Source organism: Bacillus sp. ES1-5 (assembly GCF_022487605.1).
GTDB lineage: Bacteria > Bacillota > Bacilli > Bacillales > Bacillaceae_G > Bacillus_A > Bacillus_A wiedmannii.
Genome location: NZ_JAKVPU010000010.1, coordinates 1 through 57,671, shown reverse-complemented (window position 1 = coordinate 57,671; position 57,671 = coordinate 1). Strand labels below are relative to the sequence as shown.

The following is a 57,671-nucleotide window of genomic DNA, read 5'->3' as shown; positions in this document are numbered from 1 at the left end:
TTTTCCGTAACCAAATCCAATAGCTATCGTTCCTTCTATACTTGCAAATAGGGTATTTATCATATTTGTTTTTATAATTGATTCAATATCACCACGAGTCGTATACAAAATGAACGTCATTTCATCAATTTTTTTAAATGAACCATGTAGTGCTTTTGAAACAGCATCTAATTGCTCAAGCAAACCTTCTCGTAATTCTAAAGAAGAAATCATACAAGCACCGACAGTAGCTGAATGGCTTTTTGCTAACTCAGCTTTTATTTTTGCATCTTTTAACCCATGTATAATGGATTGCTTCGGATCTATCATACGCTCTGAAGGAATACCTATTTTTTGAAGTTCATCATAGACAGCATGAATACTAGTTAAAGCTAAATGAGCTTCTCCTGATTGATATTTAGCTTTATGAAAATCCGTAACTCTATTTATTTCGTCTTTACTCCACAGCATATTTTCATAATCAAACACTTGTGGACTTTCTTTTATACCGATATCATGGAACACATTTGTAATGAATGAGCGGTCTACTAAATCAATTGAAATTTTATGTGGTTGAATACGTTGGTGATACATGACAGAAAGAATGGAAGATACGACAGTTGTCTCGTCTTGCTGTAAATACGTACTTGGAATTCGTAATTGTTCTCTTATTTCTTTTGCCATATAATAAGGTAAAGCACCTGAGAAAAAGATGAAGTCACAAGGCTTTAAACGCTTTAAAAGTTCAGAAGATTCCGCCGGATGAAGGTAAATATATGGATCAATCTCTATTTCTTCTAGTTTATGAGCAATAGGTAAAAGATTCTCCATAAACTCCTTTGAACCGACAACTGCAATTTTTATCATCATTTCTTTAACTCCTTATCATTAATTAACGACTATTTAACGTCAACTATATCAAATGTACAAAACTATTGTAAACAGGAAGGGGTCTCTACCTAATGAAAATTACAGCTATTCATCTTTACGCAATTCGTTTACCACTTCGCGATCCGTTTGTTATTAGTTATGGTTCTTATTCTGATATGCCTTCTATTATCGTCAAAATGGAAACAGATGAAGGTATTATCGGTTACGGTGAGGGCGTTGCTGATGATCACGTTACAGGCGAATCATGGGAAAGTACTTTCCATACTTTAAAACATACACTTGCTCCTGCGCTCATCGGACAAAATCCAATGAATATCGAGAAAGTACACGATATGATGGACAATACAATTTACGGTGTTCCTACTGCAAAAGCCGCAATAGATATTGCTTGTTTTGATATAATGGGCAAAAAACTAAATCAACCTGTATATCAATTAATTGGCGGACGCTACCATGAAGACTTCCCTGTCACTCACGTCTTAAGTATCGCCGAACCTGAAGACATGGCTGAAGAAGCTGCTTCCATGATTCAAAAAGGTTACCAATCTTTCAAAATGAAAGTCGGTACGAATGTAAAAGAAGATGTAAAAAGAATTGAAGCGGTACGTGAACGTGTAGGAAATAATATTGCGATTCGCGTTGATGTAAACCAAGGATGGAAAAATAGCGCCAACACATTAACGGCACTTCGTTCATTAGGTCATTTAAACATCGACTGGATTGAACAGCCTGTTGTCGCAGACGATATTGACGCAATGGCTCACATTCGTTCTAAAACAGACCTTCCGCTTATGATTGATGAAGGATTAAAAGGTTCTCGTGAAATGCGCCAAATCATTAAATTAGACGCGGCTGATAAAGTAAATATAAAACTAATGAAATGCGGCGGTATATATCCCGCTGTAAAACTCGCTCATCAAGCAGAAATGGTCGGCATTGAATGCCAAGTTGGATCCATGGTCGAATCATCCGTTGCCTCTTCCGCAGGATTCCATGTCGCTTTCTCGAAAAAAATCATTACGAGCGTTGAACTTACAGGTCCATTAAAGTTCACGAAAGACATCGGAAACTTACATTACGACGTACCATTTATTCGCTTAAACGAAAAGCCAGGACTCGGCATTGAAATAAACGAAGATACATTACAAGAACTAACCGTCTTTCAAGACGTTGTACGCTAAAGGAGGACTAACGCATGACAGTGCTATACAAAGGATCATTAAAACAAAATAACGATCCATTTCACGTTACATTACTATCACTAGAGAACATCGAGCAAATCTTATTACTACAAAACGTCGTAGTTGAGGTGCTAGAAGATAACAGTCGCTTACAACCACTCTCGCTAGAAGAGTTTCAATACATTCTAGAAGGAAACGGCATGATGATCGGTGCTTTTATCGAAAACGAACTCATCGCATTTCGTGCCCTACTCGTCCCTCCTATTGACGATGAACATTTAGGACTTGATATTGGCATAGCAGAAAGCGAACTACATCGCGTCATTTATCAAGAAATTTCAAATGTTCATCCGAACTGCCGAGGAAATGGGATGCAAAAAATATTAGCGACAGTTATCATGGACGAATTACAAAACGAAGATAGCAAATACGATTACGTTTGTTGCACCGTTGCTCCTTTTAACATTCCAAGTTTAAAAGATAAGTTTGCGCAAGGAATGGAGATTGCTGCATTGAAGGAGAAATATGGCGGGAGTATGCGGTATGTTTTCGTGAAGGAATTACGTGAGGACAAGGAGAGAGTGTGGACGGAGTTTAAGAGCGTTCCGATGAGCGATGCTATTGGGCAGCAGGCGTTGATTTCAGAGGGGTATCGCGGGTATGAGATGGAAAAAGTGGACGGAGATTTTGTTGTGAAGTTTGGACGATGATTGCTGCGTAAGAAAAAAGGGAGATGTCTGCTGTGACATCTCCTTTTTCTTACTTAAACATATCGATTGCAACTCCAAATATATCAGCGATTTTTGAAATATCTCGACTTACCGACAAACATTGACAATAATCGCACCACTAAACCGTCATCTTCCAACTAGATAACGCTAACCAGTTTTCCATTTCCTTATAATCAGGCATTATCTTCCCGACAAGACGCCAAAAAGAACGATCATGATTTAAATGAACCATATGACACATTTCATGAACAACTACGTAATCAATTACTTGCTGTGGTGCCATTGCTAGCTTCCAATTGAATGTTAGCTGTAAATTTGAATCACAAGTTCCCCACGTACGACTACTATCTGTAATACGAATAGAACGCGGTTTTGTTTTGAAGTTACTTTGATGCACTTTAATACTCTTCTCTACTAATGACTTACACTGCTTATAGTAAAATCGTTTTAACGCTTGTTGTATTTTCTCATCCTTAAGCTCTTTCACATAAATATGTAGCTTATTCCCTTCAAACACTGCATTGTCTTGCATAATACTTGCATCTTGAGAAATCTGTATCGGATACGTACTTCCTAAATACAGAAAGCCCTCTCCTTGATCATAATCCTTTTCCTGTGGTCCAAGCGCTCGCTCCTGCATTTCCTTACGTGTTTTCTGAATCCAATCCCACTTCTCCTCTAGCAACTGGACTAAGTATTCAACAGGCGTCCCCTTTGGAGCCTGCACTTCCACATTTCCGTACGAATCTACAAAAAGACGCACCGACTTTTTCTTCTTATAAGTTATATGAAAATTAATTGTCTCACCTAAATATGTATGTACCATTTCATCACCTAGTGTATTATTTTACAAATAAAAAAGAATAGGACACAAACGCCCTACTCTACCTATTATATCATTTAGCGATTCATCGGACTCATTACCCTCTATACTTTACACCTAATCCCTTAATGAAATTCCTTGCGTATCTATCGCCGCACTCTTTGTAATTTTTATGGCCTTTTTTTCTTAATAGGGCACCTAGTTCTCCCTTTGTTACCGTAACGCCTACGCTATCTAATATATCAAGTACATCCTCACTCGTTAAAGATAGTGCAATTTTCATTTTCTTTAGCAGAAGGTTATTCGCACTCTCTTTGCTTTGTACAGGTGCCGGTTGTCCTGGTTTCAGATCTTGCTTCCCTCTTTTTAAAGTAATAAATCCATTGAAAAATGCCTCTAACATCATCATATCGCATGTTAATACGTACTCATCTTCAACCACATCATCATTTTCAGATTCATGCTGAGGTGCTCTCTTTATTTTTGTAAGCATATCAACTACGTCTTCTTTCGTTACTTCCATACCACCAAGTTTAAAGATTTCTACCATATCTATATCTCTTATATCTAAAGCGTACCTTACTCTCTTTAATATATCGTTGTTGCTCATTGCCATTGTTTTGCCTCCTGAAATGTTGATTATAGTAATGCTTTTAGCATGTGTAAATGAATGTCGTTAAGTTACTACTTTAACATTTTAGGGGGAGGTTTTGTAGTCTTAGGTGGATTAATGCTTGTGGGGGTGATTTTATTTATTATTAAGAGATATTTCTAATAACGAATTTATTGTATTAGAAATTAAGAAAGGTCCTATCGATAGAAACGCCTTTAATCAAATACTGTAAAAGGTATTTTAGTTGGTAGTGGGATAGCTCCTTCATTTAAGGATGATATTAATAAAGCAACAAAGGATGGGGATTTACTATTAATTAACACACTTAAAAATGGACTAACCTGATATAGGTTAGTCCATTTCTTTTTATGCAACTCTAATTTAGTGGGCGACTCTAACGTGAATGTTACGTAAAATTCAGGTGAAACATATTGATTATATTTACTTAAGCTTTACTTTTTATTTGTGGTACAGTTCACCGTAACTAATCTAAATGAGGTTATTATTCATTATTTTCATAATTAAATTTAACAAAAAAGGTAGTGCCTTCCGATCCTGTTTGAATTTCTATTTTTGCATTATGACGAGCAGCAATAGCATAACATATGCCTAATCCCAATCCCGTTCCATTATCTTTGGTCGTGTAAAATGGAGTACCAAGTTTCTCTAATACTTCAGGCCTGATACCTTTCCCTTGATCACGCACTGCAAGCACCACACAATTTCGACCTTCTTTGTAGGTGCTAATGGTTAGAACTTTCTCTTTGCCCATCGCTTCTAAACCATTACGATATAGGTTCATTAATAATTGCCGTATCTCATTACGATTTAAAAGTAGTTCCGGGATGTCAGTTGTATCGACTTGAATATATTTATTTTGATTATGCGTATCTATCTTTATTAAAGGAATAATATCGTGGATAATTGCATTTAAATCTAACATCTGCAAATCTGATTTCTTTGTATTACCTATTGAGAGAAATTCAGTAATAATAGAATTGGCACGGTCAAGTTCTTCAATCATTAAATTAAAGTGCTTATTATGTTTCTCATAGGTGGGCTCTTCTTTTAATAACTGCAAAAATCCTCGTACTGTTGTCATTGGATTTCTAATCTCATGGCTGATACCTGCTGCCATTTGCCCTATTAAATCTATGTTTGATAACCTTTTCAATTCCTGCTCATATTGCTTTTTTTCCGTTATGTTTTTAAAAATACAACAAATACCATCATCATACGGGTATGCAATAACTTCGTACCAATATTCATCAGAGGTAGAAAAAAATTCAAAATAAACTGTAGTTCGCTCTGACATTGCACGATGAAGTTCCTTATACATAACTTCGTCAACGCCACTTAGGAAAATCCCCCATATATTCTTACCTAATACATCTTTTGCTGTTTTTCTTTGTGGAAAATATTGATGCTTATTTACGTACGTAAATTCCCATTTATTATTCAAAGTAAAAAATCCATCCGTAATACTTTCAATCACACTTGTAACCTTTTCATTAGCAACAGCTAGTTCTCTCGTTCGCTCTTCCACCATACTTTCAAGTCGATCCATATATAACAAGTTGGAAAATGTAGGTGCTGTGGCATCAACGATAGATTTTGCCAGTTGCATTTGGGAATTATCATAATTGTGAGCTTTTCCCTCTTTGCCAACGGCGATTACCCCTAATACTTCTCCCATTGAAACCAATGGAATCATCAGTATACCCTTACTATCTATATTTTTTGTTTGAATAACCTCTTGGATCTTGGCTTCATAGCTTTTCTCCATCCAATCCGCTTCTGTCCAATCACAGTCCCTGCTTAACTTCGTTGTTTTAATCGTTGTTTTGTCTAGCGGGTCTAAAAGGTGGGCAGCCATGTTTTTACTCTCCAAAATCTGTCCTAAGTAAAGAAAACATTTATCAAAACTCTCCTGTATCGAGGAACACATTGATAAATCACGGGTAACATTTAGTAACAGCTGCTTCTCGGTAATAAGGTTTTCCTTTTGTGTTAAATTATTTGCGTTTTGAATTGCGACCGCAGCCATATTTACATAAGCTTCAACACTTTGAATTTCTGAATTTGTTAAGTTCATTGGAATTCCATAATCAAATAAAAAAACCAGACCAAATAACTCTTGCCCAAATGCGATAGGTAGAGCTAATAAGGACTTAATTTTGAACGCAGCAACTGGTCTCGGATCCGGCCGATGATCCTTTGATGTATCAGGAATATAAATAGTTTTTTTAGTTTCAATAACTTCTTTTGCCAGTAAGTCTATTTCAAGATCAATTACCTGAGTATCGAGCGTTACGCCATTTATTGTCTCTGGTTTTCCTGCAAACCCTCTAAATGTTCCATCTTCCTGGGGTAAATAGATTCCAACAGCGTTGCACTTAACAATCTCCTCTGATATCGCCATTGTTACACGCTGCAATACTTCACGTAGTTCTAATTTTGTATTTATTATTTTTGTTATATTCGCGAGCCTAGAATATCTCGCCTGATCACTTAACATTCACATGGCCTCCAATTATAGGCATAATAAAATAAACATGATACTATCATTGAAAATCAAGACCAACCTACCATTTTCACTTTTCTCCTGTATTCTTTTCTTCCCCTTTTTTACATAGAATACCTCACTTACTTATGATACGGTTTACCTTAATTAAAATGAAACAGTGTAACTTTCAAAAGTTACACTGTTTCACTACCTTCTACCACATTAACACTCGCCTCAAACTTATCAAGCAATGTACGTACTTCATTCGTTGATTTCGTACTCATCAATTGATTTCTTAATTCAGCAGCTCCTGGGAAGCCTTTTACATAAATTTTGAAGAAGCGATGTAATCCTGTGATAGAGCGTGGTAATACTTCTGCATATTGATCTTGAAGATCGAGTTGTAGTCTTAAAAGATCTAAATGTTCTTTACTGCTATGCTCTCTTGGCTCTTTTTCGAAAGCAAACGGATTTTTAAAAATACCTCGTCCGATCATAACACCATCAATGCCGTATTTTTCAGCAAGTTCCAGTCCAGTTTGACGGTCAGGAATGTCTCCATTTATTGTTATTAGCGTATTTGGTGCAATACGATCACGTAATTTTTTAATTTCTGGAATTAGCTCCCAGTGCGCATCGACTTGGCTCATTTCTTCTCTTGTACGTAAGTGAATAGAAAGGTTTACGATATCTTGTTTGAAAATATGTGTTAACCAATCTTCCCATTCGCTTAATTCTTTAAAGCCCAGTCGTGTTTTTACGCTGACAGGTAGTCCGCCCGCTTTTGCTGCTTGAATAAGTTCTGCCGCAACGTCTGGACGTAGAATAAGGCCACTACCTTTTCCTCTTGATGCTACGTTCGGTACAGGGCACCCCATGTTAATATCGATGCCTTTAAATCCTAACTCTGCCATACCAATACTCATTTGACGGAAATATTCAGGATTATCTCCCCAAATATGCGCCACAATCGGTTGTTCATCTTCTGTAAAAATTAAACGGCCACGTACACTTTTCATACCTTCTGGATGACAATAGCTATCTGAGTTTGTGAACTCTGTGAAGAATACGTCTGGGCTACCAGCTTCACTTACTACGTGACGGAAAACAACGTCCGTCACATCTTCCATTGGTGCAAGTACGAAAAATGGTCGTGGTAAATCACGCCAAAAATTATCTATCATTTCAAATTCAAATCCTCTCAATATGAATACAATTTCGAACTCTCAATAAACCAAAAAGCAGATGGTATAGACTTTTTCTATATCAACTGCTTTCCTATTATACCAACTTAAGCCAAGCCACACACTCCACATGAGTCGTATGCGGGAACATATCAACAGGCTGTACTTCCTGCGTTTTATATCCGCCTTCTTCTAGTACTTTTAAGTCACGTGCTAATGTTGCAGGGTTACATGATACGTATACGACGCGTTTTGGTTTCATGTCGATGATTGTGTTTAGTAATGCTTCATCACAGCCTTTACGCGGTGGATCTACGACCATTGTGTCAGCGATTACGCCTTCTTTGTACCATTTTGGAATGACTACTTCTGCTTCTCCTACGCCAAATTCAGCGTTTGTCATATTGTTTAGTGCTGCGTTACGATTTGCGTCTTCGATTGCTTCTGGGACGATTTCAACGCCGTACACTTTTTTCGCTTTTTGCGCTAGGAATAAAGAGATTGATCCGATTCCGCAATAGGCATCAATTACTGTTTCGTTACCGTTTAATTTTGCGTATTCTAACGTTTTATCGTATAGCACTTTCGTTTGTTCTGGGTTTACTTGATAGAATGAACGTGCTGAAATCGCAAATTTAATGTCACCGATAAAGTCATAAATGTATTCTGATCCGTACAGTACTGTCGTTGTGTCTCCAAAGATTACGTTTGTACGTTTCGTGTTTACGTTTTGAACAATCGATTTTACTTCTGGGAATTTCGCTGCAATTTCTTCAATGATTGCTTTTTTGTTTGGTAATTCTGCTGTACGTGTAATGAAGACAAGCATAATTTCCCCTGTTACTTGTCCGTAACGAGCCATTACGTGACGAAGTGTTCCTTTGTTACGCTCTTCGTTGTATGCCGAAATACCGTGTTTTTCACAAATACGTTTTACTTCCTGGATTAATGTATCGTTTTCTTCTGCCTGAATTAAACATGATTCCATATTAATAATGTCATGTGTTCCTTGGCGATAGAAACCAGCGACAAGTCCACCTTCACGTTCTCCAATTGGTACTTGTGCTTTGTTACGGTATACCCATGGGTTCTTCATACCAAGTACAGGGTGCACAGGAACATCGCTTAATCCGCCAATGCGCTGCATAACGTCACGTACTTGTTTTTCTTTCGCTTGTAATTGTCCTTCATATGTTAAGTGCTGAAGCTGACAACCGCCGCACTGATTGTACACTGGGCATTCTGCATCTTTACGATATGGGCTCTCTGTATGAAGCTTCATTAAACGACCGAATGCGAAGTTTTTCTTCACTTTAATAATTTTAATTTGTGCTTCTTCACCTGGTAATCCGTTTTTAACGAAAATAGGATAGCCCTTTACTTTCGCAACACCGGCACCATCATGGGTTAAATCTTCAAATACTACATCTATAAAATCATTTTTTTCAACTGGTGGCGTCATTTTTGTACTCATTTTCCGACCTCTCTTTTTCATAACACTGCGTTACATTTTATCATACTTATATGGTCTATTTCTATCGGAAGAAAAAAAGCTATTGACGATAGTTCTCTGTTAATGTTACGCTACTACTAATTTAATACGGACGATGTTACCTCATATATATTCGATAATATGGATCGAGAGTTTCTACCCGGCAACCTTAAATTGCTGGACTATGGGGAAAACTAATGAATATTAGCCTATGTGCAAAAAAGGACTCATATTGATTAGCTTTCTCTCATAGATGAAAGTGAATCCATATGGGTCTTTTTTTATTTTTATTTTTCTAAAAGGTCAGACATCTTACGTATGACATAAAACCTCTTTGTTTTATTTTTAGTAATATAACGAGCGTTTTATGTACAAACTTTATACGAACTTCTGAAAGGGGCAACTACATGCAATATGTAATGAGCATTATCGGTATTCTTGTCGTTTTAGGTTTATGTTTTGCTTTGTCAAACAACAAAAGTAAAATCAACTTCCGTGCAATTGCTATTATGATTGGTTTTCAAATTTTAATCGGTTGGTTTATGTTTGGCACAAAGATTGGTCAACAAGTCATTATTTTCATTGGTAAAGTTTTCAACAAACTAATTAAACTTGGTACGACAGGTGTCGATTTTCTCTTTAATGGAATTCAAAGAGATTTTGTCTTTTTCTTAAATGTATTATTAATTATCGTATTTTTCTCAGCACTACTTTCTATCTTTAGTTATTTAGGTGTTTTACCATTCATCGTTCGCGTTGTCGGCGGTGCAATTTCAAAAATTACTGGTTTACCACGCGTCGAGTCATTCCACGCAGTAAACTCTGTATTCTTCGGTTCAAGTGAAGCGTTAATCGTTATTAAAAACGATTTACAGCATTTTAACAAAAACCGTATGTTTATCATTTGTTGTTCTGCAATGAGTTCCGTTTCTGCTTCTGTTACAGCATCATACGTAATGATGTTAGATGCGAAATATGTACTAGCCGCTCTTCCGCTAAACTTATTCTCAAGCTTGATCGTTTGTTCGCTATTAACACCAGTTGATACGAAGAAAGAAGATGAAGTGATTCAAAAATTTGATAGAACTTTATTCGGAGACAGCTTTATCGGCGCAATGATTAACGGTGCGCTTGATGGTTTAAAAGTAGCTGGTATCGTTGCTGCATTAATGATTGCCTTCATCGGTGTGATGGAAGTTGTAAACTACGTAATTAGCGCAGCTTCAGGTGCAATGGGATATGCTGTTACTTTACAACAAATCTTCGGTTATATACTTGCTCCATTCGCATTCTTAATGGGTATTCCAACTCAAGATATTATCCCAGCTGGTGGAATTATGGGTACGAAGATTGTATTAAACGAGTTTGTAGCAATCCTTGATTTAAAAGGTGTTGCATCAACATTATCTCCACGTACAGTCGGAATCGTTACAGTATTCTTAATTAGCTTCGCAAGTATTAGCCAAATTGGTGCGATCGTTGGGACAATCCGTGCTCTTTCTGAAAAACAGGGAAGTGTCGTATCTAGATTCGGTTGGAAAATGTTATTTGCATCAACACTTGCTTCTATCTTATCTGCAACAATCGCTGGATTGTTTATATAATAAAAAACTCCACCTTGCTTTTCCTTTTTCAAAAGGAAATTTAGGTGGAGTTTTTTTACTTTCTTCTATATGTATTTTTATGTAAACCCCACCAGAAAAATATAAGGTGTTTTTTCCGAATTATTCCAAAAATGTATTCCCCTCTATATTCTATAGTGATATGATGTACAAGGGTATAATTCAAATTTTTAAAATCGAAAATTTGAGTTAGTGTCACTTATACGAATGATAATTTCAAGACATAAGTGATGATAATTAAAACACAATAGAAGGATGATAGAATGAAAAAATATACATATATCGCTTTACTTTCTTCTGCTATTCTCGTAGGTTGTAACACTAGTAGCACTAGTGATAAACAAATAAAAGAAGCAACGGCGAAACAAACAGTTGAACAAAAAAAAGCTAAAGCGGTTGAACTTCCTTTAACACAAGGGATTATTACATGGGATCCGTATGAATATAACGCACAAAATACCACGCTTTATACAAAGGATTTAAGAGATTCATTCACACAAGTACGTTACAATATTTGGCGTACTGCTGACGGTCCTGAAAACAAACAAACTTTTACTTCACAAGAAAAAGAACGTGACTTTGCCCTCCCACTACATTTAAAATCATTTCATTTAAAACGTGGCGAATTTCAAATTGAAACAGTAGGAATCAAAGAAGATCATACTGAAACAAATCTAGTAACATCTAAAATTACATTCCAGCAACATGTACCCGTATTAATGTACCATGCGATTGAAAAATACCCTGGACCAAGTGATGGGGATTACGGCTTATACGTACCACCTGAGCAATTCGAAAAACATATGCAATATTTAAAAGATAACGGTTATACGATGCTTACATTTGAACGTTGGAATGATATAAATCGTGTAAATAAACCTGTTTTTGTAACGATGGATGATGGTCGAAAAAATAATATGAACGCTCTTCATATTTTACAAAAATTAAAGGATGATAGATTTCAACCTACGGCTACTGAATTCCTTACTGCAAATGAGATAGACAAACCAAATCGTCTATCAACAGATGAGATAAAACAAATGATGGATTCAGGCATTTTTTCTATTCAATCACATACTGCTAATCATACGATGATGGCTCATTCAAGCAATTATGATGAGGAATTACGTAGTTCGAAAGAAAAAATCGAAGCCCTTACTGGTAAAAAGGTCATCGCTCTTGCCTATCCAGTAGGTTCTTATAATGACCCAGCTGTTGAAGAAACAAAAAAACATTATGAGTTCGCAGTAACTACTGATCACGGTAATCACATTACAAAAGGGATGCCAAACGAACAGTACTTAATTAAACGCCACTTTGTAGGGCCTAATACATCAATGGAAAAATTCATATCTCTTATAAAGTAAAACTTTAATCAGTGGGGGTTTTGTTCACCCCCACTGATTATTAGCCCTCACCAATCGGGCTTTTACGGGCATTTGCTCCCCCACCTAACCTCTTTGCTTTTGCTGAATTCTGAGGTGGGGTCTTACTGCCCACAAATAGCGGGATAAAGTAAACTTTACTAAAAGATGATAGAAATAAGTCACTAACCTATCTCATTACTAAAATGATATGATGAACAAGGGTATATCCCCACCTCTCTTACAGCGGTGGGGATTTTAATGTAAGCATGCAACATAATACACAATAGAAGGTGATTTTATGAGAAAATACGCAGCAATCGCTTTATGTACGTCTGCTATTTTAGCTGGCTGTAACAGTAGCAATGTAAGTCCTGAACCTAAAAAAGAGAAAAAGGTTCAAGAGACTAAGAAACAAGAAGTGACCGTACAAGAACACGGTAAAATTTCTTATAATCCGATTACACACGAATCTACAAACACAAGTATTCATATTACAGGCATAAAAGATACTTTAACCGAAGTACAATATAAAATTTGGCGCACAGCTGACGGAAAGGAACACACTAAATCTTTTTCTTCTAAAGAAAAGGAGAAACAGTTTACACTTCCTTTTGACATAAAAGAATTTGAAGGAAAACGCGGTGAGTTTCAAATTGAAGCAATAGGAATAAAAGAAGATGGGAAAACCATTCCGCTCACAAAATCTGCTATTACTTTCGAGCAAAAGATTCCCATTCTTATGTACCATGCAATCGATGATTATCATGGACAAGGCATTAAAGATTTATTCGTATCCCCCGCTAACTTTGAAGGCCAAATGAAATATTTAAAGGACAATGGCTATACATTACTAACTTTTGAACGTTGGAGCGATATTAATAAAGTGAATAAACCTATCTTTGTTACATTTGATGACGGTATGAAAAATAATATGAATGCATTTCATATTTTACAAAAGCTAAAAGACGATACGTTTAAACCAACGGCAACAGAATATATGATTGTTAATAATGTTGATGCTGAAGGATCTCTTTCTACATCTGACATAAAAGAAATGGTTGATTCCGGCATTTTCTCCATGCAATCTCATACTGCAACACATGCAGACTTACCGAAGATTACAAACTATGAAGAAGAATTAAAGGGATCGAAAGAAAAGCTAGAAAAAATAACGGGTAAGCCTGTTATCGCAGTTGCTTACCCATTTGGTCATGTAGATGATAAAGTCGTTGCAGAAACGAAGAAATATTATCAATTTGCGACGACAACAAAATCCGGAAAGTTCATCACAAAAAGTGAACCCGATGAATTATTAAAAATGAAGCGTGTTCGCATACACAATACGACGACCGTAGAGCAATTTGCTTCTTCGATTAAATAACGATGAGAGCTCAATATATTTTGAGCTCTCTTTTTACGCTTTATTTATATATATTTTTTGAATTTTCTTGTATTATATATAGTAAGAAATCTTTCAAATTAAAGGAGATTATACATATGTCATTTGAACAAACGTTAGAGAAATATGCTGCCCTTGCAGTCAATGTTGGTGTTAATATTCAACCAGGACAAACATTATCAATTAGTGCACCTCTTGAAGCTGTACAATTTGTACGCCTCGTTACAGAAAAAGCATATAAATCTGGTGCAAAACACGTATATGTGGATTGGAATGATGAGACGTTAACACGCTTAAAGTTCGATCTAGCTCCTGAAGAAGCATTCGCTGAGTTCCCATCTTGGAAAGCACACGCTCGTGAAGAATTAGCAAAAGAAGGCGCTGCCTTCATGTCTATTTATGCAGAAAACCCTGATTTATTAAAAGGTGTAGAATCAACGCGTATCGCAACAGCTCATAAAGTAGCTGGCGAAGCAATGAAAGTATACCGTGATTACGTACAAGCTGATAAAGTAAGCTGGTGTGTCATTTCTGTTCCTACGAAAGAATGGGCTGCGAAAGTATTCCCTGACGCTACACCAGAAGAACAAGAAGCAAAACTATGGGATGCTATTTTCAAAGCTACTCGTGCTGATTTAGAAAATCCTGTAGAAGCATGGAAAGAACACGATGAAACGTTACATACAAAAGTTGATTACTTAAACGAAAAGCATTATAAAGCCCTTCACTATACAGCTCCTGGAACAGATTTAACAATCGAACTTCCAGAAAAGCATGTATGGGCTGGTGCTGGTAGCTTAAATGAAAAGAACGTACCATTTATGGCGAATATTCCAACTGAAGAAGTATTTACAATGCCACTTAAAACAGGTGTAAACGGCCAAGTATCTAGCACAAAACCGTTAGCATTTGCAGGTAACATTATCGATAACTTCACGTTAACATTTGAAAACGGGCGTATCGTAGACTACAAAGCGGAGGCCGGAGAAGAAGCTTTAAAACATTTAGTAGAAACAGATGAAGGCTCTCACTTCTTAGGCGAGGTTGCTTTAGTACCTCATGATTCACCAATTTCAAATACAAATATTTTATTCTACAATACACTATTTGACGAAAACGCATCTTGCCACCTTGCAATCGGAAGTGCTTATGCTTTCAACTTAGTTGGCGGGAAAACAATGTCTAAAGAAGAACTTGCTGAAAATGGAGCAAACAATAGTATTACACACAACGACTTCATGATCGGATCAGCTGAGCTTGATATCGATGGTATTACAGATGATGGAAGACATGAACCTATCTTCCGTAAAGGTAACTGGGCATTTTAATAAAAACAAAAGGCTATCTTCCACACCGGAAGATAGCCTTTTATGATGCCGATGAAACCTTAAGCCCAATTACTCCTAACACGATAAAAAGAATACAAAATGCTTGGAATAAGCTAATGTGCTCTTTAAAGAAATACACGCTAATGATTGTAATAAGTAATGTTCCTACACCAGACCAAATGGCATAAGCGATACTTAAATGAATTTTTTTGACAACGATAGCAAATACGCTGAAACAAATTCCATAAAATACGAAAATAAGTACACTTGGAACAAGCTTTGTTAAACCATTTGATAGTTTCATCGCAATTGTTCCAGCTACTTCAAAAATAATTGTAACAAGTAATAATAGCCAATATACCATACTAGAATCTCCTTCTCTGTCACCTTATAGAGATTCTAGTATACTACTTATAGTCCTAATGAAATATATTTAATCTCTAAATATTCTTCGATACCGAAATGTCCACCTTCACGACCAATACCACTTTCTTTAAAGCCACCGAACGGTGCTTGTGCAACTGATGGAAGTCCATCATTTAATCCGATAATACCGTACTCTAATGCCTCGCTAACTTGGAATGCTTGACTAATATCTTTTGTGAAAATATAAGCAGCTAAGCCATATGGTGTATGATTTGCACGTTCAATTACTTCTTCAACCGTTTTAAATTTCGCAACTGGTGCAACTGGACCGAATGTTTCTTCATTCATACAAAGCATCGTATCGTTCGCCAATCCAATTACAGTTGGTTGCATAAAGTGTCCATCTAACTCCGCAACCTTTTGGCCACCAAATAAAACTGTTCCCCCTTTTTGAATAGCATCTTCGATATGTTCCTGTACTTTCGAAACTGCATTCTCGTCAATAAGTGGTCCTACAGTAGTTCCGTCACCGAAACCGTCTCCTACTTTCAACTGTCCTACTGCCTTTTGGAACTTCTCTACAAACACTTCATACACTTCTTCCTGAACAAATACTCGGTTTGTACATATACACGTTTGTCCTGCGTTACGGAATTTCGAACCGATTACCGCCTCTACCGCTTTATCTAAGTCCGCATCATTCATAACAATAAACGGCGCGTGACCACCTAACTCAAGTGAAACCTTTTTCATCGTTTGTGCAGCACTGGCCATTAATTCCTTCCCAATTTCCGTTGATCCTGTAAAGGAAACTTTTCGAACACGTCCATCTTCCATCCACGTATCAGCAATTGCTTTCGCACTGCCTGTTACAATATTTATTACCCCTTTTGGAATGTCTGCTTCATGGGCTAATTCAGCTAGTTTCAATGCTGTTAACGGTGTTTGACTTGCAGGTTTCACAACTGCCGTACAACCTGCTGCAAGCGCCGGGGCTACCTTTCTTGTAATCATAGCCGCTGGGAAATTCCAAGGTGTAATAGCTGCCATAACGCCAACTGGTTGCTTCATAACTAAAATACGTTTGTTCGGATGAGAAGCAGGAATCATTTCACCGTATACGCGTTTTCCTTCTTCTGCATACCATTCAACAAAGCTATTTGCATAATTCACTTCACCAAGCGCTTCTGCAAACGGCTTTCCTTGTTCTCTCGTCATAATCGCTGCAATCTCTTCTTTATTTTCATCAATAAGTGTGAACCATTTTTTCAACTTCACTGCACGGTCTGCTGCTGTTAACTTAGACCATGATTTAAAAGCTTCATGAGCGGCATCAACAGCTTGCTTTGCCTCTGTTACTCCGCCCTTTGGTACCGTCGCAAATATTTCCTTCGTTGCTGGATTATTTACTTCGATTTGTTCTTGCAATGTAATCCACTCACCATTTATATACATCGCCTTTTTCTCTACATTTACAAACGTCGCTTTTTTATCCAATGTTTTCTTCCTCCTCTATAAGTTTCTTTATTTTCCTAGTGGCAGCAGATTGACTTATTTTTAAAAACTCCGCTACTTTATAACTCGATCCATATGTTTTATATGCTTTGAAAATAATATTACGTTCTACTTCTTCTAACATTTTATAGAGACTTTGACCGGACTGTTCAACCGTTGATTCTTGCATCGCTATTGGCAAATCTTCTATCGTAACGATATCATCAGCAGTTATAACAATTCGCTCAATTACATTTTCAATTTCTCTATTATTTCCTTCCCACGGGTAACCAACAAACATTTGTAATGTGCTAGGTGCTAATTTTACATTCCGGCCATATTTCTCGTTAAAGTGCTGTAAATAATGATAAATGAGCGGCAAAATGTCTTCGGTTCTTTCCCTGAGTGGCGGAATTAAAATTGGAATGACATTCAGACGATAATATAAATCTTTCCGGAATGTTCCTTGTTTCACCATCATACTTAAATCTCGATTTGTTGCCGCTACAATTCTAACATCCACTTTTTTTAATTCTCTTCCGCCAATAGGACGAAACGTTTTTTCTTGCAACACTTGCAAGAGTTTCGCTTGAATTTCAAGCGGCATTTCGCCAATTTCATCTAAGAAAAGAGTTCCTCTGTGCGCTGATTCTAATAGTCCCTTTTTCCCTTCACGATTCGCCCCTGTAAAAGATCCACCTGAGTATCCAAAAAGCTCTGATTCAATTAAATTCGTTGGCAATGCCGCACAATTAATTTCATAGAAACTTTCATTCTTCCTGTTACTCACTTCATGTAAATGACGTACTAATCGACTCTTCCCTACTCCTGTCTCACCTAAAACGAGAACTGTACTATCTACCACAGATACTTTCTTAATTGTCTCGACTATTTTTTGCATAGCGATACTTTTAAAAATAAGTCCTTCATGTTCATATGTTTCTCTTAATTCTTTTTTATATGTTTTTAACTGATTATCCATTTCCTCTACCTTTTGACGTAATTGGTAGAGTTCTGTAAGATCACGAGAGTAACTAATTACTCTTCTTAAATTTCCCTCGTCGTCAAAAACAGGCCTTGTACGAACGTGTAAATACTCCCCTGATTTTGTCGTTTGAACGAGTTCAATCGGTCTCTTTTTTTCAATTACTTCTAACGTTGCCGATGGATAAAAGATACCATCCTTCTGCAATTCTTTTACATGCTTACCTACTAACTCTTTAGCAGCTAGTTGATAGTGCCTTTCACATGTACTATTTACACGCACAACGATTCCCTTTTCGTCAGTTACAAAAATTTCGTCAAACGCATATTCAAATACATCTTGTAAATCCATTAACACTCGTTCCTTTTCTCCAACCATCCTAGCCACCCCTACCTTCCAATCCATCGATTCACTTCACTACCTTTATTATAAAGCGAATTTTCTGCCTTTTATATAGAGTCAGCTAGAATGTTTGCGATTTATTATTTAACTTTTAAACACGAGCAGTATTTGCTTTCTCATAACAGACTTGCAATGATTCTTCAATTATTGTTAATCCTTCTTCAAGTTGCTCATCTGTAATAACTAATGGCATTAACACACGAATAACATTACCGTATGTCCCTGCTGATAGTAGGAGTAATCCACGTTTATTTGCCTCTGCGCACAAATTAGCTGTTAACGTTTTATCAGGTGCTTTCGTCTTCCGATCTTGAACAAGCTCGAATGCACACATTGCTCCTAAACCACGCACATCACCGATGCAATTATATTTATTTTTCATCTCTTCGAATCGATTCATTACAACTTTTCCTAATTCTATCGCTCTATCATTTAAATTCTCTTTTTCTATTACATCAAGCACTGCTAATGCTGCTGCACATCCTAGTGGGCTTCCTGCATACGTTCCACCAAGCTCTCCTGGCGCAGACTCATTCATAATTTCCTTGCGCCCAATAACGCCACTAATCGGTACACCAGCGCCTAATGATTTAGATACCGTAATTAAATCTGGAACGACATCATAATGATCAATGGCAAAATATTTTCCTGTACGACTAAATCCTGTTTGAATTTCATCCGCTACAAATAAGATGCCGTGTTCTGAACAAATATTGCGTACTTGTTGCACAAACTTCTTACTTGGAACGATAAATCCGCCTTCCCCTTGAACAGGTTCCATTACAACGGCTGCAATTGTTTCTGGCGCTACTTCTGATATGAAGAAATTCTTAAACTCTTCAATCATAAAGTCATCGTACTGCTCTTCCGTTAATCCTTCTGGGCGGCGATATTCATATGGAAACGGTGCTTTATAGACTTCAGGCGCAAATGGGCCAAATCCAAATTTATATGGTTTTACTTTACTTGTCATCGTCATTGTCATTAATGTACGCCCGTGGAAACCTTTAGAAAATGCGATAATACCAGTTCTTTTTGTATATTTACGAGCGATTTTTACCGCGTTTTCAACCGCTTCTGCACCACTATTTAAAAATAGTACTTGCTTATCAAAACTTCCTGGCGCTAATGCCGCAAGTTTTTCTGCTAATTCAATATATGGCTCATACATCATGACATTAAAACCAGTATGAATGTATTGATCTACTTGTTTATGGAGCGCCTCTTTAACAGCTGGGTGACAATGTCCTACATTAATTGTTCCGATTGCCCCCGCGAAATCAATGTACTGATTGCCATCAACATCTGTTACAAGAGCACCATTTGCAGATTGTACAAACGTTGGGATGCCGTTACTTACTCCTTTTGGTACTATATTTTGGCGGCGTTCTAATAAAGACGCTGCTTTCGGTCCAGGAATTTGTTCATTTACTTTAGCAAATTTTTTTGTGTTCATTACGTCCCCCATCCTTTTCTTTACATTGTTTTCTCTTTTCATTGCAAAATGTATGCCAACATTCTTTTCCAGCATTCATCCTACATGCCTTCTATTTCAACATAAAAATAAGTCTATAAAGACTCATCAAGAGTCCTTATAGACTTATTTTTCTTACACATTAGACTTTCCTTGTTCCCAAATAAACTCACCTGAATGAGAAATAAAATCCCCAACAGATTGTACTACTAAATCCGCAAGTGGTTCTAAAGTTTGAAGATCTCCTGTACCAGACAGTACTCCAATCGCATAGCAATCGCCGCCATTTTTCGCTAAATATAAATCAGTTGGTGTATCTCCAACGACCGCTACTTCACACGCCTCTAAATGAAACCTTTCACAAAACGATTCTACAATTCTTTTATCTGGTTTTTGTGCCGGAAACGTATCTGAAGCTACAACATAATCAAAATAAGATTCTAATTGATACTGTTTTAAAAATAATTCTGTCGGTGCGAAATCATCAGCTGTAACAACACCTAAAATAAATCCTTTATCCTTTAAACCTTGTAAAATTCTCGGTAAATCCGCAGTCATTCTCATATAGGAACGATGCTCGTACATAAGAGAAAATAACTTTTCACTTACCCACTCATGCATCTCCTCTTCCTTAGATGACGTAATATACTTACAAAGCCCCTTTGCAACATCAAGGCTTGTTCCTGCCGCTATTGCGCTACGAGGGTTCACAAATGCCCCATCCACACCGATCTCTTTTAATAAATCCTGCTGCATTGACTTTGGAAGTTGATATAGATTTATACATTCCGCCACAAGTTCTTCAGCTACTTTTATCCAAATTGAATGAAACTCCATTAATGTCCCGTCTTTATCAAATAGTATCGCTTTTACCTTCTCCATAGCACCCTACCTCTCGTTTCTTATCTCCTCCAGTGTATCAATAAAGTATGGATATAACATAAATGAATTGTAAAAATACCATGAAAATCAAACTAACTTCCAATTTACAATTCCTCTATATAATAAAAAGGATGCCTTTACAGGGCATCCTCTTGTTGTTCAGGAACAAATAGTTCAAGACAATGATATATATTTTCGAATTCCATCGGTGCATCTCCACCGTATTCACCATCTAAGTTAATCATTAGTTTATCTGGTGAATGCACTTTAATTCGATTTGCTTGTGTGTATAGCACTTTTGGGTTATTAATATGTTCACCACGCTGCGCTTGTGTTGCTGCTTTAATTAAGTCAGCGATAGAACCTTTTTTCAGTACTAATAAATCAAATAAGCCATCATTAATCGATGCATATGGTGCTACTTTTTCGAATCCACCAACTGAACGAGTATTCGTAATTAAAAACATCGTAATTTCTTCTTGTAGCAACTTTCCATCATACTCGATTTCAACATATGTTGGATGTAATGATGGTAACATTTCGATTCCTTTTAAATAATAAGCAAGTTGGCCTAATACCGTTTTTAACTTGCTTGGCACTTCATATGTTAATTCTGTAATACGGCCGCCACCAGCGATATTAATGAAATATGTATCATTCGCTCTACCAAGATCTAACGGAACTGTTTTCCCTTCACAAATAATATCCGCAGCCTCTTCAATAGCACGAGGTACACCGATCGCACGAGCAAAATCATTTGTCGTTCCAACTGGAATAATTCCAAACTTCGGACGATGTTCATGTCCTACTAAACCGTTCACCACTTCATTTAATGTACCATCACCACCAGCTGCGATAACAACATCAAACTTACGATCCGCAGCTTGCCTCGCTGCCACAGTCGCATCTCCAGGACCAGTTGTCGCATGACAAGACGCTTCATATCCAGCTTGTTCTAATTTTTGTAATACTTCCGGTAAGCTCTTCTTAAATAGCTCGCGCCCAGAAGTAGGATTATAAATAATTCTTGCTCGCTTCATCATTTATTAGCACAGGAAATTTCTTTATATATTGAAAAAGAACATACCGAACTTCTATTCAGTATTCCCATGCCTACCTCCTCTCATCTTCCTATCCTTCTTTTATCTCGCTCAAACAGGCAGTAAGAACCCGATTCGTGTAGTCCATCAAAAGTAAATATTCATTTCAATGGTTTTGTTTTATTTCACAAAAAATTTATGTCCATCTATTTCCTCACAACAATTTACATATAACGAATAATAATTATCTATTATTTCATGAGATGAAAAAAACCTCTATGTCTAGATTTATCATTATTCCCACCTTTTTGCAACTATCATACCATAGTTGCTATACAAACATTTTTCCACTTTTGACAGTTAATCAAACGTTTGTTTAAACGATTTTGTCTCATTTAAACAAACGTTTGATTAACCTAGAAAAACACCCATGTACGGGTGTTTTTCTGCTTAATCTTTAAAAGTTACTACTATTTTATCGCTTATTAATCTCTTCAAGTAAGATTTTGTTAACAAGTGGCGGATTTGCTTGTCCTTTTGTAGCTTTCATAATTTGACCAACTAAGAAGCCAATTGCACGGTCTTTACCGTTTTTAAAGTCTTCGATAGATTGCTCATTATTATCAAGAATTTCTGTTACAACCTTACGAAGTGTACCTTCGTCAGAAATTTGAACAAGACCTTTTGCTTTAACGATTTCCTCTGGGTCTCCACCTTTTTCAATTAATTCGTTAAATACTTTCTTCGCGATTTTAGAAGAAATTGTACCTTTTTCAATTAATTGAACCATTTTAGATAAACCAGCAGGCGTTAATGCAACGTCTTTTAATTCTTTTTGTTGTTTGTTTAAGTACGCAAGCACTTCACCCATTAACCAGTTTGATGTTAATTTCGCGTCAGCACCGTCTGCAACAGTTGCTTCAAAGAAATCAGACATTTCTTTCGTTAATGTTAATACGTGTGCATCATAAGCTGGTAAGCCAATTTCTGCAACGTAGCGAGCTTTACGTGCATCTGGAAGTTCTGGAATCGAAGCACGAATTTCTTCTTTCCACTCATCATCGATGTAAAGTTCAACTAAGTCTGGCTCTGGGAAGTAACGGTAATCGTCAGATCCCTCTTTCACACGCATTAAGATTGTTTTCTTCGTTGCTTCATCATAACGACGTGTTTCTTGTTGGATGATACCACCAGATAACAATTCTTTCTCTTGACGCACTTGCTCGTGCTCAAGACCTTTTTGTACGTAAGTGAATGAGTTTAGGTTTTTCAGTTCCGCTTTTGTACCGAACTTCTCTTGTCCAACTGGACGAAGGGAAATGTTCGCATCACAACGTAGAGAACCTTCTTCCATCTTACAATCAGATACGCCAGTGTATTGAATGATTGATTTTAACTTCTCTAAGTATGCATATGCTTCTTCTGGCGTACGCATATCTGGCTCAGATACGATCTCGATTAAAGGCATACCTTGACGGTTGTAGTCTACTAATGAACCATCAGCTGTATGCGTTGATTTACCAGCATCTTCTTCTAAATGAAGACGTGTAATACCGATACGTTTCTTTTTACCGTCTACTTCAATTTCAATCCAACCATTTTCACCAATTGGCTTATCGAATTGAGAAATTTGGTAAGCTTTCGGATTATCTGGGTAGAAATAGTTTTTACGGTCGAACTTCGTTTCCGTTGCAATTTCACAGTTTAATGCCATTGCAGCTTTCATTGCAAAGTTAACTGCTTCTTTATTTAAAGTAGGAAGTACCCCTGGGTATCCTAAGTCAATTACACTTGTTTGTGTATTTGGCTCTGCTCCGAATTCTGTTGGACTCGCAGAGAAAATTTTCGAATTTGTTTTTAACTCAACGTGAACCTCTAAACCAATAATTGTTTCTAAATTCATCTATGCTCGCCTCCTTACAGACTTGCTTTTTTTGTATGATAGTCTGTTGCTTGCTCAAAAGCATGTGCAACGCGGTAAATTGTCGCTTCATCGAAGTGTTTACCAATGATTTGTAAACCAAGTGGCATGTTGTTAGCACCGAATCCACATGGAACAGAAATCGCTGGAACACCCGCTAAGTTTACTGGGATTGTTAAAATGTCGTTTGCATACATTGTCATTGGATCATCAACTTTTTCGCCCACTTTAAATGCCGGAGTTGGCGTTGTTGGTCCAATAATAACATCGTAGTTAGCAAATACATTTTCAAAGTCGTTTTTAATTAATGTACGTACTTGTTGTGCTTTTTTGTAATATGCATCATAGTAACCAGAGCTAAGTGCAAATGTACCGAGCATAATACGGCGTTTTACTTCATCACCGAAACCTTCGCTACGTGTGTTTTTGTATAGATCTAATATATTATTTACATTATCAGAACGAACACCGTAACGTACGCCATCAAATCGTGAAAGGTTAGCAGATGCTTCAGAAGAAGATAATAAGTAATACGTTGCTAGAGCGTATTTAGAGTGTGGAAGAGATACTTCTTCCCACGTTGCGCCCATACCTTCTAATACTTTTAAAGCAGCTAGTACTGACTCACGAGCTTCTTCGCCAACACCTTCGCCTAAGTATTCTTTCGGTACAGCAATGCGTAAACCTTTAACGTCGCCTGTTAAACCAGCTAAATAGTTTCCTACTTCAACGTTTGCAGAAGTTGCATCCATACGGTCAATACCTGAGATAGCTTGTAATAAGTATGCATTATCTTCTACTGTACGTGTAATCGGTCCGATTTGGTCAAGTGAAGATGCGAATGCTACTAATCCATAACGAGATACGCGTCCGTAAGTTGGTTTTAAACCTACAACGCCGCAATATGCAGCTGGCTGGCGGATAGAACCACCCGTATCAGAACCTAGAGAGAATAATACTTCTCCAGCTGCTACAGCTGCCGCAGAACCACCACTAGATCCGCCTGGAACGTAATCTAAGTTCCATGGATTTTTCGTAGCATAGAAACCTGAGTTTTCATTTGAAGAACCCATTGCGAACTCGTCCATATTTAATTTACCGATTGTAACTGTGTCAGCAGCTTTTAGCTTTTGCACAACTGTCGCATCATAAATTGGATCAAAGTTTGCTAACATTTTGCTCGCACAAGTTGTACGAAGACCATTAGTTACAATGTTATCTTTTACACCGATTGGCATACCGAATAATAAACCATTATCCTCAGCACCAATTTTCGCGTCTAATTCTTTCGCTTTCGCGCGTGCGTTTTCTTCATCTAATGTAAGAAAAGCTTTTACGTTATCTTCAACATCCGCAATACGTTTGTAAGATTCTTCTACTAAATCCGTAACGGAAATTTCTTTGTTGTTTAATTTCTTATGTAACTCTGATACGGAATGATCAAATAATGACATCGAAATTCCCCTCCTCTATTCTAATACTGCTGGAACACGGATTTGATTATCTTTGTGATCCGGTGCATTTTTTAATACTTCTTCAACTGGTAAACCCTTTTCTGGTACATCTTCACGCATAACATTTTTCATAGTTAATACATGAGTTGTTGGTTTTACATCTGTTGTATCTAATTCATTTAACTGTTCTGCAAATGTAACAATTGCATCTAGTTGTTTTTGAAATTTTTCTGCTTCTTGATCAGTAATTGCAAGACGTGCTAAATGTGCAACGTGCTTTACATTCTCAACGGAAATTCTTGACACGGCTAGGCCACCTCCATAATATATCGTTCAATCTACAATACTATTGATGATACCAAATTTTCAGTACTTCAAGCAAGTCAACACATGGCACTTACAGCATTTTTACATAAAAAAAGAAAGGCAAATGCCTTTCTTTACAATTTAGTCTTTATCTAACGGTTCATTTTTCGGAAATCTCTCGTTATCTTCTTCATTATCACGAATTGTTTTTTGTAATACAAAACAAGACATCGTTAAAAATAATGTTCCAATTAAATAATATCCTTTTACACTAAGCGTCTCATCTAACGTATAAATTCCAATTAGCATACCTGAAAGCGCACAAACAAATGAAGTCCATGCTAAAAACGTGAACGCTTGCGTATTACGTCTTCTCATCGTTCTCCCCCTCGTTAGCTGTACATCCATTATAGATAAGTATATTTACCATGATGGATTTTTATGTAAATTCTAGTTTTATATTTATAAATCTATCATAAAAAAATACTATTTTAAAGTTAGTTTTCTGCCTAATCTGAAAAAACAGTTAAAACCATTGACATTTATTTCAATTCTACATAAAATAAAAACAAATATTACGAACCTCGAAATATACGGGAGTGGAAATAATTGTTGCAATATGAACATTTTTTAGACTTACTGCTAGATAACGCCAAGAAACTTTTTTATCCTGAAGAATGGGTAAGCCTAGATTTAACACTTTCTAAAACAGAAGTATTTTGTTTACTTTGGATGGAGCGAAATACAGATATTACAATGACAAAAATTGCTGACCTTCTTGATATACCAATGAGTACAACGACAGGTGTTGTAAATCGCCTCGTAAAAAAGGGATATATTGAAAGGTACCGTGATGAAAACGACCGACGCATTGTATTAATTCGTTTAACAGAAAACGGCGTAATGCTCGTTCAAGAAGTAAAACAAAATGCAGCCCATTACTTTAGCCTAGTGACAGAAGCATTATCAGAAGAAGAAAAAGCATTCTTACTACAAATCTTCCAAAAGATTATGAACCACATTGCTACGTCACAGCAAAAAACAGAAGAAAAGGTTTCTACACCTAAAATGAAAAACATTCCGATTGAATAAAACCCTAGTTGGGTTTTTATTCAATATTTTATTTCGGCACTCGTAATATTCGACAATCGAAACAAAGGGGATAGAATGATGAGAATTATTTTGTATACAGGTAAAGGCGGCGTAGGAAAAACTAGCATTTCAGCAGCAACAGCACTTCAAAGCGCAAAACAAGGATTAAAAACATTAGTAATGAGCACAGACCCAGCCCATAGTTTAGGAGATTCATTTGGTATAAAGTTATCTTCTGAGCCACTAGAAATTCGTAAAAATTTGTGGGCACAAGAAATTAATACAATTTATGAGATGGAAAAAGGCTGGGGAAAATTACAGAAATATATTACACTACTCTTCACTTCCAAAGCAGCTGATGATATTACAACAGAAGAGTTAACGATGTTTCCTGGTATGGAAGATTTAATTAGCTTACTCCGCGTACTCGATTATTATAAACAAAACACATATGATGTTATTATCATTGATTGTGCTCCAACAGGAGAAACATTAGCAATGCTCAGCTTTCCAGACATGCTTGGCTGGTGGATGGAAAAACTCTTTCCTATTAAAAGAAAAGTTTTAAAAGTTGTTCGTCCTGTAGCTCAACCACTTCTTGGTGTCCCCCTTCCAACCGATGATATTATGGACGAATTAACGAATACACTTGAACAGCTCGGAGAAATGAGAGATATTTTATCAAACCGAGACATAACAAGTATCCGCATCGTTGTAAATCCCGAAAAAATGGTCATTAAAGAAGCTCAGCGTAGCTTTACGTATTTAAATTTATACGATTATAACGTAGATGCCATTATGATTAACCGCGTCATCCCTAACACTGTCACCGATCCTTATTTTCAAGCTTGGAAAGATACTCAAAAGAAATATAAAACATTAATTCAAGATAGTTTTCAGCCGCTTCCTATTTACGAAGCTCCTATGTTTGAACAAGAAGTTGTCGGTTTGTCCATGTTAGAGCGTGTAGGAGACGCTTTATTTAAATCAGATTCTTCTCCTACGGAAGTGAAATTTAACGGGCGCACTCAATATGTAAAAAAAGATGGTGATGAGTATATTTTCGTTCTCTCCATTCCCTTCTCAAACAAAAGTGAACTTTCATTAAATCAAAAAGGTGATGAACTTATCATTCGTTCAGGTTCTGTGAAACGGAACATCACATTACCAAAAACGTTAACACACCTTTCTATTCAAGGAGCTAAGTTCGAAGAAGATGTACTAAATATTCGGTTTGGAGGTGTAGTACATGCATGAGGAACTACTAAGAAAGGTAATTCGTACAAAAATAAAAGTCGGTATGAATATATTAGAAGAGTTACCTACCCCAATTCAACAATCAGCTAAGCAAATACTAAATATTTTGCAAGAGGAGCTAGCTGCTTATCCGAAAGAACGAGAGCATCATGAGGATAATTTAAAAAGTATCATAATCGAATAACCACAAAAAATAGACCAGGAAAACTCCTGGTCCATCACTCTACTTAACAAACATTGGATTCTACGTTATACAGAATTGGAAGGTACAGAATTAGGGTTTTGTTTGTTAAGTAGATTATATGTTGAACGAGGTAACAGCGGAGGGGTTCCTACTGTTAATCGTTAAACTCGATAATTATTTTACGATTTTTTCAAGCTCCTCAAGTGAAAGATCTACTGAAATGGAACCATCATTTGTTTCTTTCTTAATTGCATCTGTTACTTCTTTTGAATGATATAGTTCAATTACTTTTTTCAGTGTTGGATCGTCTTTATCTTTTGTACGAGCTGCGAAAATATTAATATATGGCTTCGCATTTTCATTCTTTGGATCTTCTAAGAAAATTGGATCCTTCGCTGGATCTAATCCAGCTTGACCAGCAACACCGTTATTAATAACTGAAGCTGCAACATCTTTTAATACACGAGGTGTTTGCTGTGCGATAACCGGTGTAATTTTTAACTTCTTCGGATTTTCAGCAATGCCGCTTGGATCTCCGAATAAGCCAAAGTCTTTCTTAAGCTTTAATAATCCAGCTGCATCAAGAAGTTTTAATGCACGAGCTTGGTTCGTTGGATCATTTGGAATCGCAATTTCTGAACCATCTGGAATTTCATTTGCCTTCTTATATTTTTCAGAGTATAAGCCCATTGGTGCAATTTGCGTTGTACCAACAGCTGTAATATCTAACTTATGCTCTTTCTTAAATTGCTCTAAGAAAGCAACGTGCTGAAATGAGTTTAGTTCAATATCTCCATCAGCCAACGCTTTATTTGGCGTTGTATAATCAGAGAACTCAATCAGTTTAACTTTAATCCCTTCTTTTTCAGCTTTTTCCTTTACGATTTCCCAAGCGTTCCCATCTGTTCCAGTTACACCAATGCGAACTACTTTCTCTTTTGCTCCTGCCCCCGTGTCCCCACTTGAGCAGCCGCTTAACGCCGAAATTCCTACAATCGCTGATAATGCAAATGCTAAAATTTTCTTCATTTTCTTTTCCCCTCTTCCTTTTTATGATCTGCGTAAAAAGACTTTCGCAAAGTAGTTTCCTAAATTTTGAGCTACCTGTACGAGAATAATAAGTAAAACGACCGTTACGAACATAACTGATGTATCAAAACGTTGATAACCATATGTCATCGCTAAGTCACCAAGACCGCCACCACCGACAAGCCCAGCAACTGCAGAAAATTCAATTAAACCAACTGTCATAAACGTAACACCTAAAATCAATGGCGCTAACGCTTCTGGCACAAGAATTTCAAAAACAATTCTAATTGGTGAAGCACCCATCGCTTGAGCTGCTTCAATGACTCCCTTTGGAACTGAAACAAGATTTGTTTCAACCATTCTAGCAATACCGATTGATGCAACTAACGTCATTGGGAAAATCGCTGCCGCTGTTCCAATCGTCGTTCCGATAACACTTCTTGTTAGTGGGCTTAAAGCTACTAAGAAGATGATGAATGGAACCGGACGAATTGTATTAATAATGATATTAAGAATAGAAAAGACCCATTTATTTTCTAAAAAGTTTCCTTTTCTCGTTACATATAACAGTAAACCTAGAGGTATACCAAGAATTGTAGCAAATATAAGGGTTACAATTACCATTAAGAGGGTATCCCCCGTCGCATCTACTATGCGGGGCCAAAATATACTCCAATCAACTCGCATGAGCTTCTACCTCCTTCAGCTGCACTTGCAGTCTTAGATGTTGTAATGCTTTTTGAATTTCTTTCTGCTCACCTTGCAGTTCTACAAGTAGATTTCCAAATAACACATTTTGAAGTTCAATAATATTTCCGTACAGTACGTTTACATCGACGTTATAGTTTTTCGCGATATATGATAGTACTGGCTGCCCTGTCTCTTCACCAGTAAATGTTAAGCGATAAATCTGTCCACCATTTTGAATTTTCCCTAGAACACTTTCCGGTAAATGATCATTAATAATGGAGCGTACAAAATTTTGAGTTGTCTTTGTTTTTGGTTGTGTGAAAACGTCAAATAGTTTTCCTTCTTCAATAACCTTTCCCTTCTCCATTACAGCTACACGGTGACAAATTTCTTTCACAACATGCATTTCATGTGTAATAAGAAGAATTGTTACATTGTATTCTCGATTTACTTTCTTTAATAAGTTCAAAATTTCTGTCGTTGTTTCTGGATCTAAAGCTGATGTTGCCTCATCACATATAAGAATGTCTGGCGATGTTGCAAGTGCTCTAGCAATGCCAACACGTTGTTTTTGACCGCCTGATAGTTGCTCTGGATAATAGTTTGCTTTATCTTCTAATCCTACAAATTTCAGCAGTTCGTTTACTCTTTCTTTTATCTCATTCTTTGGTACTTTCGCTAACCTTAATGGATAAGCAATATTCCCAAACACTGTTCTTGAATTAAATAAATTAAAACTTTGAAAAATCATCCCGATTCTTTGTCTTAGCTTCCGTAATTCTTTCGTCGATAAAGATGTAATATCTTTATCATCTATTGAAATCGTTCCTGCCGTTGGTCTCTCTAACATATTTACTAGGCGTAATAACGTACTCTTTCCAGCACCACTAAAACCGATGATACCGAAAATTTCGCCCTTCTCAACTGATAATGTTACATCCTCCACCGCATGAACAGATTGCCCACCTGATTCATATACTTTACTTACGTTGTTAAAAGAAATCATTTTCTTCCCTCCTATATGCTGTAAAAACTTGAAGTAGAGCTTTTGAGGTAAAATAAAAAGTGCTCTCCTTCTTATCAACCGTAAAGATAAGAAGGAGAGCACTTATATGTACTCGTTCACATCTCCTCATCTTCCAAGCCTTTTATAAGGCTTGCTGGAGTTAGCACGGTATTAAAAAACCCGTTGCTGAGGTATCGTAGGGCCAGTCCCTCCACCTCTCTGGATAAGAATGTATCGATTTAATTGTCGTTTAATTAATTCTCATTATAGAACTCAGAATAATAAGAGTCAATACATTTTTTAGAAAAATATTAATTATTCCTCTATTAAAATTTTCAAATAAAAAATCACATACAATAATGATTTTTAAAGTTATGTTAAATTCTCCTCCTTCATATTTTTTAAAAGGAGAATCCTTTCTATAAATTGAATACCATTATTTGAATATGAAATCGGAGGAAGATAAATATATGAAAACAGCTCTTTTACTCGTTGATATTCAAAATGATTATTTTCCACATGGAAAGATGGAATTGCGTAATCCAGTAGAAGCAAGCCAATATGCTAGTCAGCTGCTACAACTCTTTAGAACGAAAAACGAACCTATTTTTCATATCCAACATGTAGCAATAAAAGATGACGCTACTTTTTTCCTACCCAATACAGAAGGTGTACATATTCATGAAAGCGTACGTCCACTTAGAGAAGAAACCGTTATACTCAAACATTATCCAAATAGTTTTCGCGAAACTGATCTTCTAGAACAATTACAACGTTTAAACATTGAGCACGTCATCATATGCGGGATGATGACTCATATGTGTATTGATGCTACCGTAAGGGCTGCTTTTGATTTCGGCTTTCCATGTACCGTTATACATGATGCTTGTGCTACAAAAGATCTTTCTTTTAAGAATGCTACTATACCGGCCGTTTATATTCATAACACAATTTTGGCTAGTTTAAATGGAGTATATGCAACTGTAATGAGTACAGAGGAGTTTTTGGCTACAAAAAAACACTCCCTTCAGTGAGCAAAACCGAAAAGAGTGTTTCTTGTCAAACCATAGATTTTCTTTCAAATTGTATTATACAGGAAATCCTTAAAATGAATACTAAAAAATATGACTAATAAGTCAACTTTTCTCGTTGTTTTGTTTCTATTTACATGTTTATCCCGATATTAATAGGGTTTAGCTAGTTCTAAGTACCGAATAGTAATATATGGTACTTAGAACTGGTTTCTCCTATCAAAAACGTAACATATTATTTATCTGTTTATTTTTGCTTCTTTTTCAAATACTCCGCACGCAATTTTTCAATTTGCTGCTTTTTATCAAATTTGGCAGGCGTCTGCTTTTCATGAAACTTTGCCACGGCTACCTGACTTTTGTAATCCAATTGATATTTTCCCACTTTGTTCACCTACTTTTCTTGTCTTTAAAGAGAATCTATTCAACAAATATAGTATACCTTATTTACTGAAGTAAACCTTATTACTTTATTAGTTTTTCTACTCATATCTATCTTGATCCAAATATAGAAACTTTTTCAAAAAAAAGAAGAGATTTTCGCAGACTGCGAAAATCTCTTCTACTATTTCTTATAAAGTTTCAGAAGTAGTTTTTGCTTGCATGTGAAGTGCTAAGTAGTCAGGGCCACCAGCTTTAGAGTCTGTACCAGACATGTTAAAGCCACCGAATGGTTGGTAACCTACGATTGCACCAGTACATCCACGGTTGAAGTATAAGTTACCCACGTGGAATTCTTCACGTGCTTTTTCAATATGGTCACGGTTGTTAGTAACAACAGCACCTGTTAAACCGTATTCTGTATTGTTTGCAATTGCAAGTGCATGATCAAAGTCTTTTGCTTTACAGAATGCTACTACTGGTCCGAAGATTTCTTCTTTCATTAAGCGAGCATCTTCTGCAACGTCAGCAACGATTGTTGGTTGGATGAACCAGCCTTTAGAATCGTCTCCCTCGCCACCTGTTAAGATTCTACCTTCTTCTTTACCAATTGCAACATAGCTCATTACTTTATCGAATGCAGCTTGGTCATTAACAGGACCCATGTTTGTACCTAATACAGCTGGGTTAGCAACTGTTAATTCTTTCGTTAATTCAACAGCACGATTTAATACGTGATCGTATACATCTTCATGGATTACTGCACGAGAACATGCAGAACATTTTTGTCCTGAGAATCCGAATGCTGATGCAACGATAGATTTAGCTGCTAATTCAAGATCTGCTTCTTTATCAACAACGATTGTATCTTTACCACCCATTTCAGCGATAACGCGTTTTAACCAAATTTGGCCTGGGTTTACTTTCGCTGCGCGCTCATAAATACGGATACCTACATCACGAGATCCAGTGAAGCTCACGAAACGTGTACGAGGGTGATCTACTAAGTAGTCACCAACTTCAGAACCATTACCTGGAACGAAGTTTACTACGCCAGCTGGTAAGCCAGCTTCTTCTAATACTTCCATGAATTTCGCTGCTACTACAGGAGTTGTACTAGCTGGTTTTAGTAATACTGTGTTACCAGAAACTAAAGCAGCTGTTGTCATACCTGCCATAATTGCGAATGGGAAGTTCCAAGGAGAAATGATAACACCTACTCCTAATGGAATGTAAGAGAAACGATTATATTCAATTGGACGGCTTTCTACTGGAATACCGTCTTTTAATTTTAACATTTGACGACCATAATATTCCATAAAGTCGATTGCTTCTGCTGTATCAGCATCTGCCTCATTCCATGGTTTACCTGCTTCTTTTACAAGAATAGCAGAGAATTCATGTTTTCTGCGACGAACGATTGCTGCAGCGCGGAATAAAATGTCTGCACGCATTTCTGGCTTTGATTTTCTCCAAGTTTGGAATGTTTCATCCGCTACTTGCATTGCTTTTTCAGCTAACTCACGGCTTGCTTTTGAAACGCGACCAACAAGTTCCTCTTTATTTGCAGGGTTTACAGAAACAATTTTGTCTTCTGTAGTGATTTTTTCTCCCCCAATAATTAATGGATAGTCTTGTCCAAGATAAGATTCTACTTTCTTTAAACCTTCTTCAAACGCTAATTTGTTAGCCTCCACTGAAAAATCTGTAAATGGCTCATGTTTGTATGCTACTACCATTCTTTTTAGCCTCCCCTTAGAAAAACGTTTACATTTTACAACATTATTCTACACGATAATTTAGATTTATTCAAATATTCCTAGACTTATATTTTAAAAATTAATTAATTTTTAAAATATAATAAAAAAATAGAGTTATACATACGTATAACTCTACAAAATATGAGTATATTCCAAAATGTTTTTTCCAATCAATAAAATAGTTACTAACAAAAATAAAGTTCTTACATATCCAACACCTTTTTGAACTGCAAACTTCGATCCAAAATAAGCGCCAAAAATCATCGACAATCCCATAATAATACCGTATTCAAAATGAATTACGTCTAAAAATAAAAAAGTAATTAAAGATACGATATTACTAACAAAATTCAAAAGTTTTCCAGATGCTGCCGCTTGAATAAAATCCAAACCAATTAATAAAAATGCAAAAATTAAGAAGGATCCTGTCCCTGGTCCAAAAAAACCATCGTAAAACCCTATCATTAAAATAACGAAGAAAAATATTAATGTTTTTCTTTTCGTCATCTTCTTATAGGTAGATACACTTCCCCAATCCTTTTTCGCAATAATATAAATGGCAATAAACACCAACATCACAAGTATTAACGGACGTAAAATATCCGGCGGAATAAACTTTACTACTAAAGCACCTGCCACTGCTCCTATAACAGTTAACGGGATTAACTTTCCTACAATTTTAAAATCGACCTTTCCCGATCGAATAAAATAAATTGCACTCGTAAACGTCCCCATCGTTGCAGCTAATTTATTCGTTGCAATTGCCGAAGCTGGTGGTAAACCAACAAACATAAGTGCCGGAAGCGAAATTAATCCTCCACCGCCAACAACTGAATCAATAAAAGCTGCTAAAAAGCCGAATGCAATTAATAAAATAATGACTTGAAAACTTAATTCGTCCATGTGCTTTACCCCTTACCCCCATTATTTATAACATTTTAAATTATAACAAAATTATTCAAGAAAAAAAGCCGTTCCATAAAGGAACGGCCCTCCTATTTAATCTAAAATTTTCACAAACGGTTCATCTTGCTTCGCTTCACGTATAATAATCGCTTCTGGGCGTTCTACAGATTTAATCGTTACTTGTACTTTCATATAATTCGGGAAGTATTCCATAACAAGCCCGGCTACATATTGTGTAAAACCAATTATTTCCGCTTTCCCATTAAACTGGACAGGAATATCAAGCTTTATTTCTCTTAATTCATCATCTCTATACATACCAGTACCGATAACAGCTGTATAGTCGCCTTGGAAATAATCGCTTAGTTTTGATTTAAAGTTCGATACTCTCGCCAGATCTTCACGTTTATTATCTGTTTTCGCTTGTTCAGATGGGAACAAATAATATTTCTCATTAACTTGTTTCCAATCCTCAACCGTTTCACTACCTTTTTCTACATTCGCATAAGAAACAAAGTTACCTGGTACGAGCGAAGACTTCGGAGCCTGACGATAAATCGCAAATGTTATCGGAAGATTTTTTGTTTCAGGATCTTCTTTATGCATAACTTTTATGATTTCTTGCGCCATTTTTTTCCCTTCAGCTAACATTTTTTCTTGTTCAATTTTAGCCTCACGCGGATAACCATGCTCTTCCTCGTAATAATGAACCGAATTCATCGCTAAACCAACTACAATGCCTTGGCGCTCATCTGTTTCGCCTTTTTTCACATAATAATCATGCTCTAAAATATTCGAAATATATATTGGATTTTTCTTGTTTTTTTCCTCTAACGGTTCAGATCCTTCACCTAACGCTGGGTTTAACCCTATGTTTGGAAAATTAACTGCATCTTTTTTTAATTTGTCCTCTAGTTCCTTTTGTTCAGCATCTGTACGCTTTCTTTTAACAAGCATCTGCACAATTTGAGTTTTTAGAGTTTTTCCACCTTTAAAGAAATGATCTTTCGTACTATAGGATTCTTTCGCAATACGCATTAATCCTGTTTCAAATTCATCTATATCAAGACGATTATTTACTCCTTGCACAACTAAACCACGTGCTGCTCCTGCGTCAAATGGAATAGTCGTCTTATAATATTCATCCGAAATAGAGTACTTCGGAACGATTGCTTGCTCTTTTGCTTTCCCTGATTTCTCAACCACTTTTTCATCTTTATCGGCACCGGCACTACACCCACTTACGAGTAGGCCAAGGCTTAATACCGCTAATGCTATTTTTTTCATGGTAAGTTTGCACCTCTTACTTATTTAGCTCTTGTAAGAACCTCTCTTCATTCCAAACCTCAACATTATGCTTCTCTGCTTGTGCTAATTTCGAACCTGCCGCTTCACCTGCAACAACTAAATCCGTACTTTTACTAACACTTCCTGTTACTTTTCCACCTAATGCCTCAATCTTCTTCTTCGCTTCACTACGCCCCATAACTTCTAATTTACCTGTTAAAACGACAGTTTTTCCTGCGAAGTACGACTCAACATTTTGTAAATCAGCAATTTTTATACCTTTGTATGCCATATTCACGCCATACTCTTTAAATTGTTGTAATAACTCTAATACGTCTTCATTATCAAAATACGTCACGACGGATTGAGCCATTTTTTCACCAATCTCATTAATTGCTTTGAGTTCTTCTTCCGTTGCTTTCACAAGCGCATCCATCGTTTCGAAATGCTCTGCAAATGTACGTGCTGCTTTTGCTCCGACATGGCGAATGCCAAGGCCAAATAATAATCGCTCTAATGAGTTTTCTTTAGAATTCTCAATTGCTTGCACTAAATTGGTTGCTGATTTTTCACCGAATCGTTCTAGCTGCAATAATTGCTCTTTCGTCAACGAATATAAATCAGCAAATGTACGAATATAATCCGCATCAAAGAGTTGTGTAATGACACGTTCTCCAAGTCCATCAATATTCATTGCATTTCTTGAAACGAAATGAATTAACCCTTCTCGAATTTGAGCTGGACAAGTTGGATTTATACAACGAAGTGCTACTTCTTCTTCTAAACGAACTAGTTCACTCTCACATGCTGGGCAATGCGTTGGCATATGATATTCTTCTTCCTCACCAGTACGCTTATCGAAAATAACGTTCACAACTTCAGGAATAATATCTCCAGCCTTCTTCACTACAACATAGTCACCAATTCGAATGTCCTTTTCACGAATTAAATCTTCGTTATGTAAAGAAGCACGACGAACGATAGTACCAGCCACTCGCACTGGCTCTAGCTCTGCTGTCGGTGTTACAACTCCTGTGCGACCAACACTTAATTCAATACCTGTTAATCTTGTTACAACTTCTTCAGCCGGGAATTTATAAGCAATCGCCCATCTTGGACTCTTTGCTGTAGTTCCTAAACTTTCTTGAAGAGCAACATCATCTACTTTTATAACGATTCCATCGATCTCATAATCAAGATGCGGACGTTTTTCTTGCCATTCTTCTACATAAGCTATAACTTCTTCGATTGTTTCACATGTACGACGATTTGGATTTGTTTTGAATCCAAGTTCACCTAAGAAATCAAGCGATTCACTATGTGATGGAATTGTTTTTTCTTCTACATTCGCAAGACCGTACACAAACATAGATAAGTTACGCTTCGCTGCAATTTTTGGATCAAGTTGGCGTATTGAACCTGCTGCCGCATTACGCGGATTCGCAAATACATCTTCACCATTTTGTTCTTTTTCTTCATTTAATTTAACGAATGAACGCTTCGGCATATAAGCTTCGCCTCGTGCTTCTAACGTTACTTCTTCATTTAAACGGAGCGGGATCGCTTTAATCGTTTTTAAATTTTGGGTAATATCTTCACCTGTTACACCATCACCACGTGTTGCCCCTTGAATGAAGCGTCCTTTTTCATAATGAAGTGAAACAGCAAGTCCGTCAATTTTTAATTCGCATATATATCTTACATTCCCATCATCAATTCCTTGGCATACTCGTCGGTCGAAATCACGTAAATCTCCTTCGTTAAATGCATTTCCTAAACTTAACATCGGTGATTTATGTGTTACTTTTTCAAATATATCAAGAACAGTTCCCCCAACGCGAATGGAGGGGGAGTCTTCACTCATAAACTCTGGATTCTCTGCTTCTAATTTTATAAGCTCCTGCATATTACGGTCATACTCCGCATCAGAAACAGAAGGATTGTCTAATACGTGATACTGATAGTTAAATGTATTTAACAAATCACGCAGTTCTTCTATACGTTGTTTTGCTATCTCTTTTGACATATCCTCATTCCTTTCCTATTGTTTCGTCACAGGTGCAAATTTTGCTAACAAACGTTTAACACCAATTGGGCTTGGGAACGCAATATCTAATTCTTTTGCATCACCTTCACCTTTTACACTGACAACTGTACCGACTCCCCATTTTTGGTGGGAAGCTTTATCACCTACTGCCCAGCCAATTTGCTCGCCGCCTGTCGTCTTAGCTGCAGGACGCGCGAAAGCTGAACGAGAGCGTGTTGTGGTTGTAGTTGTCATTTTACTTGTACTTGTTGTTCTGCCTTTTGCACCAAACGAAGTTTCACGCTTTGGCGCTGTTTCATTTAACGATTCTACTAGCTCTGCCGGGATTTCTGTAATAAATCGAGAGGCAGCGTTCATACTTGTTCTACCAAATAAAGTACGCATTTGTGCATTAGATAAATATAACTCTTCTTCTGCACGAGTAATACCTACATAAGCAAGGCGACGCTCTTCTTGCATTTCATCTTCTTCCATTAGAGAACGAGTATGCGGGAATATTCCTTCCTCTAACCCAACAATAAAGACAACTGGGAACTCTAATCCTTTCGCTGAGTGCATCGTCATTAAAATAACTTCCTCACCAGCAGTTGGATCTTCATCGACACGATCAATATCAGCAACAAGCGCTAAGTCTGTTAAGAATGCAACAAGGCTCTTATCTTCACTTTGAGATTCAAATGTTTGCGTAACAGATAAAAACTCATCTAAGTTCTCTAAACGACCTTCTGCTTCTAAAGTACGCTCGTTTTTCAACATATCGCGATAGCCTGTTTTTTCAATAACTTCTTCTACCAATTCTGTAACAGATAAATACTCTTGCATATTTACCCAGTTGTGTAATAAACCAGCGAATTCTTTTACTGCCTTTGTAATTTTTGCACTTACTCCAACATGCTCAATCTCATCGAATACAGCAGTTAATGAAATTCCATTTTGTACACCGTAATTAATAATTTTATCGATAGAAGTCGCACCAATTCCACGCTTTGGCATGTTAATAATACGTGCGAAACTAATCTCATCATCTGGATTCCCAATTAAACGTAAATACGCCAAAATATCTTTAATCTCTTTACGATCGTAGAACTTCGTACCGCCGACAATTTTGTAAGGAATATTAGATTTCAGGAAAATCTCCTCGACCATACGAGACTGCGCATTTGTACGATATAACACTGCAAAATCAGTATATTTTCGTTTTCCCATTTGAATATCGTCACGAATTTTTTTCGCAACAAAATATGCTTCGTCTTTTTCCGTCGCAGCACGGTAATATGAGATTTTGCTTCCAACTTGATTGTCTGTCCATAGTTTTTTCGGTTTACGGTTTGAATTTTTTTCAATAACAGCATTCGCTGCATTTAAAATATTTTGTGACGAACGATAGTTTTGTTCTAACAGAATAACTTGCGCATTCTCATAGTCTTTTTCGAATGACAAAATGTTAGAAATGTCCGCACCACGCCAGCGGTAAATAGACTGATCTGAGTCACCTACAACGCATAAATTTTTAAAACGTGCTGCTAAATGTTTTACAAGAAGGTACTGCGCTTTGTTCGTATCTTGATACTCATCCACGTGAATATATTGGAACTTACGCTGATAAAACTCTAGTACTTCTGGAACACGTTCAAATAGCTGAATCGTTGTCATAATTAAATCATCAAAGTCTAATGAGTTATTTTTCAGAAGACGTTTTTGATATTCTGTGTATACATCGCTCGTTAATTTTTCATATGGATCAGCGATTGTAATTTTTTTCGCATATTTATCTGCAGATAACAATTCATTTTTCGCATTACTAATACCAGCTAAAATAGAGCGCGGCTCAAATTTCTTCGGATCAATATTGCGCTCTTTCATAATTTTTTTGACTACAGTTAACTGATCGCCTGAATCTAAGATTGTAAAGTTACGATTAATACCAATACGATCGATATCACGTCGTAAAATACGTACACACATAGAGTGGAACGTAGAAATCCAAATATCTTCTGCTTCTGGTCCGACAAGTGTATCAATACGCTCGCGCATTTCACGAGCCGCTTTATTTGTAAAGGTAATAGCTAGTACATTCCATGGCGCTACACCTTTTTCACCAAGTAAAAATGCAATACGATGTGTTAACACACGTGTTTTACCACTACCTGCACCTGCCATTAATAGAAGTGGTCCGTTCGTTGTTTGTACTGCTTTTTGTTGCTGCGGATTTAAACCATTTAATAACCTATCTGTCTTACTCATATACGCCTGCACCTACTCTCCTTTTACTGCTTTAACTGTTTTTAACGCTGCTTTTATATCATCATAAATAATATTTCCAACAACTACTGTATCAGCGTATTGTGCCATTTCCTTCGCTTGTTCAGCAGTAGAAATACCGCCGCCATAATATAACTTCGCTTGTTTTAATTCTGCTTTTACATTTTTAACAAGTTCACTGTCTCCATACGTACCGCTATATTCTAAGTAAAATATCGGTAAACGTAATAGCTTGTCTGCTAAACGTGCGTATGCAATCACATCATCTTCTGTTACATCACATTTCGCATCTGTAAGCTGGGCTACTTTCGCTTCAGGATTTAAAACACAATACCCTTCCATGAAAATTTCGTCCCAATCCATAATATCCCCAAATTCTTTCAAAGCCTCATGATGAACGCCTGTTACCCATTCTACTTTTCGGCTATTTAAAACGCTTGGGATATAATAAAAATCAAATCCTGGTGTAATTGCTTCCACATCAGAAACCTCTAACACACAAGGAACCGCATATCTACGAATGCTAACTAGCATGTGTAGTACATTATCAATTGTCACTCCATCACTTCCGCCTACAATAACAGCATCTGTTCCAGACTCACAAATCATTTCTAAATGTTCGTCACTTAACTCCTTATTCGGATCAAGCTTAAATACATGTTTCCACCCGGAAATATCGTACATGAAAACACCCTTTCTTTTCTCTAGTTATATATATTTCTGGTCAAAATAACAGTTTATTTTCATCAGGATTTTTTTAACTTCATCTTAAATATTTGTTTAAAACGGAGAATTAAGTTTGGAATTCCCTCTTCCATAGTTTTTCAAACGAGAGGATTTAATTTTGAACTTCCTTTTGTGCATTCTTTCATTATAACAAAAAAAGCTACTTACACACACGCACATTCCAACATCTTTTTCAACGTCAAATGTTGGATTACATATCCCAAAAATCACAAGGGATACTAATAAGAGAAATAGTATTATCTATTTCAACTTTTATAAAAAGGAGTGTTTTTCTAATGAAGCAAAACATCGGTACAATAAATGCCCTAATTCGAATTACACTCGGACTTATCCTCTTCGGCTGTAGTAGCGCTAAACTTGTACGCAAGCCGTGGTGCACTTGGTCTAACGTCTTGCTATGGATTGGTGCAATGAAAATCGCAGAGGGAATTGTTCGTTTCTGCCCTGTTGTTGAAATGTGGAAATTCGGAAAATACATGAATATGGGGGCATTTAAAATGCCTAGCATGAATTTTACTGAAAAGGGACATGCTAAAGAAGAAGTGAATCAAACTTCCAATCACGACAAACAACGGTCAAATGGAAGTTTTGACGCTTCTGACAAAGAGATTGAGTCAGCGATTGAAGATATAATCCTGGCAAAACCGCTTTGAATCATTTGTCACGATGCAAGATGCTCTCAAAGGGACTTAGCTGCTGCAGTGGGCGGTTAAGTCTTCTTTATTTTACCACAAAACAGAACGTACATTCTCGTTTCGGACCTCAAAATATACATAAGAGATACCTAATCAATAATTTCAGAAAATTAGGTGTAAATCCCTTGCATAAAATGATATAAAAGTGATATCATTTTTATATCAGGAGGCGATCGTATGAAAGAAAAACAAGTTTTTTATGTAAATGGTTTTCTCGGTATTATTGGGATTTTAATTTTAGCCGCTATCGGTGTATTTTTCCTTGTACAAGAGATTTTCATAGGAGCGGCATTAACTATTATTTTAGCCGCAGTTCTTGCTACAGGTATTGGTATTGTTCAACCAAACCAAGCGAAAGTCATTACGTTTTTCGGTAATTATTTAGGAACAATTCGTCAAAACGGTTTATTTTTAACAATTCCATTCGCATTCCGTCAAACTGTATCGTTACGTGTTGAAAACTTTAATAGTAAGAAGTTAAAAGTAAACGATATTGAGGGAAATCCAATTGAAATTGCAGCCGTTATCGTATATAAAGTAGTTGATTCTGCAAAAGCAATGTTCGGTGTTGAACATTACGATCGATTTGTAGAAATTCAAAGTGAAACAGCAATCCGCCACGTCGCAACAAAATATCCTTATGACAATTTCCAAGATGAAACTTGCATCACGTTACGCGGAAATACTGAAGAAATCTCTGAAGAATTAAAACGTGAGTTAGAAGCGCGCCTTGAAATCGCTGGCGTAGAAGTATTAGAAACTCGTTTAACACATTTAGCTTACGCAACAGAAATTGCCCATGCAATGTTACAACGTCAACAAGCAAAAGCAGTATTAGCTGCTAGAAAAGAGATTGTTGAAGGTGCTGTGAAGATGGCGAAAGATTCAATCCATATGTTAGATGAGGAAGGCGTACTTGAATTAGATGACGAGCGTAAAGCAAATATGGTGAACAACTTATTAGTTGCCATCGTTTCAGATAAAGGTGCGCAACCAGTTATTAATACAGGAAGCCTATACTAAAGGGTTGTAAATCATTATGGCTAAAAAGAAAAGCTTTCCATTACGTATTGATCCTGAATTACACGCAGTCATCGAAAAATGGGCGAATGATGAGTTCCGTAGCGTCAATGCACACATCGAGTATTTACTTCGAGAAATGGCAAAGCAAAAAGGAAAATTGAAAAAAGATAAAGATGCATAAAAAATCCCGCTGAGAAATCAGCGGGATTTTTTAATACAATGATGATGTTTTCTTTGTAATTATATTGAAAAATAAAAATATAACATTATTAATAGAGGTGGTTCGCTTTGCCTATAAAACATTACTATAAAAAAACGAGTTTATTATTTATTGCACTACTCTCATTCAATCTTGTCGCTTGCTCAAATAAACGACCAACAATTGATACATCCAATAAAGAATATAGTTTTGAAACCGCCGAAAAATATGGTGATGTCATTCAAAAGAATGACACAGTTTACAATATCGAAAAATTAGATACCTTCATTAAAAAATATAATTCAAATAAGAGTCACGCTATTCGAATCACTCGATTTAACGAAAAAGATGAACCTCTCATTATAGATTTAACAGTAAAAAAAGGAAGAGAAACGACATCTTTGTATTATGATGTTGATTACTCAAAAACAAGAGACCGAAATACAGAAAACCAAAAAAATCAATATTCCAATAGTAGTTGCTAAAAAATTCCAAAGAAAGTTTCATCAACAGCAATAACTTATCAATTACAATGCCCTGATATTATGGAGCTTATAAAAGTTCCTAAATAAAATAATATGAAAAGCGGAGAATGAACTACATCATTCTCCGCTTTTCGTACCGCTAAAAAATTTAATATTACTAGCTTCTCGTCATCGCATGCCCAATTGCACGATATCCTATATCACTTCGGTAAAATAGACCATCACTCTCGATTTTGCCGATTTCTTTATACACCTTATCTTTCGCTTCTTGTAAACTATTTGCCTTACAAGCAACAAATAGTACACGGCCACCGTTTGTTACAAAATCACCATGCTTCATCGCTGTGCCTGAATGGAAAACAATCGCATCTTGCAGTGCATCTAATCCTTTAATAATGTCACCTTTTTTATATGCTTCTGGATATCCTTTCGAAGCAAGTACAACACCAATTACTGCTTCCTCTGACCATTGTAACGTTAGCTCACTTTCATCTAATACAGCGTTACATACATCAACTAAATCGTTTTCTAAGCGAGGTAATACTACTTCTGTTTCAGGATCGCCAAAGCGGGCATTAAATTCAATTACCTTTGGACCATCATTTGTTAAAATAAGACCTGCGTATAAAATACCTGTAAACGAACGGTTTTCTGCAATCATCGCTTTAGCAGTTGGATGTAATACCGTTTTTATCGCCTCTTGAACTGCTGATTCTGGAATTTGTGGCACTGGAGAATACGCACCCATTCCGCCTGTATTTGGACCTTTATCCCCATCAAAAGCGCGTTTATGATCTTGAGCAATTACCATCGGATGTACGGTTGTTCCATTCACGAATGCCATTAATGAAAATTCTTGTCCATCTAGAAACTCTTCAATAACGACCTTCTTGCTTGCTTCACCGAATTTCACATCTTGCAGCATTTCTTTCACAGCTTGTAATGCCTCTTCAAGCGTCATTGCTACCGTTACACCTTTACCAGCAGCTAGGCCGTCAGCTTTAATAACGATTGGCGCACCAACTTTTTGAATATACTGTACTGCTCCTTCATAATCTGTAAAAGTTTCATATGCCGCAGTTGGAATATCATATTTTTTCATCAATTCTTTCGTAAAAGCCTTACTACCTTCAATAACAGCAGCCGCTTTATTTGGGCCAAACACACGAAGTCCCTCTTCTTTAAAGCGATCAACAATTCCATTCATAAGCGGAATTTCTGGTCCAACGAAAGTTAATTCAACCTTATTCTCTTTAGCAAATAAAACTAATGCGTCAAAATCATTTTCATCAATATCAACTGGTATTGCAACATCGCGCATACCTTCATTACCCGGTGCTACATATACCTTTTCCACCTTTTCAGATTGCGCAAACTTCCAAGCTAAAGCATGCTCACGCCCACCGCGGCCAATTACTAAAACATTCATATTTCATCCCCCAATACTTAAATAAGTACAAACTAGAAGCTCTGCTCCTAGTTTGTTTTCATATCAATAAAGGTTTAAAAAGGAGGATCAAGAACAACGACGACATGCGACATTTATCTTGACCGGACCTTTTAAACATCCATATCAATAGAAGTTTAAAAGGGAGGATCGAGAGAACCGAGCAGGTCGAGGCGCATTCGCCAGGAGGACACGGAGTGTAGTTTTCCTACATGAGTACCGCACTGGCAATGTAACGACGACATGCGACAGTTATCTTGACCGGATCTTTTAAACATCCTCTATTAATGTTTGAAATGACGTACGCCAGTGAACACCATCGTAATCCCATACTTATCCGCCACTTTGATAGAATCTTCGTCACGGATTGATCCGCCTGGTTGAATGATTGCTGTAATCCCTGCTTTTGCTGCTTCTTCTACTGTATCTGGCATTGGGAAGAAAGCATCAGATGCAAGTGCGCTACCTTGTGCTTTTTCACTAGCTTGTGTAATTGCGATTTTTGCAGAACCTACACGATTCATCTGTCCTGCACCTACACCAACTGTCATGTTATCATTCGCTAAAACAATTGCGTTTGATTTCACATGTTTTACAACTTTCCAAGCTAGTTTTAAATCTTTCCACTCTTGCTCTGATGGTTCACGTTTTGTCGGAATTGAAATTGTACTTTCATCTAATGATAACGTATCTTCCTCTTGAACGAGAAGACCACCTTGTACAGAAGTTAGTTTTTTGCTTGCACTTGTCGCTTTTTCAATATTTACAGTTAGCAGACGTAAGTTTTTCTTACTTTGCAATACTTCTAAAGCTTCTTTTGAGAAAGAAGGTGCAATAATGATTTCTAAGAAAATTTCGTGTAACTTTTCTGCTGTAGCTTTATCAATTTCACGATTTGCTGCAATAATTCCACCAAAGATTGATACTGGATCTGCTTCATAAGCGCGTGTGTATGCTTCATGAATATCAGTACCCACTCCAACACCACATGGATTCATATGTTTTACTGCTACTACTGCTGGCTCTGTAAATTCTTTTACAATACTAAGTGCTGCATCTGCATCGTTAATATTGTTGTAAGATAATTCTTTACCGTGTAATTGTTCTGCGTATGCAACAGAAGAAGTTACAGCGAATGGTGCTTTATAGAATGTTGCTTTTTGATGTGGATTTTCTCCATAGCGTAAATCTTGTTTTTTCTCAAATGTCACTGTTAATGTTTCTGGGCTTTCTTCACCCATTTGCTCTGTTAAGTAGTTAGAGATTAACGCATCATATGCCGCTGTATGACGGAATACTTTCGCTGCTAATTTACGTTTCGTTTCTTCTTTTACTTCACCGTTCTCTTTCAGTTCTGCTAATACAACATCGTAATCTACTGGATCTACAATTACCGATACAAATTTATGATTTTTCGCAGCAGAGCGAATCATTGTTGGACCACCGATATCAATATTTTCAATTGCATCAGCAAATGTTACATCAGGCTTAGCGATTGTTTCTTTGAATGGGTATAAGTTAACAACAACAAAATCAATTGGCTGCATACCTAACTCATTCATTTGCGCTACATGCGTTTCATTATCGCGAACTGCTAATAGACCACCATGAATGTTTGGATGTAATGTTTTTACGCGGCCATCCATAATTTCCGGGAACCCAGTTACTTCAGAAATACCAATTACTTGTAAGCCATTTTCTTCTAGTAATTTTTTCGTACCACCTGTTGAGATAACTTCGATCCCTTGTTCTAGTAAACCTTTAACAAATTCCACTACTCCTGTTTTATCTGAAACACTTACTAATGCACGCTTTTTCATTTATCCTTCACCCCTGGTTGTATGTTAGTTAACAGTTGGTTCTTTCACAGATTGAACAATTTGATTCACTGTATTTACGTATAATTTATGTTCAACTTGTTGAATTTTCTTTTGTAAGCTTTCTCTCGTATCCCCTTCAGAAACAACTACTGCTTCTTGCGCAATAATTGGTCCTGTATCCATACCTGCATCTACATAATGAATCGTTACTCCAGTTACTTTCACACCTGCTTCTAACGCTTGACCAACAGCATCTTTCCCTGGAAAACTCGGTAATAGTGATGGATGAATATTAATAATCCTTCCGCCATAAGCTTCTAGTAATGTCGGCCCAATTAAACGCATATATCCAGCTAAAATAACATAATCAATTTCATACTCTTCTAGCTTCTTTAATATTTCTTTTTCAAACGCTTCTTTTGATCCATATGCTTTCGTTGAAAAAGCGAAACATGGAATATGATGATAATGTGCCCGTCCAACAACACGTGCTTCTGGTTTATCACATACTAATAAACTAATATCTGCGTCTAATCTATTTTCTTCTACCGCATTGATGAGAGATTGAAAGTTAGAGCCGCTTCCAGAAGCAAAAACTGCTAATCTACTCATAGTGCTGTGCCCCCATTGAAGGTAACGCCAGTCCCTTGTACAGTACGTCCAATAATACGAGCTGTTTCTCCTTGCTCTTCAAGAAGACGAACAATATCTTTTGCCTCTTCTTCCTTCACTGCTACTACCATACCAATACCCATGTTAAAAATATTGAACATTTCTTTCTCTTCTAGTTTTCCTACTTCTTGAAGTAAACTGAAGATCGGTTGAATTTTCCAAGATCCTAATTCAATTTCTGCACCGATTCCTTCTGGTAACATACGTGGAATATTTTCAATGAATCCGCCACCTGTAATATGCGCCATACCGTATACTTCATATTTCTTCAATAGTTCTAAAATAGGTTTGACATAAATTTTCGTTGGTTTTAATAATTCTTCACCAAGAGGTAGTTCTAAGCGTCCGTAAATGCGATCTAAAGATAGTTCTCCATCTTCTAGTAATACTTTTCGTACTAAAGAATAACCGTTACTATGAATACCGCTAGATGCTAAGCCAATTAATACTTGACCAGCTTCAATTTTTTCACCTGTTACAATTTTCTTTTTATCAACAATTCCAACTGTAAAACCAGCTAAATCGTATTCTTCCGTAGAATACATTCCTGGCATTTCAGCTGTTTCTCCACCAATTAATGCACAACCAGCTTGGCGACAGCCCTCTGATATACCTTTGACGATGTTTTCAATTTTACTAGGTTCAGCTTTACCACAAGCAATATAATCAAGGAAGAAAAGCGGCTCTGCTCCTTGGACAACAATATCATTTACACACATTGCTACTGCATCAATACCAATTGTGTCATGTTTATCTGCCATAAAAGCGAGCATCAATTTTGTCCCCACGCCATCTGTTCCAGATACCAATACAGGTTCTTCTAATGCAAATTTTGATAAATCAAACATACCTCCAAAACCGCCTAGACCGCCTAGTACTTCTTTTCTCATTGTTGTTTGTACGTGTTTTTTCATGCGAGATACCGCTTCATATCCAGCTTCAATATCTACTCCTGCTTGCTTATATGCATTCGCCATCGTTATCTACACCTCGTCTTTTAATTTCTCCCTATTCAGGGCGGGCTGTTTTAAGAAAGAAGCTAGCTTCTACATCAAAAGAAGTAGAAGCTTTTTTCTTCTTATTTCATACTTTCTAAAAGCTCTTGCTCATAATCATAAAGAGCTGTTGGATAATCTCCATTGAAGTACGCCATACATAGACCGCCGTACTTCCCTTCATATGGACGCCCAATTGCATCTACTAATCCATCTTCACTTAAAAATGTTAAAGAATCTGCTCCGATGATTTGACGGATTTCTTCTATTGAATTATTTGCTGCGATTAATTCTTTTCTCGTTTGAATATCAATGCCATAGAAACATGGATACTTAAGAGGTGGTGAAGCAATTCTTACATGGACTTCTGTCGCTCCAGCCTCGCGAAGCATACGAACAATTCGTTTACTCGTCGTTCCTCTTACGATAGAATCATCAATCATCACAACTCGTTTTCCTTCAACTACGCCTCTTACTGCTGAAAGCTTCATCTTAACCCCTTGCTCACGCAGTTCTTGAGAAGGTTGAATGAACGTACGTCCAACGTAACGATTTTTAATTAATCCTAACTCATACGGAATTCCTGTCGCCTCCGCATAACCAATTGCCGCTGAAATACTAGAGTCTGGTACACCAGTAACAACATCAGCTTCAATAGGAGCTTCTGCCGCCAAACGTTTTCCCATGTTTTTACGTGCTGCATGGACGTTAATACCTGCAATATTAGAATCCGGACGTGCAAAGTAAATGTACTCCATACTACAAATTGCATGATCTACTTCATTTGTAAAACGATCTACGTGAATTCCTTCATCATTGATGATCAGTAATTCACCTGGTTCTACATCACGAATGTATGTTGCACCTACTACATCGAAAGCACATGTTTCTGATGCTACAACGTAAGCATCTCCCATCTTTCCAATTGAAAGCGGACGGAATCCATTCGGATCTAGCGCAACAATCATTTCATTTCCAGTTAGTAAAAGATATGCAAACGCACCTTTCACTTTATTTAGGGCCTCTTTTACACTTTCAATTAAAGTATCTTTCGTACTACGTTTAATGAGATGTAGAAGTACCTCTGTATCTGAACTTGTTTGGAAAATACTTCCCTCTGCCTCTAATTCACGACGAAGCATCTTTGCGTTAATTAAATTTCCGTTATGAGCTAACGCCATACTATGATCAGAAAAACGGAATAATAATGGTTGAACATTAGCAACTTCACTTCCACCAGCTGTCGCATATCGTACGTGTCCAATTGCTGATTTTCCGTTTAAGCCTTCTAGTTCACCTCTTGAAAATACTTCCGATATTAAACCTAACCCCTTGTGACCGACGATTTTCTCACCATTATTTACAACGATGCCTGCGCCTTCTTGTCCACGGTGCTGTAAACTATGCAATCCGTAGTACGAAACTTGTGCTGCATTTTCATGCCCCCAAATTCCAAAAACGCCACATTCTTCATTTAACCCCTTTATTTCAGCAAGCATGGGATTGCCCCTTTCCAAGCCTTTCTCATTTCATCTACATTTGCTGTAAGTAATACTTCATTTTCTTCATTATGAATTGTTACTTCATTTGTATTTGTCACTTCTCCAACTTGAATTGCTTCTACCGCTTTCTCAAACGCTTCTTTATTTTCACGTTTTACAGTTATAACGAAGCGCGATTGTGATTCAGCGAATAATGCTGCTGTTGCTTCTCCATCTAATTTCACAGTAGCACCTAAACCTTTTGCACCAATTGCGCTTTCAGTAATCGCAACTGATAAACCACCTTCTGCAACATCATGAGCAGATTGAATAAGGCCAGCTTGAATTGCTGCTAATACTTGTTTTTGGCGCTTTAATTCTACATCTAGATCGATGCTTGGTGATTGACCGAAAATTTTGCCGTGAATCATTTTCTGTAATTCACTTCCACCAAACTCAGCTTTCGTCTCTCCGATGATATAAACTAAATCGCCAGCTTGCTTAAACTCTTGTGTTGTTACATGTTTTAAATCGTGTACAAGTCCAACCATCCCAACTGTCGGTGTTGGGTATACAGCTTCACCACTACGTTCGTTATACATTGATACGTTTCCGCCGATAACTGGCGTTTGTAATGTGCGACAAGCTTCACTCATACCATCTACTGATTTCTCAATTTGCCAGAAGATTTCTGGTTTTTCTGGATTACCGAAGTTTAAGCAATCTGTAATTGCAAGTGGCTCTCCCCCAGAACATACGATATTACGTGCTGCCTCTGCTACTGCAATTTTACCGCCCACTTCTGGATCTAAATAGATGTAGCGAGAGTTACAATCTGTCGTCATTGCTAATCCTTTTTCTGTACCACGTACACGTACAACTGCTGCATCTGAACCTGGTGTAACAACTGTGCTTGTGCGAACTTGATAATCATATTGATCATAAACCCACTCTTTACTTGCAATCGTCGGTTGTTGTAATAGAGCGAATAACGTTTCTTTATAATTTTCTACTTTTGGTGTTTCCATTTTCATTGCCTGGAATTCAGCAAAGTATGCTGCTTCTTTTGATGGCTTATGATAAATTGGTGCTTCTTCCGCAAGAGCATCTGCTGGTACTTCAGCTACCTTTTCACCTTTATGGAATAAGCGAAGCATTTTGTCTTCCGTTACTTTCCCCATCGTAACGGCTGCAAGACCATACTTCTCAAATAAATCTACTATTTCTTGCTCTCTACCCTTTTTCACAACGATTAACATACGTTCTTGTGATTCAGATAGCATCATTTCATATGGTGTCATTCCTGTTTCGCGCTGTGGTACATCATCTAAGTACATTTCAATACCCATACCTGCTTTACTTGCCATTTCTGCAGAAGATGATGTTAAACCAGCTGCACCCATATCTTGAATTCCAACAAGTGCATCCGACTGAATAAGTTCTAAGCAAGCTTCAATAAGAAGTTTCTCCATAAATGGATCTCCTACTTGAACTGCTGGACGCTTCGCTTCTGAGCTTTCAGATAACTCTTCAGATGCGAATGTTGCACCGTGAATACCGTCACGACCAGTTGATGCTCCTACGTACATTACTGTATTTCCAGCACCGTGCGCTTGCCCCTTTTTAATATCTTCATGATTAATTAAGCCTACGCACATTGCATTTACAAGTGGATTTCCTTCATAACATGGATCAAACTGTACTTCGCCGCCAACAGTCGGAATGCCGATACAGTTACCGTATCCTGCAATCCCTGCTACTACTTCTTCGAATAAATATTTCACACGTGGTGACTGTAATTCACCGAAGCGAAGTGAGTTTAATAGAGCTACCGGGCGTGCTCCCATAGAGAATACGTCACGGATAATACCACCAACGCCTGTTGCTGCTCCTTGATATGGTTCAATAGCAGAAGGATGGTTATGACTTTCCATTTTAAATACAACCGCTTGATTATCACCGATATCTACAATTCCAGCACCTTCCCCAGGTCCTTGCAGAACGCGCTCACCTGTTGTTGGGAATTTTCGAAGTACTGGTTTTGAATTTTTATAACTGCAATGTTCAGACCACATAACAGAGAATAATCCTGTTTCTGTATAATTTGGCAGACGGCCTAAAATCTTTTCAACCATGGCAAACTCTTCGTCTGTTAGCCCCATTTCCGCATATATGCGCTCTTCTTTAATTTGTGTTGGATTTGGTTCAAGCATTAACGACATATGTTTCCCTCCACTGTTTTAAGATAGATTGAAAGACTTTTAACCCTTCAGCACCGCCAAGTAATTCATCTACAGCACGCTCTGGGTGTGGCATCATACCAAGTACATTTCCTTTTTCATTTACAATACCAGCAATATCTGAAACGCTTCCATTCGGGTTTTCTACGTAACGGAATGCGATTTGATTATTCTCTTCTAATTGTTTAAGAGTCTCTTCATCACAATAGTAGTTCCCCTCACCATGCGCGATTGGAATATTGATTACTTCATCTTTTTCATATTGTGATGTAAACATCGTTTCATTATTTTCAACACGCAGCTGAACTGTTCGGCACATAAATTTTAAGTTTTCGTTTCTCATTAACGCTCCTGGTAGTAATCCTGATTCAACAAGAATCTGGAATCCATTACATACACCTAAAATCGGCTTTCCTTGCTCAGCAGCTTTTTGCACTGCTTTCATTGCATTCGCGAAGCGAGAAATAGCACCACAACGTAAATAGTCACCGTAAGAGAATCCACCAGGTAGTAAAATTGCATCATATTCATCTAAATTCTCTCTATCGTGCCAAACGTAATCTACTTCTTCACCAAGCTCATCTTTAATTGCATGGAACATATCGACATCACAGTTCGAACCTGGGAATACTATGACTGCAAATTTCACTGTGCGACAACCTCCTCAACTTCATAACGGAAGTCTTCCATTACAACGTTTGTTAATAGTTTTTCACACATTTCTTTTACCTTTGCGTCAAGGTCAGATACTGATTTATCAATTGTTAATTCCATATATTTTCCGATTCGAACGTCTTGTACTTCTGTGAATGAAAGACTATGAAGTGCCCCTTTTACTGCTGTTCCTTGTGGATCTAATACACTTTCTCTTAACGTTACATATACCTTAACTTTATACATGCGAAATTCCCCCTAAACGTTTTAAAATCTCTTCATAAGCTTCTGTTAAATTTCCAAGGTCACGACGGAATACGTCTTTATCAAATTTTTCATTGCTCGTTTCATCCCATAAACGGCAAGTATCTGGTGAAATTTCATCCGCTAAAATGATTTCCCCTTCATCTGTTACACCAAACTCTAATTTAAAATCTACTAATCTTACACGACAGCTTGCGAAATGATCAATCAACACTTGATTGATTTGTAGAGCCATATCTCGTAATACGCTTACTTGCTCTGGTGATGCAACGTTTAATACACGAATATGATCTTCCGTTACAAGCGGATCTCCTAAATCATCATCTTTGAAGTAAAATTCTACGATTGGTTCTGCAAGTACAGTTCCCTCTTCCATTCCTAATCGTTTTGAAAGACTTCCTGCAATTACATTTCTTGTGACAACTTCTAGAGGAATAATACTCACTTTTTTAACAAGTTGCTCTGTTTCAGATAACTTCTCTACGAAATGTGTTTTTATTCCTACTTCTTGTAACTTTCTGAACAATAAAGTTGTAATCTCATTGTTCAAACGACCTTTTCCTGTAATCGTCTCTTTTTTCTCCCCATTGAAAGCAGTCGCACTATCTTTGTACTCTACCCAAACCATATCTGCTGATTCTGTACGATAAATTCTTTTTGCCTTACCTTCATACAGCAATTCTAGCTTTTGCATTTCGCAAGCCCCCTGTAGTTTGAAAAATGTGAATAATGTTTTTATAAAGAATGGCACAGAATGACTCTATTCTGTGCCATATGAAATTTTACGCTTCGTTTAACCCAAGGCGTTCAAAGATTGTATCAACGTGTTGCATATGATGCTCATAGTTGAAGCATTCATTAATTTCTTCTTGTGATAACTTGCTCGTAATACGCTCATCAGCTTCTACAAGCTCTTTAAATTGTACTTGTGTTTCCCAAGCTTCCATCGCTTTAGGCTGTACGATATCATAAGCTTCTTCACGTACCATACCTTTGTCGATTAATGTAAGCATTACACGCTGAGAATAAATTAAGCCGTATGTTCTTGTCATATTGCGTTTCATATTCTCTGGGTATACAGTTAAGTTTTTAACGATATTACCAAAGCGATTTAGCATGTAATTTAATGCGATTGTAGCATCTGGTAAAATTACGCGTTCTGCCGAAGAGTGAGAAATATCACGCTCATGCCATAATGGAACATTCTCATAAGCTGTCATCATATAACCGCGGATAACACGAGCTAAACCAGTCATATTTTCTGATCCAATTGGATTACGTTTATGTGGCATTGCAGAAGAACCTTTTTGGCCTTTTGCGAAAGCTTCTTCAACTTCACGTGTTTCACTCTTTTGTAAACCACGAATCTCAACTGCCATCTTTTCGATAGATGTTGCGATTAGTGCAAGTGTTGACATGTAATGAGCATGGCGATCACGTTGCAATGTTTGTGTTGAAATTGGTGCTGCTTCTAATCCTAAGTTTTCACAAACATACTTTTCTACGAATGGATCGATATTTGCGTATGTACCAACCGCACCAGATAATTTACCAACGCGAACTGTATCAGCAGCTTGTTTGAAACGCTCTACGTTACGTTTCATTTCTTCATACCAAAGACCAAGTTTTAAACCAAATGTTGTTGGTTCTGCATGAACACCGTGTGTTCTTCCCATCATGATCGTGTATTTATGCTCTTTCGCTTTGTTAGCTAAAATGCTTACAAAGTTTTCTAAGTCTTTTAGTATGATTTCATTCGCTTGTTTTAAGATGTAAGATAACGCTGTATCTACTACGTCTGTAGATGTTAAACCGTAATGAACCCATTTACGTTCCTCACCTAATGTTGGTGTTTCTGATACAGCACGAGTGAATGCAACTACGTCATGACGTGTCTCTTTTTCAATTTCATAAATACGATCAATATCAAATGATGCATGCTCACGAATTTTTTTAACATCTTCTTTTGGAATATCGCCAAGCTCAGCCCATGCTTCACAAGCTAAAATCTCAACTTCTAACCACGCTTTAAATTTGTTCTCTTCCGTCCAAATTGCACCCATTTCTGGGCGTGTATAACGACTAATCATCTTTTTCCCTCCAACAGTTGTTCTTGATGGTCCCAAATATGCAAACTCTTCGCTTTTTCTAGAGCGACTTCAATATTATCATTTAAAATATTAACATGCCCCATTTTTCGCTGCGCTTTTGCTTCTTCTTTTCCATACAAGTGTAAATAGCACCCGGTTAATCTATTCACTTGTCTTAGGACCCCTTCTATATGTTCGCCTAAAATGTTTACCATGACAACTGGTTTTAACAAATTTGTTTCTCCAAGAGGTAAATTACAGATTGCTCGAATATGTTGACCGAATTGACTCGTTTCACATGCATCCTGTGTATAGTGTCCTGAATTGTGAGGTCTTGGTGCTAATTCATTAATATAAATCTCACCATCAGCTGTAGCAAACATCTCTACCGCTAGTGTTCCCACAAGTTCTAGTTCATCCGCGAGCACTTTTGCATAAGCAATTGCTTTTTGAGAAAGTTCTTCTGTAATGCGAGCTGGAACGATAGATTCATGCAAAATGTTATTTACATGAATATTTTCCGCTACCGGAAATACTTTCGTTTCACCACTTACACTACGAATCACAATGACTGATACTTCTTTTTCAAAAGGCACCCATTTCTCTAAAATACACTCTGCTGCATTCGCAAGCTCTCGTGCTTTATCAACGTCAGCCTCACTTCTTAAAACAACTTGACCTTTCCCATCATATCCACCTGTCGTCGTTTTCAAGACGGAAGGATATGATAACTCAGTGATTGCTTCAGTAAGCTGATCTTGATTTTGAACTAATCTATACGTTGCTACTGGTAGCCCAGCTTTCTCAATCGCATTCTTTTCTGTAAAACGATTTTGTGTTTTACTTAACAACTGACTGCCTTGCGGTAAGTAAGCATGTTTTTCAAGCCATTGTAAACATCTATAATCAATATTCTCAAATTCATATGTGACAACATCACTAATCTCCGCTAAATGCTGAATTGCTTTTAAATCGTCATAAGGTGCAACAATTTCAATATCAGCAACTTGTGCACATGGTGAATTTTTTGTAGGATCTAAAACAGCAATTTTATATCCCATTTCCTTAGCTGCCAATGCCAGCATTCTTCCTAGCTGGCCGCCTCCAATAATGCCGATTGTTTTTCCAGGTAAAATGATTCTCGTCATACTAGCTCACTACCTTCGCGCACATCTTTTTTAATTGCTTCTCTTCTCAATTCTAATGCATCATGTATATCATCGTGGAATGATCCAAGTATTTGTGCAGCAAGTAAACCAGCATTTGTTGAACCAGCCTTACCAATTGCAACAGTTGCAACTGGAACCCCTCCTGGCATTTGGACGATGGATAATAATGAATCTAAGCCGTTTAACGCTTTTGATTGAACTGGAACTCCGATTACAGGAATATTCGTCTTCGCTGCAACCATCCCTGGTAAATGCGCTGCTCCACCAGCTCCAGCAATAATAACTTTCAACCCACGTTCACGAGCCGTCTCTGCATATTCAAACATATAATCCGGAGTCCGATGAGCAGATACAACTTTTTTCTCATACGGTATATTTAATTCATCTAAAATGTCACAAGCATATTTCATTGTTTCCCAGTCTGACGTGCTTCCCATTATGACTCCAACTAGTGATTTCATATTAGAATCCCCCCGATTCAAATAAAAAAAGCCTGAAATAGAACAGTTTCTCTTTTACTATGAGAGAAAGCGCTCTACTCAGGCATACGTATCCCTTGTGAATAGAAAAATACCGAGTGACTTTCCCTCATAGTCTAACGAATAACGGTCGTTAGGTAGAGACTTGCAGGCCATATCCCCGCGATTATATGAGGTCTTATATATTATTCTTTCTATGGCTATATTAACAATATTTCATAAACAATGTCAATAAATAATCGAATGTTTTTTTATTACTCACCAATAACGTTCGTGTTTTAGTTATATTCAAAAGAATAATTGTAACTATATGCAAGAAGGATAAGAAATTAGAATATATATTTCTAGAGATCTATTGTACACATAACAATTTGTATACTTATTCCGTATGCTTTAATATAAAGCATATCATTTATATTCATTTTATTTATAAGGAAGACAATAATGAAAAAACGAACTACACTTTTTTCCTATTTATTCCTTTTTATAGCAGTCATTGCTGTAATGATTGAATACTTATTTATATCATCCCACTTTTTAAAATATATACTTGTGGTAGAAATAACGTTTCCTATCATAAAGATTATTTTAGGAACACTCGGAAAACCTAGAAAACAAAAAATCATTGCTATTACTTTAAATAGCTTCATTTTCATCCTTTTTTCTTCTTTAGGGTTATTAAATTTATGGATTATGATATTTAGTAAATAAAAATAAACACAAAAAAACCTAAGTCGAATCGACTTAGGTTTTTGCTTGGCGACGTCCTACTCTCACAGGGACAAGGTCCCAACTACCATCGGCGCTAGAGAGCTTAACTTCCGTGTTCGGTATGGGAA

General features: G+C 36.9%; 52 protein-coding genes, 1 rRNA gene, 1 pseudogene and 3 riboswitches (1 of these 57 running past the window's edge). Of the genes and pseudogenes, 15 read left to right on the top strand and 39 right to left on the bottom strand.

The genetic code is table 11. From position 1 onward, the window contains the following. Positions 1-849: the 5' portion of a transcriptional regulator gene (locus MKO96_RS24275; RefSeq protein WP_240588930.1), read on the bottom strand. The gene continues 423 nt to the left of window position 1, outside the view; 849 of the gene's 1,272 nt are visible here — the first part of the coding sequence; the start codon lies at positions 847-849; its stop codon lies off the left edge, out of view. Positions 850-941: 92 nt separating this feature from the next. Between MKO96_RS24275 and MKO96_RS24270 the strand changes: the two genes are divergently transcribed. Both MKO96_RS24270 and MKO96_RS24265 read left to right on the top strand, forming a co-directional pair. Next, complete coding sequence (locus MKO96_RS24270; protein WP_240588929.1) at positions 942-2,051, top strand: mandelate racemase/muconate lactonizing enzyme family protein; 1,110 nt, start codon at positions 942-944, stop codon at positions 2,049-2,051. Between the two features lie 14 nt (positions 2,052-2,065). Beyond that, on the top strand, positions 2,066-2,761 hold the full coding sequence (locus tag MKO96_RS24265; protein ID WP_240588928.1) for a GNAT family N-acetyltransferase: 696 nt from the start codon (positions 2,066-2,068) through the stop codon (positions 2,759-2,761). Between the two features lie 139 nt (positions 2,762-2,900). On the opposite strand, the gene MKO96_RS24260 is transcribed toward MKO96_RS24265, so the two are convergent. The 5 genes from MKO96_RS24260 to rlmD form a co-directional block, all read right to left on the bottom strand. Further along, the gene (locus tag MKO96_RS24260) at positions 2,901-3,608 is read right to left on the bottom strand and encodes a M48 family metallopeptidase (protein ID WP_240588927.1); all 708 of its coding nucleotides are present in this window, start codon (positions 3,606-3,608) and stop codon (positions 2,901-2,903) included. A 94-nt stretch (positions 3,609-3,702) separates the two neighbouring features. Continuing rightward, positions 3,703-4,221, bottom strand: a complete 519-nt coding sequence (locus tag MKO96_RS24255) for a YehS family protein (RefSeq protein ID WP_240588926.1) — start codon at positions 4,219-4,221, stop codon at positions 3,703-3,705. Between the two features lie 499 nt (positions 4,222-4,720). Then, on the bottom strand, positions 4,721-6,736 hold the full coding sequence (locus MKO96_RS24250; protein ID WP_240588925.1) for a GAF domain-containing sensor histidine kinase: 2,016 nt from the start codon (positions 6,734-6,736) through the stop codon (positions 4,721-4,723). A gap of 182 nt (positions 6,737-6,918) precedes the next feature. After that, positions 6,919-7,908 (bottom strand): tRNA dihydrouridine synthase, encoded by a 990-nt coding sequence (locus MKO96_RS24245; protein ID WP_240588924.1) that lies wholly within the window; start codon positions 7,906-7,908, stop codon positions 6,919-6,921. A gap of 97 nt (positions 7,909-8,005) precedes the next feature. Continuing rightward, positions 8,006-9,382 carry a 23S rRNA (uracil(1939)-C(5))-methyltransferase RlmD gene (gene rlmD / locus MKO96_RS24240; protein ID WP_240588923.1) on the bottom strand — a complete coding sequence of 459 codons (1,377 nt, stop codon included), beginning with the start codon at positions 9,380-9,382 and terminating at the stop codon, positions 8,006-8,008. A 121-nt stretch (positions 9,383-9,503) separates the two neighbouring features. After that, positions 9,504-9,605: riboswitch (purine riboswitch) on the top strand. Positions 9,606-9,807: 202 nt separating this feature from the next. On the opposite strand from rlmD, the gene MKO96_RS24235 reads away from it, so the two are divergent. The 4 genes from MKO96_RS24235 to MKO96_RS24220 all read left to right on the top strand — a co-directional run bounded on the left by MKO96_RS24235 (position 9,808) and on the right by MKO96_RS24220 (position 15,116). Further along, the gene (locus tag MKO96_RS24235; RefSeq protein ID WP_240588922.1) at positions 9,808-11,004 is read left to right on the top strand and encodes a NupC/NupG family nucleoside CNT transporter; all 1,197 of its coding nucleotides are present in this window, start codon (positions 9,808-9,810) and stop codon (positions 11,002-11,004) included. A 281-nt stretch (positions 11,005-11,285) separates the two neighbouring features. Then, positions 11,286-12,389, top strand: a complete 1,104-nt coding sequence (locus tag MKO96_RS24230; protein ID WP_046958889.1) for a polysaccharide deacetylase family protein — start codon at positions 11,286-11,288, stop codon at positions 12,387-12,389. Between the two features lie 298 nt (positions 12,390-12,687). Next, positions 12,688-13,770 carry a polysaccharide deacetylase family protein gene (locus MKO96_RS24225; protein WP_240588921.1) on the top strand — a complete coding sequence of 361 codons (1,083 nt, stop codon included), beginning with the start codon at positions 12,688-12,690 and terminating at the stop codon, positions 13,768-13,770. Positions 13,771-13,886: 116 nt separating this feature from the next. Then, positions 13,887-15,116, top strand: a complete 1,230-nt coding sequence (locus MKO96_RS24220) for an aminopeptidase (protein ID WP_240588920.1) — start codon at positions 13,887-13,889, stop codon at positions 15,114-15,116. Positions 15,117-15,156: 40 nt separating this feature from the next. Here MKO96_RS24220 and MKO96_RS24215 read toward each other — a convergent pair whose 3' ends face one another. The 10 genes from MKO96_RS24215 to MKO96_RS24170 all read right to left on the bottom strand — a co-directional run bounded on the left by MKO96_RS24215 (position 15,157) and on the right by MKO96_RS24170 (position 25,818). After that, positions 15,157-15,480 (bottom strand): DMT family transporter, encoded by a 324-nt coding sequence (locus MKO96_RS24215; RefSeq protein ID WP_000263262.1) that lies wholly within the window; start codon positions 15,478-15,480, stop codon positions 15,157-15,159. Between the two features lie 47 nt (positions 15,481-15,527). Further along, the gene (gene gabD / locus MKO96_RS24210; protein ID WP_240588919.1) at positions 15,528-16,979 is read right to left on the bottom strand and encodes an NADP-dependent succinate-semialdehyde dehydrogenase; all 1,452 of its coding nucleotides are present in this window, start codon (positions 16,977-16,979) and stop codon (positions 15,528-15,530) included. Then, positions 16,972-18,339 carry a sigma-54 interaction domain-containing protein gene (locus MKO96_RS24205; protein ID WP_240588918.1) on the bottom strand — a complete coding sequence of 456 codons (1,368 nt, stop codon included), beginning with the start codon at positions 18,337-18,339 and terminating at the stop codon, positions 16,972-16,974. The genes gabD and MKO96_RS24205 overlap by 8 nt, the downstream gene beginning before the upstream one ends. A gap of 115 nt (positions 18,340-18,454) precedes the next feature. Beyond that, on the bottom strand, positions 18,455-19,819 hold the full coding sequence (gene gabT, locus MKO96_RS24200) for a 4-aminobutyrate--2-oxoglutarate transaminase (RefSeq protein WP_240588917.1): 1,365 nt from the start codon (positions 19,817-19,819) through the stop codon (positions 18,455-18,457). A gap of 153 nt (positions 19,820-19,972) precedes the next feature. Continuing rightward, entirely contained in the window at positions 19,973-20,719 is a 747-nt protein-coding gene (locus MKO96_RS24195) for an HAD family hydrolase (RefSeq protein WP_240588916.1), read from the bottom strand. Positions 20,720-20,856: 137 nt separating this feature from the next. Further along, positions 20,857-21,762, bottom strand: coding sequence for a diacylglycerol kinase (locus MKO96_RS24190; RefSeq protein WP_000977669.1), 906 nt, complete (start codon positions 21,760-21,762; stop codon positions 20,857-20,859). A gap of 472 nt (positions 21,763-22,234) precedes the next feature. After that, positions 22,235-23,662 (bottom strand): Asp-tRNA(Asn)/Glu-tRNA(Gln) amidotransferase subunit GatB, encoded by a 1,428-nt coding sequence (gene gatB / locus MKO96_RS24185; protein WP_046958896.1) that lies wholly within the window; start codon positions 23,660-23,662, stop codon positions 22,235-22,237. A 14-nt stretch (positions 23,663-23,676) separates the two neighbouring features. Then, a complete protein-coding gene (gene gatA, locus MKO96_RS24180) occupies positions 23,677-25,134 on the bottom strand; it encodes an Asp-tRNA(Asn)/Glu-tRNA(Gln) amidotransferase subunit GatA (RefSeq protein ID WP_002151496.1) in 1,458 nt (485 codons plus the stop codon). A gap of 15 nt (positions 25,135-25,149) precedes the next feature. Next, on the bottom strand, positions 25,150-25,440 hold the full coding sequence (gene gatC / locus MKO96_RS24175) for an Asp-tRNA(Asn)/Glu-tRNA(Gln) amidotransferase subunit GatC (protein ID WP_000086999.1): 291 nt from the start codon (positions 25,438-25,440) through the stop codon (positions 25,150-25,152). 141 nt (positions 25,441-25,581) lie between these two features. Next, on the bottom strand, positions 25,582-25,818 hold the full coding sequence (locus MKO96_RS24170) for a YiaA/YiaB family inner membrane protein (RefSeq protein ID WP_001254392.1): 237 nt from the start codon (positions 25,816-25,818) through the stop codon (positions 25,582-25,584). 231 nt (positions 25,819-26,049) lie between these two features. Between MKO96_RS24170 and MKO96_RS24165 the strand changes: the two genes are divergently transcribed. The 3 genes from MKO96_RS24165 (at position 26,050) to MKO96_RS24155 (ending at position 27,973) form a co-directional block, all read left to right on the top strand. Then, the gene (locus MKO96_RS24165; RefSeq protein WP_000942482.1) at positions 26,050-26,532 is read left to right on the top strand and encodes a MarR family winged helix-turn-helix transcriptional regulator; all 483 of its coding nucleotides are present in this window, start codon (positions 26,050-26,052) and stop codon (positions 26,530-26,532) included. 75 nt (positions 26,533-26,607) lie between these two features. Beyond that, positions 26,608-27,789 (top strand): ArsA family ATPase, encoded by a 1,182-nt coding sequence (locus MKO96_RS24160; RefSeq protein WP_240588915.1) that lies wholly within the window; start codon positions 26,608-26,610, stop codon positions 27,787-27,789. Continuing rightward, positions 27,782-27,973 (top strand): DUF3926 domain-containing protein, encoded by a 192-nt coding sequence (locus MKO96_RS24155; RefSeq protein WP_087979225.1) that lies wholly within the window; start codon positions 27,782-27,784, stop codon positions 27,971-27,973. The genes MKO96_RS24160 and MKO96_RS24155 overlap by 8 nt, the downstream gene beginning before the upstream one ends. Before the next feature lie 174 nt (positions 27,974-28,147). Here the strand turns inward: MKO96_RS24155 and MKO96_RS24150 are convergent, their stop codons facing one another. From MKO96_RS24150 to MKO96_RS24140, 3 genes are read right to left on the bottom strand one after another with little or no spacing between them, the layout of a single operon-like run. Then, positions 28,148-29,002, bottom strand: coding sequence for a MetQ/NlpA family ABC transporter substrate-binding protein (locus MKO96_RS24150; protein WP_240588914.1), 855 nt, complete (start codon positions 29,000-29,002; stop codon positions 28,148-28,150). Between the two features lie 21 nt (positions 29,003-29,023). Next, positions 29,024-29,689, bottom strand: coding sequence for a methionine ABC transporter permease (locus MKO96_RS24145; RefSeq protein WP_001261881.1), 666 nt, complete (start codon positions 29,687-29,689; stop codon positions 29,024-29,026). Then, positions 29,679-30,698, bottom strand: a complete 1,020-nt coding sequence (locus MKO96_RS24140; RefSeq protein ID WP_046953719.1) for a methionine ABC transporter ATP-binding protein — start codon at positions 30,696-30,698, stop codon at positions 29,679-29,681. The genes MKO96_RS24145 and MKO96_RS24140 overlap by 11 nt, the downstream gene beginning before the upstream one ends. A gap of 123 nt (positions 30,699-30,821) precedes the next feature. Then, a riboswitch (SAM riboswitch) is annotated at positions 30,822-30,928 on the bottom strand. A gap of 240 nt (positions 30,929-31,168) precedes the next feature. Between MKO96_RS24140 and MKO96_RS24135 the strand changes: the two genes are divergently transcribed. After that, on the top strand, positions 31,169-31,732 hold the full coding sequence (locus MKO96_RS24135; RefSeq protein ID WP_002108858.1) for a cysteine hydrolase family protein: 564 nt from the start codon (positions 31,169-31,171) through the stop codon (positions 31,730-31,732). 244 nt (positions 31,733-31,976) lie between these two features. Here MKO96_RS24135 and MKO96_RS24130 read toward each other — a convergent pair whose 3' ends face one another. The 7 genes from MKO96_RS24130 to pcrB form a co-directional block, all read right to left on the bottom strand. Beyond that, positions 31,977-32,114 (bottom strand): hypothetical protein, encoded by a 138-nt coding sequence (locus tag MKO96_RS24130; RefSeq protein ID WP_000521651.1) that lies wholly within the window; start codon positions 32,112-32,114, stop codon positions 31,977-31,979. A gap of 187 nt (positions 32,115-32,301) precedes the next feature. Further along, positions 32,302-33,849 carry an L-glutamate gamma-semialdehyde dehydrogenase gene (gene pruA, locus MKO96_RS24125; RefSeq protein ID WP_000259557.1) on the bottom strand — a complete coding sequence of 516 codons (1,548 nt, stop codon included), beginning with the start codon at positions 33,847-33,849 and terminating at the stop codon, positions 32,302-32,304. Between the two features lie 153 nt (positions 33,850-34,002). Further along, the gene (locus MKO96_RS24120) at positions 34,003-34,773 is read right to left on the bottom strand and encodes a TSUP family transporter (RefSeq protein ID WP_076541972.1); all 771 of its coding nucleotides are present in this window, start codon (positions 34,771-34,773) and stop codon (positions 34,003-34,005) included. A gap of 96 nt (positions 34,774-34,869) precedes the next feature. Beyond that, complete coding sequence (locus tag MKO96_RS24115) at positions 34,870-36,063, bottom strand: CamS family sex pheromone protein (protein ID WP_240588913.1); 1,194 nt, start codon at positions 36,061-36,063, stop codon at positions 34,870-34,872. Positions 36,064-36,079: 16 nt separating this feature from the next. Continuing rightward, complete coding sequence (ligA, locus tag MKO96_RS24110; protein WP_240588912.1) at positions 36,080-38,089, bottom strand: NAD-dependent DNA ligase LigA; 2,010 nt, start codon at positions 38,087-38,089, stop codon at positions 36,080-36,082. 15 nt (positions 38,090-38,104) lie between these two features. After that, positions 38,105-40,354: a DNA helicase PcrA gene (pcrA, locus tag MKO96_RS24105; RefSeq protein WP_140386645.1), complete on the bottom strand. Its 2,250-nt coding sequence runs from the start codon at positions 40,352-40,354 to the stop codon at positions 38,105-38,107. 12 nt (positions 40,355-40,366) lie between these two features. Further along, the gene (gene pcrB / locus MKO96_RS24100; RefSeq protein WP_098275624.1) at positions 40,367-41,056 is read right to left on the bottom strand and encodes a heptaprenylglyceryl phosphate synthase; all 690 of its coding nucleotides are present in this window, start codon (positions 41,054-41,056) and stop codon (positions 40,367-40,369) included. Positions 41,057-41,394: 338 nt separating this feature from the next. On the opposite strand from pcrB, the gene MKO96_RS24095 reads away from it, so the two are divergent. The 4 genes and pseudogenes from MKO96_RS24095 (at position 41,395) to MKO96_RS24080 (ending at position 43,608) form a co-directional block, all read left to right on the top strand. Beyond that, positions 41,395-41,772 carry a YgaP family membrane protein gene (locus MKO96_RS24095; protein ID WP_240588911.1) on the top strand — a complete coding sequence of 126 codons (378 nt, stop codon included), beginning with the start codon at positions 41,395-41,397 and terminating at the stop codon, positions 41,770-41,772. A gap of 219 nt (positions 41,773-41,991) precedes the next feature. Further along, positions 41,992-42,837 (top strand): SPFH domain-containing protein, encoded by an 846-nt coding sequence (locus tag MKO96_RS24090; protein ID WP_000660682.1) that lies wholly within the window; start codon positions 41,992-41,994, stop codon positions 42,835-42,837. Between the two features lie 16 nt (positions 42,838-42,853). Further along, complete coding sequence (locus tag MKO96_RS24085; RefSeq protein WP_001085171.1) at positions 42,854-43,018, top strand: type II toxin-antitoxin system antitoxin; 165 nt, start codon at positions 42,854-42,856, stop codon at positions 43,016-43,018. Between the two features lie 107 nt (positions 43,019-43,125). Then, positions 43,126-43,608, top strand: a pseudogene (locus MKO96_RS24080) (DUF4362 domain-containing protein). 70 nt (positions 43,609-43,678) lie between these two features. Here MKO96_RS24080 and purD read toward each other — a convergent pair. From purD to purE, 12 genes are all read right to left on the bottom strand, one after another. Further along, positions 43,679-44,950 (bottom strand): phosphoribosylamine--glycine ligase, encoded by a 1,272-nt coding sequence (purD, locus tag MKO96_RS24075; protein ID WP_240588910.1) that lies wholly within the window; start codon positions 44,948-44,950, stop codon positions 43,679-43,681. A gap of 302 nt (positions 44,951-45,252) precedes the next feature. Beyond that, a complete protein-coding gene (purH, locus tag MKO96_RS24070) occupies positions 45,253-46,788 on the bottom strand; it encodes a bifunctional phosphoribosylaminoimidazolecarboxamide formyltransferase/IMP cyclohydrolase (protein WP_000745431.1) in 1,536 nt (511 codons plus the stop codon). Between the two features lie 24 nt (positions 46,789-46,812). Beyond that, entirely contained in the window at positions 46,813-47,400 is a 588-nt protein-coding gene (gene purN / locus MKO96_RS24065; RefSeq protein WP_087979214.1) for a phosphoribosylglycinamide formyltransferase, read from the bottom strand. Continuing rightward, on the bottom strand, positions 47,397-48,437 hold the full coding sequence (gene purM, locus MKO96_RS24060) for a phosphoribosylformylglycinamidine cyclo-ligase (protein WP_001262447.1): 1,041 nt from the start codon (positions 48,435-48,437) through the stop codon (positions 47,397-47,399). Before purM ends, purN begins: the two co-directional genes overlap by 4 nt. Before the next feature lie 101 nt (positions 48,438-48,538). Beyond that, positions 48,539-49,954, bottom strand: coding sequence for an amidophosphoribosyltransferase (purF, locus tag MKO96_RS24055; protein WP_000879036.1), 1,416 nt, complete (start codon positions 49,952-49,954; stop codon positions 48,539-48,541). Then, the gene (gene purL, locus MKO96_RS24050; protein WP_240588909.1) at positions 49,939-52,158 is read right to left on the bottom strand and encodes a phosphoribosylformylglycinamidine synthase II; all 2,220 of its coding nucleotides are present in this window, start codon (positions 52,156-52,158) and stop codon (positions 49,939-49,941) included. The genes purF and purL overlap by 16 nt, the downstream gene beginning before the upstream one ends. Then, a complete protein-coding gene (gene purQ / locus MKO96_RS24045; RefSeq protein ID WP_000666772.1) occupies positions 52,142-52,825 on the bottom strand; it encodes a phosphoribosylformylglycinamidine synthase subunit PurQ in 684 nt (227 codons plus the stop codon). Before purQ ends, purL begins: the two co-directional genes overlap by 17 nt. Then, positions 52,822-53,076: a phosphoribosylformylglycinamidine synthase subunit PurS gene (gene purS / locus MKO96_RS24040; RefSeq protein WP_000278821.1), complete on the bottom strand. Its 255-nt coding sequence runs from the start codon at positions 53,074-53,076 to the stop codon at positions 52,822-52,824. Before purS ends, purQ begins: the two co-directional genes overlap by 4 nt. Beyond that, entirely contained in the window at positions 53,069-53,788 is a 720-nt protein-coding gene (gene purC, locus MKO96_RS24035; RefSeq protein WP_001170543.1) for a phosphoribosylaminoimidazolesuccinocarboxamide synthase, read from the bottom strand. Before purC ends, purS begins: the two co-directional genes overlap by 8 nt. A gap of 88 nt (positions 53,789-53,876) precedes the next feature. Then, positions 53,877-55,184: an adenylosuccinate lyase gene (gene purB / locus MKO96_RS24030; RefSeq protein ID WP_000625686.1), complete on the bottom strand. Its 1,308-nt coding sequence runs from the start codon at positions 55,182-55,184 to the stop codon at positions 53,877-53,879. Beyond that, on the bottom strand, positions 55,181-56,332 hold the full coding sequence (purK, locus tag MKO96_RS24025; protein WP_060486862.1) for a 5-(carboxyamino)imidazole ribonucleotide synthase: 1,152 nt from the start codon (positions 56,330-56,332) through the stop codon (positions 55,181-55,183). The genes purB and purK overlap by 4 nt, the downstream gene beginning before the upstream one ends. After that, a complete protein-coding gene (purE, locus tag MKO96_RS24020; protein WP_240588908.1) occupies positions 56,329-56,814 on the bottom strand; it encodes a 5-(carboxyamino)imidazole ribonucleotide mutase in 486 nt (161 codons plus the stop codon). The genes purK and purE overlap by 4 nt, the downstream gene beginning before the upstream one ends. A 110-nt stretch (positions 56,815-56,924) precedes the next feature. Beyond that, a riboswitch (purine riboswitch) is annotated at positions 56,925-57,026 on the bottom strand. 250 nt (positions 57,027-57,276) lie between these two features. Between purE and MKO96_RS24015 the strand changes: the two genes are divergently transcribed. Then, positions 57,277-57,543, top strand: a complete 267-nt coding sequence (locus MKO96_RS24015; RefSeq protein ID WP_240588907.1) for a hypothetical protein — start codon at positions 57,277-57,279, stop codon at positions 57,541-57,543. A gap of 43 nt (positions 57,544-57,586) precedes the next feature. Here the strand turns inward: MKO96_RS24015 and rrf are convergent. Continuing rightward, positions 57,587-57,671: ribosomal RNA gene (gene rrf, locus MKO96_RS29660) — 5S ribosomal RNA — on the bottom strand; the annotation flags it as partial.

Coding starts and splice junctions, on each gene's coding strand:
- purK (WP_060486862.1), bottom strand. CDS start 56,332: ATGACGAGAATCATTTTACCTGGAAAAACAATCGGCATTATTGGAGGC.
- MKO96_RS24090 (WP_000660682.1), top strand. CDS start 41,992: ATGAAAGAAAAACAAGTTTTTTATGTAAATGGTTTTCTCGGTATTATT.
- MKO96_RS24220 (WP_240588920.1), top strand. CDS start 13,887: ATGTCATTTGAACAAACGTTAGAGAAATATGCTGCCCTTGCAGTCAAT.
- MKO96_RS24195 (WP_240588916.1), bottom strand. CDS start 20,719: ATGGAGAAGGTAAAAGCGATACTATTTGATAAAGACGGGACATTAATG.
- MKO96_RS24095 (WP_240588911.1), top strand. CDS start 41,395: ATGAAGCAAAACATCGGTACAATAAATGCCCTAATTCGAATTACACTC.
- MKO96_RS24140 (WP_046953719.1), bottom strand. CDS start 30,698: ATGATTTCTTTTAACAACGTAAGTAAAGTATATGAATCAGGTGGGCAA.
- MKO96_RS24255 (WP_240588926.1), bottom strand. CDS start 4,221: ATGGCAATGAGCAACAACGATATATTAAAGAGAGTAAGGTACGCTTTA.
- MKO96_RS24265 (WP_240588928.1), top strand. CDS start 2,066: ATGACAGTGCTATACAAAGGATCATTAAAACAAAATAACGATCCATTT.
- pcrB (WP_098275624.1), bottom strand. CDS start 41,056: ATGTACGATATTTCCGGGTGGAAACATGTATTTAAGCTTGATCCGAAT.
- MKO96_RS24260 (WP_240588927.1), bottom strand. CDS start 3,608: ATGGTACATACATATTTAGGTGAGACAATTAATTTTCATATAACTTAT.
- MKO96_RS24205 (WP_240588918.1), bottom strand. CDS start 18,339: ATGGTTGGAGAAAAGGAACGAGTGTTAATGGATTTACAAGATGTATTT.
- purH (WP_000745431.1), bottom strand. CDS start 46,788: ATGAAAAAGCGTGCATTAGTAAGTGTTTCAGATAAAACAGGAGTAGTG.
- gabT (WP_240588917.1), bottom strand. CDS start 19,819: ATGAACACAAAAAAATTTGCTAAAGTAAATGAACAAATTCCTGGACCG.
- MKO96_RS24235 (WP_240588922.1), top strand. CDS start 9,808: ATGCAATATGTAATGAGCATTATCGGTATTCTTGTCGTTTTAGGTTTA.
- purN (WP_087979214.1), bottom strand. CDS start 47,400: ATGAGTAGATTAGCAGTTTTTGCTTCTGGAAGCGGCTCTAACTTTCAA.
- MKO96_RS24190 (WP_000977669.1), bottom strand. CDS start 21,762: ATGATGAAGCGAGCAAGAATTATTTATAATCCTACTTCTGGGCGCGAG.
- MKO96_RS24230 (WP_046958889.1), top strand. CDS start 11,286: ATGAAAAAATATACATATATCGCTTTACTTTCTTCTGCTATTCTCGTA.
- MKO96_RS24225 (WP_240588921.1), top strand. CDS start 12,688: ATGAGAAAATACGCAGCAATCGCTTTATGTACGTCTGCTATTTTAGCT.
- purC (WP_001170543.1), bottom strand. CDS start 53,788: ATGCAAAAGCTAGAATTGCTGTATGAAGGTAAGGCAAAAAGAATTTAT.
- purL (WP_240588909.1), bottom strand. CDS start 52,158: ATGTCGTTAATGCTTGAACCAAATCCAACACAAATTAAAGAAGAGCGC.
- MKO96_RS24155 (WP_087979225.1), top strand. CDS start 27,782: ATGCATGAGGAACTACTAAGAAAGGTAATTCGTACAAAAATAAAAGTC.
- pcrA (WP_140386645.1), bottom strand. CDS start 40,354: ATGAGTAAGACAGATAGGTTATTAAATGGTTTAAATCCGCAGCAACAA.
- purB (WP_000625686.1), bottom strand. CDS start 55,184: ATGATTAGTCGTTATACACGCCCAGAAATGGGTGCAATTTGGACGGAA.
- purE (WP_240588908.1), bottom strand. CDS start 56,814: ATGAAATCACTAGTTGGAGTCATAATGGGAAGCACGTCAGACTGGGAA.
- MKO96_RS24245 (WP_240588924.1), bottom strand. CDS start 7,908: ATGATAGATAATTTTTGGCGTGATTTACCACGACCATTTTTCGTACTT.
- MKO96_RS24170 (WP_001254392.1), bottom strand. CDS start 25,818: ATGAGAAGACGTAATACGCAAGCGTTCACGTTTTTAGCATGGACTTCA.
- purM (WP_001262447.1), bottom strand. CDS start 48,437: ATGGCGAATGCATATAAGCAAGCAGGAGTAGATATTGAAGCTGGATAT.
- MKO96_RS24085 (WP_001085171.1), top strand. CDS start 42,854: ATGGCTAAAAAGAAAAGCTTTCCATTACGTATTGATCCTGAATTACAC.
- purS (WP_000278821.1), bottom strand. CDS start 53,076: ATGTATAAAGTTAAGGTATATGTAACGTTAAGAGAAAGTGTATTAGAT.
- MKO96_RS24250 (WP_240588925.1), bottom strand. CDS start 6,736: ATGTTAAGTGATCAGGCGAGATATTCTAGGCTCGCGAATATAACAAAA.
- gatA (WP_002151496.1), bottom strand. CDS start 25,134: ATGTCATTATTTGATCATTCCGTATCAGAGTTACATAAGAAATTAAAC.
- gatB (WP_046958896.1), bottom strand. CDS start 23,662: ATGAATTTAGAAACAATTATTGGTTTAGAGGTTCACGTTGAGTTAAAA.
- MKO96_RS24150 (WP_240588914.1), bottom strand. CDS start 29,002: ATGAAGAAAATTTTAGCATTTGCATTATCAGCGATTGTAGGAATTTCG.
- MKO96_RS24120 (WP_076541972.1), bottom strand. CDS start 34,773: ATGGACGAATTAAGTTTTCAAGTCATTATTTTATTAATTGCATTCGGC.
- purD (WP_240588910.1), bottom strand. CDS start 44,950: ATGAATGTTTTAGTAATTGGCCGCGGTGGGCGTGAGCATGCTTTAGCT.
- pruA (WP_000259557.1), bottom strand. CDS start 33,849: ATGGTAGTAGCATACAAACATGAGCCATTTACAGATTTTTCAGTGGAG.
- MKO96_RS24115 (WP_240588913.1), bottom strand. CDS start 36,063: ATGAAAAAAATAGCATTAGCGGTATTAAGCCTTGGCCTACTCGTAAGT.
- MKO96_RS24015 (WP_240588907.1), top strand. CDS start 57,277: ATGAAAAAACGAACTACACTTTTTTCCTATTTATTCCTTTTTATAGCA.
- MKO96_RS24215 (WP_000263262.1), bottom strand. CDS start 15,480: ATGGTATATTGGCTATTATTACTTGTTACAATTATTTTTGAAGTAGCT.
- MKO96_RS24135 (WP_002108858.1), top strand. CDS start 31,169: ATGAAAACAGCTCTTTTACTCGTTGATATTCAAAATGATTATTTTCCA.
- MKO96_RS24160 (WP_240588915.1), top strand. CDS start 26,608: ATGATGAGAATTATTTTGTATACAGGTAAAGGCGGCGTAGGAAAAACT.
- rlmD (WP_240588923.1), bottom strand. CDS start 9,382: ATGAGTACAAAAATGACGCCACCAGTTGAAAAAAATGATTTTATAGAT.
- ligA (WP_240588912.1), bottom strand. CDS start 38,089: ATGTCAAAAGAGATAGCAAAACAACGTATAGAAGAACTGCGTGATTTG.
- purF (WP_000879036.1), bottom strand. CDS start 49,954: ATGCTTGCTGAAATAAAGGGGTTAAATGAAGAATGTGGCGTTTTTGGA.
- MKO96_RS24145 (WP_001261881.1), bottom strand. CDS start 29,689: ATGCGAGTTGATTGGAGTATATTTTGGCCCCGCATAGTAGATGCGACG.
- MKO96_RS24270 (WP_240588929.1), top strand. CDS start 942: ATGAAAATTACAGCTATTCATCTTTACGCAATTCGTTTACCACTTCGC.